Here is a 57,091-nt window from a genome sequence, read left to right as displayed (position 1 = left end):
AGGCCATTGGTTGCGGCTTCCACGAAGCGGTGCGCGGAGTCTTGTCGCACCATGTTGTGATCCGCAATCACAAGATCGCCAACTACCACCCTTATCCGCCGACTCCGTGGAACGCCAATCCCCGCGACATGTACGGAACGCCGGGGCCCTACGAGGATGCGGTGCAAAATACGCCGATCTTCGAGGAGAACGGGCCGGATAAATTCAAGGGGATTGACATTATGCGGGCCGTGCGCAGCTTCGATCCATGTCTGCCCTGCGGCGTACACATGTACCTCGGAAATGGAAAGGTGCTTGAGACCTCCCACTCGCCGATGTTCGGCTTCCAGCCGTAAGTTTCTATTCATCACCGATTGAGAGTTGGAGGAGGCGTGTGGCTAACGACGTAGAGTTCCAGGAACAGGTTCGGCAGCTGGGTAAGTTGGTCGCACAGTTTGACGAGCTGCCGGATAGCGCCGCGAAGGTTGCGGGCAGGGAGTTACTGCAACTTCTTATGGAGGTGCATGGTAGAGGCCTGGAACGGGCGATGGAGATCGTCTTCGATGCTGGAAATTTTGCTCCCGGCATCGTCGACAAAATGGGGCAGGATCCAATCGTTGGCAACCTGCTGTTGCTCTACTCTCTCCATCCAGACGAGCTGGAAACCCGCGTGCAGAAGGCGATAGAGCGCATGCGCCCTCGTCTACGCAAACTTTCCTGCACGGTTGAGCTTGAGGACCTGCAGGAAGGCGCCGTTCGTGTTCGTCTGTCGACTTCCGGCCATAACTGCGGGTCTTCTACGAACGATCTGCGGTCGATTGTGGAAGATGGGATGTATGAGTTTGCGCCGGACCTGACATCGCTAGAAGTCCGGGGGCTGGAAGAGCCAACGCCCGTAGGCTTTGTAACATTGGAAAGCTTGTTGGGTCAGCGACTTGCAGGGGTAGGCACCGGCAATTCCCTGGAAAGAGATGGTGTCGATTGAGAGCGCCTTCGACCATGACGAAAAGAGTTCGCTATGAATGAAGAGGCCCTGCCACCATTCGAACAGGCCTTCGGAGCACTTCGTCAGTTCACGCGCACAAGGCGCTCCGCATCGCGTCCGCTGGAGCAGTGCGAGTTATGCAGCGCCGGACTTGCGCAGGACCACCCCCATCTGGTGGAACTGAGTTCGCGGCAGATACTCTGTGCGTGCGATGCATGCGCGATGCTCTTCGACGGGATGGAGAAGTCAAAGTATAAGCGTGTCTCCCGACGTGCTCAGTACCTGACCGACCTCGAGATGACCGACGGACAGTGGGAGAGTCTGCTCATTCCGATCAATATGGCGTTCTTCTTTCGTTCTAGCATTGAGGGCAGAGTTGTCGCGCTCTATCCTAGTCCAGCGGGCGCGGTTGAATCGCTGCTGCCGCTCGAGGCATGGAATGAGATCGCAGATGGGAATCGAGCGCTAAGCTGCCTCTTGCCCGATGTCGAGGCCCTGCTGGTCAACCGAGTAGGCCATGCTCATGGGCTTACTCAGGCCGAGTACTACATCGCGCCGATCGATGAATGTTACAAATTAGTGGGGCTAATCCGCACCAACTGGAGAGGACTCTCCGGAGGGGCCGATGTCTGGGTAGAGATAGGGCGATTCTTCTCCGATTTGCGGTCGAAGGCAGATGTAGTTAGCGGAGAAGCCAATGCCTGACCTGAGCTTTCAGATCGAAGGCGCGAGCGTTGTTCCATTTGCAGCTGCGCCGACACTTGCTTTCAAACTTAGGGTCATGAACGCCACGGCTAACGAGTCGATCCATACCATCGCTCTGCGTTGTCAAATTCAGATTGAAGTCACACGTCGACGCTATGCTCCAGAGGAGCAAGAGCGCATGCTTGACCTCTTCGGAACGCCCGACCGATGGAGCCAAACGCTGCGCAGCCTGCTTTGGACCAACCTCAATATGGTCATTCCTGCTTTCGCGGGCACAACTACGGTAGCCGATCTTCACGTCCCCTGCACCTTCGACTTTAATGTCGCTGCCACTAAATATTTTGAAGGGCTCACGGATGGTGATATTCCTCTCAATATCTTTTTTAGCGGGACAGTCTTCTATGCGCCGCCGGATAGCGGACTGCAGGTAGCGCCTATCTCCTGGGAGCAGGAGGCGAGATTCAAACTCCCGGTAAAGGTCTGGCGCGAGATGATGGACTCCTACTATCCCAATCATGTCTGGCTGAGTTTGCGTCGGGATGTCTTTGATCGGCTCTATCGCTACAAGATGCAGCACGGTATTCCCAGCTGGGAGCAGACGCTTGAAGAAGTTCTCCCCATGGAAGTGGCGGTGAAATCGTGAATCTGGATCGGGTGGAAAAGATCGCTGAGGCTGTGCTCTACGAGGGATACATGCTGTATCCGTATCGGCCGTCTTCGGTCAAAAATCAGCGACGTTGGAACTTCGGAGTGCTTAGCCCTCAGGCTTACAGCGAACTGCAGCAGGGATTTGATGCCTGGACGATGCAGACCGAGTGCCCGCTCAAGGCAACTCCATCCACAATGCTCAGCGTGAAGCTACGTTTCTTGCAAATAGTGCAGCGCTCAATCGGGAAGCTTCGCGCGTCAGGAAAGGAGGAGCCTGAGGGCGTTGAACCGGAGTTCGATATAGTCGATCGTCTCGAAGTAGATAGCCGTGTATTTCAACCATGGCAGGAGGCCGTTGAACGGGAATACACATCTGCCGCGCTCGATCCTGCGTCGCTCTCGTCGCTTGCTCCTCTATATCTGGCGTTCCCTGCGGGGAAAATTTTTGAGTATCTGCATGATGAGCAGGGAAGGGCCGTCGGAGTGATTGTGCGCGAGTGGGAGAATCTAACTGCATCGATACAGTTCGGTTCAACACAGAGCTCAGACGGAGTCTTCAGGGTAACGGTCCGCGTCCGCAATGTCTCCCCCTTTGAATCTCTGGCAACTACGGACCGTGAAGACGCACTCGCGTTCTCGCTGGTGTCTGCCCATACTATTCTGGGCATCGATCAGGGAGAGTTCATCTCCTTGCTCGATCCTCCGGCGGAGTTCAAAGATGTTGCCGCCATGTGCAACAACGTCGGGACATGGCCAGTGCTGGTTGGAGATCATGCGGAGACGATGCTCTCGTCGCCAATCATCCTCTATGACTATCCGCAGATCGCTCCGGAGAGCGCGGGTAATCTCTTTGACGCAACCGAGATCGACGAGATCCTCTCCCTGCGAATCCTTACACTGACGGACGATGAGAAGCGCGAGATGAGGCAATCCGACGATCGTGCACGAGAGATTCTGGAACGCACTGAGACGATGCCGGAAGAGCAGTTCATGAAACTTCATGGTGTGTTGCGCGGGTTGACTCCGCTCAAGGAGGAGGTGCGATGAATCAATGGGAGTGGAGCCTTCTCGAAGATAAGGAGCAGGTCGACCATGTGGTAATTGGAGGAGCTGAGGTAAGGACAGGCCATCGCGTTCGTCTGAATCCCCATGAGGGTGGGGACATACTTGACCTTGCGCTGCGCGGCCAGATCGCGACTGTCGAGAGCCTTGAACAGGACTACGAAGGCCAGCAGCACATCTGTGTGGTTCTCGAGGACGATCCCGGCCGCGACCTGGGGATGCTGCGTCAGCCGGGGCATCGCTTCTTTTTCAAAGTGACCGAGGTTGAACCGCTCCCGGAAGAAGAACAGTGTGAGAAAAAAAATGTTTCGCAACCCCGTATTCTGATCGCCGGCATCGGCAACATCTTCCTTGGAGATGACGGCTTTGGAGTGGAGGTTGTACGTCGCCTCTCGGGCTGCGCTCTGCCCGAAGAGGTACGCGTCATTGATTTCGGTATCCGTGGCCTTGACCTTGTTTACGCCCTACAGGACCGTTATGAGACCACCATTCTTATCGACGCCTATCCTCACGGACAAGCGCCGGGGACAGTCTCCGTCGTCGAACTGGACCCAAACGAAGCTGCCGAACCGTCGGGCAACTTCGTTGAGCCGCATAGCATGCATCCGATGAACGTCCTGCGCATGGCGAGCGCAATGCATGGACCTCTAAAACGAATTCTATTGGTTGGCTGCGAACCGGCCACGCTGGGCGGGGACGAAGGGCATATGGGGCTTAGTCAACCTGTTGAGGTTGCTGTGGAGCGAGCGGTGAAGACGACCGAGACGTTGATAAAAAAAATCCTGGAAAGCGACCCCGTGTGAGGGCTGCCTGAAGAAACTGCGGCAAAGGAGAGTCGATATGTCGATGGAACTGGAAGGATCAACGACCAACGGAGTAGGCGATAAGGAAACTCTTTACATGCTGGGAGGTGTGGCCCTGGTGGTGTTTGGAGCTGGATTGATTCTTTCCAATCCGTCCATTCGCTGTTATATGTCCCAAATAGGAATCGGCAATCTCGCCCAGGTGGCGATGCCTGATGTTCAACGCTATCTAAAGATGCGGGCCATGTAGACAGACCCGGCGCGGCAGCAGGATGGAGCCTGCAGCATGTGACAAATTCAATGGAAACGACAAAAGCCACGCTTGCTCATTACGTCGTCGATGCAAGGGCGAGTCGATTAACGGTGCAGGCCTTTGCCACTGGACTGTTGTCAGCAGTGGGACACAATCCGACTATCGGCGTTCGCAACTTCAGCGGCGACGTGAACTTCAGTCCGGAAGCGATCCAGGGCAGCGAATTCAAAATGAGCATCCAGGCGAATTCGCTGAGCGTTCAGGACGACATCGCCGATAAAGATCGCCGTGAGATCGAAAGGCTGATGAACGAGCAAGTGTTGGAGACGGCAAAGTATCCCGAAATCGTTTACGAAGCACCTATGCTCTCAATCACCAGGATGGGAGAGTCTTTGTACACTACCGTTCTAGACGGCAGCCTGGCGCTCCACGGCGTCACACGTAGGCAGCCGGTTACTGCTCGTGTCGCTGTCTTCGGGACGATGCTGCGAGCGTCGGGCGATTTCACTCTGAAGCAAACCGACTACGAGATCAAACCGATCTCCGTGGCGGGAGGAGCGATCAAACTCAAGGATGAATTGAAGTTCTCCTTCGAGATGGTAGCGCGGGAAGAGGAGTGACAACTATGAACTTCGTGTTAGAGAATCGTGCGTCCGGGAAGGGAGTCAGTCAATGTGCCTAGCCATACCAGGCAAGATTATCGAGCTGGTTGCCGGTCCTAATCTTGTAGGCGTCGTGGAAGTAACCGGAGTGCGGCGCAAGGTCCAGTTGGGCCTTCTCGAAGATGACATGCCGAAGATCGGCGACTGGGTGTTGATCCATGTCGGATTTGCTATGTCCAAAATTAGTGAGCAAGATGCCGCAGAGCAGATGCGCCTGCTCACAGCTCTGGGCGAAGTCGAACAAGTCATGGAAGAAGTGCGGGGGTATGGTCTCGAAGACCGCGCCGACCGCGCCGGTCCGATCCCACTGAACGGGACGCGTTACTCCTAGGGAGATTGAGCATGCAATATGTGGACGAATTTCGTGACCCTGAACTGATCACCAAAGCCTCCGAAGAGATTCGCCGTCTCGCCGATCCCAGGAGGCATTACCGCATCATGGAAGTATGTGGTGGCCACACGCATGCCATCTATCGCTTCGGGCTCAAGGATATCCTGCCTTCCAATATCGACCTCATCCACGGCCCCGGCTGTCCGGTCTGCGTCTTGCCCATGGGAAGGATCGATGATGGATTGGCTATCGCCAAAGACCCAAACACCATCTTCGCGGCCTTCGGCGACATGATGCGAGTACCAGGAGCACACGGCAGCCCACTGGAGCACAAGGCTCGCGGAACCGATGTGCGGATTGTATATTCCCCCGCGGACGCGTTAGAGCTGGCCAGAAAATTTCCAGAGAAGGAAGTCATCTTCTTCGCGATCGGATTTGAGACTACGGCTCCTTCCACTGCGCTCACGCTGATGAGCGCCAAGGCAGAGGGTATCCATAATTTTTCTGTCTTCTGTAATCACGTCACCATCGTGCCTGCAATCCGCGCCATTCTCGATTCTCCGGATATGCGTCTCGATGGGTTCATCGGACCAGGGCATGTCTCAACGGTGATCGGTTGCAGACCTTATGAATGGATAGCCAGGAATGAAGGCAAACCCGTAGTTACTTCCGGCTTTGAGCCACTGGATCTGCTGCAATCCATCATCATGCTTTTGAGGCAGCTACAAGCGGGCGAGGCCAAAGTCGAAAATCAATACAAGCGTGTGGTGCCATGGGAGGGTAATCGCGCAGCTCTCAAGGCAATGGCCGAAGTCTTCGAGCTGCGGCCTTACTTTGAATGGCGCGGACTTGGATTCATTTCCCAGTCAGCATTGCGGATTCGTGAAAAGTATGTCGCCTGGGACGCCGAGCAACGCTACTCTGTTCCGGAGACACGAGTGACGGACCCGAAGTCGGCGCAATGCGGAGAAGTTCTAAAAGGCGTTTTGAAACCAGCGCAGTGTAAGTTGTTCGGGAAAGAGTGCACTCCCGAACATCCAATCGGTGCGCTTATGGTTTCGTCAGAGGGCTCATGCGCAGCATATTACAACTACGAGTACCGCAAATCGCTGGTGACGAGGATCAGCTCCGTGGCCTGAAGATTGAAACTACGGCTGCGAGTTCGCCATCTGTGGTTCGATTTCGCGATCCTCAGATTGAAATGGCGCACGGAGCCGGTGGGAAGGCTAGCCGAAGACTGGTCGAGGGCCTGTTTGCGCCGCTTCTGTATCCCGCCTCTCGAGAGCCGCTAAGCGATGCCGCGCATCTCGAGGTGGGGGGTGCGCGAATCGCCTTCACGACCGACAGCTTTGTTGTCAAGCCTTTACATTTTCCCGGTGGCTCAATCGGCGAACTAGCCGTCAACGGTACTATGAACGATCTCGCAGTCTCCGGGGCCAAAGGCATTGCCATGACCGTGACCTTCGTTCTCGAAGAAGGCCTTCCTACGGCGGACCTCGAAGCCGAAGTCCGCGCGATGTCTGGAGCTCTTAAACGGGCGGGAGTCGTGATGGCTGGTGGAGATACTAAGGTGGTCGAACGCGGCAAAGCCGACGGGATGTATATCACGACCGCGGGGATCGGTACCCCGCTGCCTGGCGTCAAAGTCGATGCCCGTTCGGTGCGTCCAGGCGACAAGATCCTCTTATCCGGTCCGATTGGCGATCACGGAATCACCATTCTTCTGGCGCGCGGTGAGCTCGACTTCGAAGCAGATTTGTACTCCGACACGCGGTCCGTTCTGCCGTTGGTCGAAGCGCTGGCGGCAGAATGCGGCCCTGGAATTCACTGGATGCGCGATCCGACGCGCGGAGGCGTAGCTACCGCTCTCAATGAACTGGCGCGCGATAGTGGCCTGGGAATTGAATTGCTCGAGGAAGAGATCCCCATGCATGATGCGGTTCGTGGCGCCTGCGAGCTCCTCGGATTGGATCCTCTCCACATCGCGAACGAAGGCCAGTTTCTTGCTGTAGTTTCTCCGGAGTATGCTGCCATCGCGTTGAACTCGTTGCAGCAGACGGCGGGTGGTGAAGAAGCCCGGATTGTTGGGCAGGTTCGAGTCGAGCCAGCCAACGCAGTTCTGGTCATCACTCGCTACGGAGGCAGTCGGATCGTAGACATGCTGGTCGGCGATCCTCTGCCGCGGATCTGTTAGGACCTCGTATGCAAACTGCCGTCAATCTCGCAGCACACATTGAAGAACGGTTGCTCCTGCGCAACGAGATTCTGGAAAGCTTCTTTTCTCAGGAGGCTCGCGCACTGGCAGTCGCCTGTCGTGAGATGTCGGAACGCTTTCTAAGAGGCGGCCGTTTGCTGGCATTTGGACGCGGACCGTACTCGACCGATGCCCAACACGTCTCCGTGGAGTTCGTTCATCCTGTGATCGTTGGCAAACGCGCGCTCCCTGCGCTCGATCTCTCAGCACTCCTGCGCCCATGGCTTGATGCCATTCTTCGCCCGGAAGATATTGTGATGGGCTTCGGCCCACCCGAAGGAGATCCTGAGGTGTGGGAGGCTTTAGAATCGGCGGAGGCGCAAGGGGCAATGACCTTCGCTTTGCCCGGCCCATGCGGATCCTACGCACTCAAGGCAGCGACTCAAGACCCATTTATCCACCAGGAACTGGTCGAAGTCTTTTATCACACCCTGTGGGAGACAGTTCACGTCTTTTTGGAACACCGGGAACTGGGCCAAGATATAGGTCAAACAGAGTTTCTCTATCCTTTCCTGGGTCAGAAGAAGCAGGAGACTGAGGGCATAGTCAACGATGTCGCTGCTTCCATCCAAATGAAAGTTCACGACGACACCCTGTTGCGGACTCGCCTCGCGACAGAACAATCCGAACAGATCGGTGCTACGGCTCTTGCAGTACGAGAGCGCCTGTTGCGTGGCGGAAAGTTGATTCTCTTCGGTAACGGCGGCTCAGCGACGGACGCCAACGATTGGGCGATGGACTGTGTGCTTCCTCCAATCGGATACCATACCATCCCTGCGATATCTCTCTCTATGGAGCCAGCCACCATAACCGCGCTGGCTAACGATGTGGGGGTCGAGGTGATCTTTTTGCGCCAACTCCTCGCACACGCGAAACCGCCGGACGTCGCGATCGGAATCTCCACCAGCGGCGGCTCTCGCAATATCGTGATGGCCCTGGAAGAAGCGCGCAAGCGTGATCTGCTGACGGTTGCTCTTCTGGGCAACGACGGCGGAGAGATCTATCGCCGAGGATTGGTTGACTATCCAATCATTGTTCGCAGCGACTATATTCCGCGCATTCAAGAGGTGCAGGCGTCCGCATATCACGTGCTTCGGGAGGCATTGGAGGTGTTGAGCCATGGCCAATCTTGAGCTCTATGGGAGTGCTCGATGCCCATACACGCAGGAGTTACGTGAGTGGCTGGAATGGACGAGGCGAGACTTCACGGAGTACGACGTGGAAGCCGATTCCGACGCACGCGCGCGCATGCATGCCCTCGACAGCAGCGTACGCACGGTTCCGTTGCTGGTGGAGGACGGCAAAGTAATTCAGGTTGGTTGGCAAGGCAGGGGTTGCATCGTGGAGTCAGAATAAACATGGCAAGCGCCTGCTCAATTCGTGTACGCGGCGTGGTGCAGGGAGTTGGTTTTCGCCCTTTTGTGTACCGTCTGGCATATGCCAACACACTGGCCGGGTGGGTGCTCAATGGCGACCAGGGAGTGGAGATTCATCTCGAAGGCGCCGAGCGGGACATGGAAACGTTCGTTCAAGAGATGCGAAGCAAGCATCCGTCCGCTTCCACCATCTCCGAAATTGAAGTCGAACCCGCACACTACGAGGGGCTGAACGAGTTCACTATTCGAGAGAGTCATCGCGCCGGCCGCCCTGTTGTCCATGTCTCACCCGATCTCCCTGTCTGCGAGGACTGTTTGAAGGAATGCTTCGACTCATCGGATCGGCGTTATAGATATCCCTACATCAACTGCACGAACTGCGGACCTCGCTACAGCGTCATCCTCGCCTTACCTTACGATCGAGCCAGCACCACCATGATGGCGTGGCCGATGGATGCATATTGCGACTCCGAGTACCACGATCCTGCGAATCGCAGGTTTCACGCACAACCTGTAGCTTGTTCCAACTGCGGGCCGAATGTAACGCTCCGCCAGAACGGACTCGACCTCGCTAGTGGTTGGGATGCGGTCCGAAGAACAGCGGAACTTCTCTGTGAAGGTAGAATCGTCGCGATCAAAGGGCTTGGCGGATATCATCTAGCCTGCGATGCACGCAACCCCATAGCAACCGCTGCCCTGCGAGCCAGGAAGTATCGTAAGGAAAAACCCTTTGCCCTCATGGTCAAAGATATCGGGGCAGCAAGCCGGTTAGTCTTTCTTACCTCCGATGCCGAGGAGTTGCTCACTTCCTCAGCTCGTCCGATTGTGCTGGCACAGGCTCGGCTCGAACTTGAAGGCGTTTCGCCTGACAATCATGACCTCGGTTTGATGTTGCCTTACACGCCACTTCAGCACCTTCTCTTCGCCGCGGGTGGACCGGAAGCGCTTGTAATGACCAGCGCCAACCGATCGAACGAGCCAATTGCCTATGAGGATGCGGACGCGCTGAGGCGGCTCTCCGGAATCGCAGATGCGTTTTTAATCGGCGAACGTCCAATCGCGCGTAGAGTAGACGATTCAATAGCCCGTGTCGGAGCATTCGGTCCGGTGGTGTTTCGCCGGTCTCGAGGTTACGCGCCCAACGCAGTCGCAAGACTGCCAATCAAGCGTCCGGTGTTGGCCCTGGGATCGGACCTAAAGAACACGATTACGCTGGTAGTCGACGGTCACGCTTTTGTGAGCCACCACATTGGCGATCTCTCGCATTATCAAGGGTTCCAGGCTTTTGCAAAGACCATTGAAGATTTCATCTCGATGTATGACATCGACACTGGCGACCTGCTTGTAGTGCACGATTGTCATCCTCAATATGCTTCGACAAATCATGCCGCTACACTCCTGGCTCAGGAGACGCGGGCGATACAGCATCATCGCGCTCACCTGGCTTCTGTCCTTGCAGAACGTGGCGAGTGGGAGAAGAGCATTTTAGGCGTGAGCTTCGACGGGACCGGCTTCGGCGACGACGGCAGCATCTGGGGCGGCGAAATCTTTATAGGAAGTCTCGAACGAGGTTTCGAGCGCGCTGCTCACTTGCGCGCAGCAGCTCTCCCCGGAGGTGATGGCGCCGCGCAGTATCCAGTACAGGCGGCATCCGGTTTTCTGGTTCAGATCGATGGTGTGCCCGACTTGACCCAGCCGCCTTTCCACTTTACCTCACGCTATCAGGACGCGGTGCAATTGATCCACCACGACGTGCGCACCTTTTCGACGACCTCCGTCGGCAGGCTCTTCGACGCGGCTGCCGCACTGTTGGGTTTTGTGGGAGAGAGTACGTTTGAAGGTCAGGCTGCGATTTGGCTGGAGCAACTGGCACGCGACTCTGCGAGTGTGGAAGCCTATCCTTTCCCTATCACTGACAAAGAACTCGATTTCCGCCCGCTGCTCGAAGCGATGATTCGTGACCGGCTGCGCGGACGCGGAGTATCTGATATCGCGCGCTCTTTTCAACGTGGACTTGCTGCGGGAACAACCGATCTTATTCTTCAACTCTGCAGTAGCCGCGCGATTGATACGGTTGTACTCTCGGGAGGCGTCTTTCAGAATGAACTGCTACTTGAAGACTTGAAATCGCTCCTCCTGCCCCACCGTCTCGATATCTGGACGAACCACGCAGTGCCTCCTAACGATGGCGGGATCAGCCTTGGGCAGGCAGCGCTTGCTGCATTCGGCAACTTCAACGATGTGAAGCATTCCGTTCGCGAAGGAGTCGTTCATGCATGAGCTTTCGATTGCGATGAGCATCGTGGATATGGCACAGGAGGAAGCGGAGCGGCGCAACGTGCACATAGAAGCGGTCCACTTGGAGCTTGGGGCTCTCTCGGGTGTGGTGAAGGAGGCGCTTCTATTCTCTTTTGAGATAGCTTGCGACGGTACCCCGCTCCAAGGTTCACGCCTTGTAGTGAAAGATGTGCCCATAGAGGTTTTTTGTCCGGCATGCAACATGCCAAAGACGCTGGCATCCATGCAGTGGTTTTATTGCCCTGACTGCGGTACCCCGACGTTTGAAGTGATCCATGGAAAAGAACTCGTCATCACCGCACTGGAGCTTAAACAATGAGCCCTGAACCGCGCCTGTTAGAAGTTCGCAAAAACGTTCTCAAACAAAATGATGTGATCGCACGGGCTCTGCGGGACCGGTTTCGCGCGCAGGGAACCTATGTGATTAGCCTCGTCTCGAGTCCTGGAGCCGGTAAAACTACCTTCCTCGAAAAGACTCTTACCCTGCTCAGGTCGCATTATCGCGTAGCTGCACTGGTAGGCGACCTGGCGACGGAGAACGACGCGCTGCGGCTCGCGCGCAGTGGCGCGCCAGTGCGGCAGATTACCACCGGAACGCTCTGTCACCTTGAAGCGGCAATGGTGGAGAACTCCTTGAAAGATTGGAAGTTAGGCCAGCTGGATCTGCTCTTCATCGAAAACGTGGGCAATCTGGTCTGCCCCGCGTCTTATGATTTAGGGGAAGATCTGAGGCTCGTGTTACTTTCCGTGACGGAAGGCGAAGATAAGCCGCTCAAATACCCGACTATCTTCAACGGCGCCGACGCAGCAGTCATCACCAAGATCGACCTTGCAGCGGCGGTCGAATTCGATGAACTAACTGCCAACGCGAACATCCAGGCGGTGCGGCCAGGAATGCGCGTATTCAAAGTATCGGCAAAGACCAACGAGGGAATGGATGGTTTCTTGCAGTTTCTTGCGCAAACACATACTCGAAGTTCACAAAATACTCCTGTGTAGACGTCGGCATGCTGAAATGCATCGAAACAGGAGTAGAAAGCAGGCAACAAGCTGGACGAGGTGACTCACATGATGAAACTTATAGCTGCCGCAGCAGGAATCGGCGCAATCGTAGTGATGATTTTGATAGCTCCCGACGTATCCCGTTATCTCAGAATCCGGTCCATGTGAGATTCCTGAGCAATAGCTGCCGAACGTTGCCGGTCCTAGAGCTGTCACTCGTGGATTGGTTATAAGACCGGCCGCTTCGGAGGCGGCATCGCTGTCAAAAGCTGAAATACCTGCTACTTCAACTATTACCGAACTCTTACCTGCGCCCTCTAGCCATGCCTCGCGCCCGGCGTTAGCCTCGACACTAGAGGCAGGCACGCCATGGCGACTCTTGTTACACAACCGCAAAAAACCGGCAGTCCCGACATAGTTGAAGTGGTGCAGGCTAAGTCGGCAGAGTTTAACTGGATTTTCTTCGTCGTTATTGCGGCATTCCATGTGGGCGCTATAGCGGCCCTGTTTACCTTTTCTTGGTCTTCTGTTGTCGTATTTCTTGTGATGTGGCTCCTCGGTCAGAACGTAGGCATTGCCATCAGCTATCACCGCCAACTGACTCATCGCAGCTTCACCACGCCCAAGTGGCTGGAGTATGCCATGGCGATCTGTGGGACGATGTCGCTGCAGGGCAGTCCCACCTACTGGGTCGCGGTGCATCGTATGCACCACCAGTACACCGACAAACCTGGCGATCCGCACTCTCCCCGCGATGGCAAATGGTGGTCGCATATAGGCTGGATCCTGCGCGGCTCTCTTCACAGTGAGACCACCATGCTCGCTCACTATGCGCCGGATCTGCATCGCGATCGCTTCTACCGCTGGTTGGCTGTGTGGCACTGGCTTCCGATCACCCTGACCGGAGTTGCTTTACTGGGTGGAGGCACCGCTTTCGGCGGATGGAAGTTGGGGCTCTCGTGGTTACTCTGGGGGACATTTCTTCGTATCACCATTGGCTTCCACGTAACCTGGCTGGTCAACTCGGCGACCCACTTGTGGGGTTCGCGCCGTTTCAAAACCCGTGACGACTCAACCAACAACTGGTGGGTCGCGCTTTTGACCGGCGGAGAGGGCTGGCACAACAATCACCATGCACATCCTGTGTCTGCCAGCCATGGCATGGCCTGGTGGGAACTGGATTTCAACTACTGGGGTATCAAATTACTAGCGTTGTTCGGTCTGGCAAAGAACGTCAAAGTGGCGCATCTCCCGGAGGCACCTGGTACGCGAATAAACCCTCTCTAAGTCTCAAACGCAAAATCGCCTAACGGACAGTGCTCAGGGTGTTCGTAAGCACCGTGCCGTAGGCGACAGACATTTAGAGATGATCACGGCTCGAATTAAGCAACTATCTCTCCGGTTGTCCCGTGTCGACATGGATCGTCCCTGGCGAGGAAGTCAAGCCACCTTGTTTTTCGTTATCGGGTGTCCAGTTAAACGTGTAGATTTTACCGGCAGCGTAGGGATTAGGTTCGGTCCCCTCCGGATAAGTAGCCGTGTTTGGCCATGTTTCATTCAGCGTCAATGACTTGTTGTGGGGCAGGTGTGGGCAGAAATACTTCGAATACGTGCTGGTGAAGACCCCTGAGACTTCAGCGACAAACTGCAGAGTGTCCGTAGCTTCCATGTTGATTTCGATTGGATCGGCAGAATCGGTGAGAGGAACAACAACGATCGACAAGATAATTCTCCTTTTGTTGAGGTGACGTTTATTGAGTTAGTGATGGTTTGCCGAAATGAAATCCGGGGTCTCGCAGAAGATCCCGCATGTCCGGATCGTTTTCGAGTTGGCTCAAAGGAAAACCTTTGTGCAATGCCATCTCGAGATAACCCAGCGCCTGTTTGCGATCACCGCACATCTCGTAAGCCCCCGCGACGTTGACTAGGATGCTTGGGTCATCAGGGGAGAGCGCTATCGCCGTCTGCGCATGCTCCAGCGCACTCCCCGGCACTCCATCCTTCGCCTGCATCACAGCCAGCAGTGAGTGCGCCTGCGCATCTTGTGGTTTCAGTCGGATATTCTGCTCGAGCAGCGGCACGATTCGCTCTCGCACCATCTTTGCTTTTGAACTGTCTCCAAGCCGCTCATACGCGATCAGCAGGTTATTCCAAACCATGTAATCGTTCTCATTCAATCGCAGGGCTTTCTCGTTGACCTCCGCAGACTCCCGATACCTCCGCTGAGCAAGATAAAGGCTGGCAAGATTTGCATATGCCGGATAAGTTGGCCCCAGTTCGATTGATCTCTTCAGAGCCTGCTCGGCGGTCGGAAGCACCGCGCTGTCTCCTGAATCCACATAAGTCGCGCCCAGATTGAGATACACCTCCGCATTGTCCGGAGTCATATCAATCGCTCTTCGCAGCGCAGTGATCGCTTCAGGATATTTGCCCTGGCGGTCATAGAAGTTACCGATGAGGTTATAGCTCTCCCAATCATCGGGCTTCAGCGCGACTGCCTTTTTGTAAGCAGCCTCTGCGTCGGCGACACGGCCAGAACGCTCATACGCGCGTGCCAGCCCCCTCATCGCCATTGCGTTTCGCGGATCGAGTTGAAGAGCATGTTGAAACTCCTGCAGCGCGAGCTCGCGCTTCCCGCTAACGTCATGAATTCGCCCAAGAGTGACATAGGCCGCGGGCAAACTACTGTCGAGCTGAATTGCCTTCTCAAGGTTTCCCTGGGCTTCGTCGAGCCAGTGCTGATTCCGATCAAGTTGATACTTAAGTCGATATGCCTCTCCGAGCTGACCGTAGCCGAGCGCGAACTTCGGATCGGTCTCGATCGCCGCGTTCAATACTTCGATTGCCTGATCCAGATTTCCCGCTTTGTCGTAACGCTGCATATAGCCCAACGCAGTCAGGTAATTCTGATATGCCGCAGGCACAACGGATCCGCCGGTATTGTGCAACATCTCGGCGGACACAGGTAGATCCATCAGATGCGCGAGCCGCGATACCGCTTCGTCTTGCAGCGCAGAGAGGTCTCCAGCCTGATCCACAACATCGACAGACCCAATCAGGCGAAGATTCTTTGTATTGATAAGGTTGAGATTGAGATTCACAGCGGTTCCATCGCGCCGGATGCTTCCGCTGATTACCAGATTTGCGCCAAGCGTTTTGAGCGCGGCCGCGGGGTCAGTCACTTTGAGACGGCGGATCTCGCTCGCCGGAATTACCCATAGCGCCTTGTTGCCAACATCGAGATCGGAAAGCTTCCCCGATAGCGTATCCACCAGGCCCTCGCTCAGAGCTTGATTCTCCGGGTTATTCCCAATGTTAGTAAAAGGAAGAACTGCGATATGCTCTTCACCCACTCTTATGCGGGAACCAAGTTGTTCGCGGACCCGAGGAAAGAGAAACAAACAGGCCAGTAGAACAAGCCCACAGAGGCCGAGGCCCAGTGGCAGCCATCGGTTTCGAGGCTTCTGTGCCCTGGACCAGGTAGAGACGGAAGCTTGCTCGACATACCTGCGGATGTCGTTCGACCGACTCGTAGTCTTCCTGCCAATCGCTTCTCTTCGATTGGTTGAATCGTTCGAAAGCTCTGCTTGTGCGGCTTGCAGATCCGCCAGCATCTCTGAGCAATGCTGATAGCGTTTCTCGGTGTCCTTCGAAAGGGAGCGATAGATGATTCCTTGCAGTGCGATGGGCAAACCGTCAAGCAACTGCGGCGGCTCGTTGAGAATCGCAACCAGAATCGCGGGAATCGTTCCGCGGTCGAAGGGATTGCGCCCCGCGAGCATCTCTGCCAAAACTACTCCAAGAGACCATATATCTGTTCGCTGATCGGTTCGCTGGCCCAACGCCTGTTCGGGCGATACGTACTTTATCGATCCCACAATGCCGCTGGCAGTTGCGGTCTCTGCGTTGATCAGACGAGCCAATCCAAAGTCGACGATCTTAACAGACCTTGTGTTCGTCAGCATTACGTTTGACGGCTTGATGTCCCGATGCACGATATGGTGTGAGTGGGCTTCGCATAGGCCGAGCGCGACCTGAATAGCGACATCGACGGCTTCCAGCGTGCTCAGCGGACCTTTGGCAATCCTTTGAGCCAGAGAAAGACCGTCATAGAAGCCCATGACGATAAACGCGTGGCCATCCGTCGTCTCTTCGATCCCGTGGATGACGCCGATGTTCGGGTGATCCAAGGACGAAGCCATTCGTGCTTCAAGGACAAAGTACTCTCTCTCACGAACGTCAGCATTCAGCAGGGTGGGTAAAAATTTGAGCGCAACCGTTCTCTCGAGCTTGGCGTCCCAGGCACGATAAACAATACCCATTCCACCGGCGCCGGCGATGCCCAGGATCTCGTAGTTATTCCCAACCAGTTCTCCCACCGGGAGAGCGTTAGTAACCTCTGCCATTGAAATTCGCTCACGTCCAGAAATAGGAGGCAGTTCTTCAGGCTCGAAACCCTCCTAGGGTATCATTCGGAATCATGTGAGCCGCAATTGGGCCGGTCCTTGACAGTCGTTTTACAAACGCGGATAGCGGTGGATCATGGTCTTACCGTACGAAGCCATCAAAAGTAAATCTTTGCGGCAAGCTCGATCTGACGTGAGCCATTGAGGGTTGAGCTGACCTGACCGGCTGAAGACGAATCGATATTGGTCGTTGGAGCGGCAAAGGTAGTGTGATTGAAGAGGTTGAAGAACGACCCACGAAACTCTAGAGATCGCGTCTCACTGAAGTGGAAGGACTTGAGCAGGGAGAGATCGAATTGAACCAGCCCATCGGCGCGCAACAGATTGATCCCGCCGTTGCCGTAGGAATACAGCGCAGGAACGGCATATGCGTCTGCCCCGGCGGGTGCGAGCGTCTTACACGCTGAGTTTTTCGAGTCGAAGTACCAGCAGTTGTGGTTTCTTAGCAAGAGTGGTTTGCCAATCACATTCGGTCTCTGGCTACCAACACCGGTGTTGGCTTGGTCGCCACTGATCGTCGGTGTGTACGGAAGTCCCGATTGTAGCGTCGCGATTCCTGAAAGATTCCAGTTTCCGACGATGCCATTGACCCATGCAGGAAGACTGGTGAGAAACTCTCGTCCACGTCCGAAGGGAAGATCATACAAATAGCTGGCAACAAAGTTATGTGTCAGGTCGTAGTTGCATACTCCGTAATATCGAATCAGCGGGGTGTCCTCTCGCACGACCGAGGTATAGGTACCGTCCGTCAGGCACTTGCTGTAGGTATAGGAGACGAGCAAAGTCGCACCTGCGAAGGCACGCGTCTCCAGCTTGGTTTGTAGAGCGTTGTAGCCTCCATTTCCCGCAAAGCGTGAGTTGTTGATGGTGCCCCACTGTGCAAGCGGACGGCGAGGCTGCACCGCTCCCGCGCCTGGATTCGGGTCGTTGATCTGGAATGCTTGTTGCATGTGAGTCGTCTTATTGCCGACGTAGGCCATGTCCAGAGAGATGCGCTGCCCGAACTGATGCTGAACCGCAAGATTCCACTCCTGGATATAGGTGTTCTGCACATGCAGCGCCATGCTGGTGATGCTCGGAGTGGAGCAGGAGTCTGCTACAAAACCAAATGCGCATTTGGAGCCGGGATTTGGATTCGGAGCTACTATTGGCTGGCCTTGATAGAAGTCGGCGAGCGTGAAGGTCGGCTTCGGCGTCGTATTGTTTTGTGTTTGCGAGGCAATGAACGGGACTGTGTTTTGTGTATTGTTGATTGCGTTGTCGTCTGGGAAGAGATAGAAGACGCCATACGCGCCCCGAATCACGGTTGTACCCCGTCCAGGACTATAGGCAAAGCCCAATCGAGGTCCGACATCGTGATAGTCGGTCTTGCGTACAGATTGCGGCAACCCAAGGTCGTCTGTGTATTCGAACCGGTCGGAGAACAGCGAAAACAGCTGCGGAGTCGCGGGCTGCGCGTTCATGGAGACGTTCGAGGGAAGCACGAGCTTGCCGGTGCTCGTGTCGAAGCCGGAGGTTTGGCCATTCACCGCGTTGTAGTAAGGGTTGATCTCCCATCGAAACCCGGCATTTATGGTGAAGTTCGGCCTCGCGTGATAGTCGTCCTGAAAGTACATGGCCTGGAAACTTCCGGCACTCCCCCACAAGTTCCTAAAGGTGCTGCGGCTGGCACTCAGAGGATCTCCCAGCAGAAAGTCGGCAAAGTTGTCGCCGGAGTACGCCCCGTTAAAGTTGAAGGTTCCCACCGAGTTATTGCCCGCGACAAAGGTGTTGGTGTTGTGGAATAGCTCATATCCAAAACGAATGTCGTGCTTTCCACTGGCGTAGCTCACGCGGTCGACATACTGCCACGAGCGAATCTTGTTCTGCTTCGGATAACTATTGTTGGCCTGCCCGTTGAAGTTAGAGTAGTTGGCGATCGTAACGCTCGGAAAGCCCAGAGTCGATGGGGGCGCAAGTCCGTCCAGGCCTATGATTCCGGCCTCGTCATTGATGTTTTGCCCCTGCAGTGAACTCGTAAAGAGGAAGTAGCTGCGATAGTAGGAGACCTGAAGTTCATTAATCCACTTCGGGCTGAAGACATGGGTCTCCCGGAAGAGAGCATCCTGCCCGCGGCTGCGCAGAGGAAAGCCGCCCATTGCTGGAAAGGCGTTTGGATCCGTCTCGTGATCATCAGAGATGGAGTAGCGGCCTGTCAGACGATCGGCCGCGGTAAGTTGATGGTCCACACGGATGTCGCCTTGATCGAGCTGTTGCTTCAGCTTATTGGTGACAATAGCGCGGCTTGTATTGCCCGAGACAAAGTTCGCATGAGGCATATACTGCAGCAGAAACTGCGCCTGTGGAGAGATGAGCGAAGCTGGAATCTTATTGAGCACCCCGCCGTCCGAGACCTGTTGGCCAGTCGCAGGGTTGATGATCTTTGTCGTGATAGCTCTGAAGTCTCCACCCCGTTTCGCATCACTGGGAACGACGCTGTTGAAGTTCTGAGCCTGGGTAAACAGCGTGCTCTGCATGTCGACAAAGAAGAACGTCTTGTCCTTCCAGATCGGGCCGCCGACCGCGAGCCCAAACTGATTGCGGTGCAGCGGCTCATCGCGTGCGTGGCTTCCTGTCGCCGGAAGAAAGAAGTAGTTCTTCGCATCCAGAGAGTTGTTGCGCAGAAACTCATACAAGGTGCCATGAAACTGATTCGTTCCGCTCTTCAGTGTGGCGTTGATGATGGTCGGACTATGGCCGTAGTCCGCACCCATGTTGCCCGACTCCACCTTGAACTCCTGGAGCGCGTCCACATTGGGCTGAATGATCGTCCCGCCAAGTTGAAACTCGGTAATATTCGCTCCATCCAGATACCAGCCAGTCCACGAGGGAGAGAGGCCGTTCACATTGACGTTCACGGCGCTGGCCCGAATCGAAGTACCGCCGGTCGCGATGTTCTGACCGCCCTGGATGTAGCTGACGCCGGGTGTCAGCTGCGTCAACTGCCAGAAGTTCCGGCCATTCAGCGGCATATTCTGAACCGTCTGCGTATCGATCACCTGACCCACCGACGAAGACGCCTGGTTCAGCAGAGGAATCTGGTCCGCGATCACCGTGACTTTATCGTTAACGCCGCCGATATGGAGTACAGGATTGATCGTTGCATGTTGCGCCACCTGGAGCTCGATATCCGCAATCTGCGCCGGCGCAAATCCCTCATGCGACACCGTGATGGAATAATGGCCGACCTGTAGATTCGGAATAGTGAAGCTGCCACTGCCATCGGCCTTCACGTTTCGCACCTGCCCGGTTCCGATATCCCTCGCACTCACCGTAGCGTCAGGAATCACTGCGCCTGAGTCATCCTGTACTGTGCCGACGATCGTACCGGTGTTCGACTGTGCGTTGGCGGGAGTCAATGCGGCGGCACAAAGCAAAAATAAACCTAAACCTGAGAGAAGTTTTTTAGAAACGATGCGCATCACTGGTGCTCCATTCTGGATCTGGTTTTTCCTGCGATCGAGCTATTAACCCTCGGCTGTCTGCGATCGTTGTCGCTCTCCTACACCCACAGCAAAGGCTGGCGAACCGGATAGTTGCGAATGATCTCCCTGTCGGTAGGGTCCGGATCCTCGATCTTCCAAAGCGAGAGGTACTCCGGCTTTTCGCAGGCGAGTCCTGCAAACAACAGCCCCGGAGAGCGCACGGGCAACGAGTCAAAGTGCTCCACGTCCTTCCGGTAAGGCCACGTGCTCTTATCCTTCAAGTAGGGATAGAGAAACTCAGCTGCCTTGCAGAGTCCGCGCCCGTCGGAGAGCTTGAAGGTCGGCAGATCCTGTCCGACACCCTTGAGCGACTGGCAGAGACTGGCCATCACGTCGAAGTTAAAGATGGAGTAGCTATAAGGCTTGGTTCGTGCCAGCTCCTTGGGAAAGGAGCCATCGGCTCCCAGCTGATTCGGCAGAAGGATATCCGTGTACTGCCGACGTACCTGGCTGCGCGTCTCTCCATCTCCGATCAGCCGCGCGAACTCCGCCGCCTGCAATGCCCAGCACATCGCGTGATTGTTCAAGGCGTCCCGCTCTTTCTGCCCCTTGTCGCTGGTCTTCATCCATTGGAGATAGTCGCGGAACCAGCCCATGAGAGCCGTCATCTCTTCCTTTCGAAGGAACTTGGCCGCAATCAGACCCGCCGCGCAGGCGACCTCGACCAGATGAAGCGTGTCGATGATTCCATAGGAGCGACCGGTGGAGACACCATGGACCCCCTGCGAGAACTCCAGGTTCGGATTCATCCGCGTCTCAGGAGAGATAAACCATGCCCGCAGATGGTTGCAGGCGCTCTCCCCGTAGCGGCGCTCTCCCGTCAACAGCCATGCTGAGGTCAGCGCCGGCATCTGGATCGAAAGCGCAATCATTGCCTTCCTGTGTTCGTTAAAGTTGTCGGGATTACTTTGGCCGTCGCGGTTGATGTATGGACCGGTTGGATCTTTGGGGTTCGGCCAGAAATAGTCCGCTTGCGAGAAAAAGTCGTGAACCCCTCCCGGACTGCGATCGGAGCGGAACGAGGTGATCGTCACTGGCTTCTGTGTCAGATAAAGTGCTCCCGCCTTTAAGATTCGCTCGCGATCGGTCTGGGCGACGAGCCGATAGGCATCACTCTTCGTTGGACCAGCTGGTAGTCCGCGTAACAGCCCTCCTGACGACATAGCGGTGATGGTGATAGCTTTGCAAAACCGGCGTCGGTCGATTCTTGACGGGGAAATCGTTGAGGGGGAAATCGTCTTTCGCACTTCGTCTCCTGGTGGTAGAGCTGGCAGGGCCACACTCCTCGTCTGAAAGCATCGTTGGCAAGTGACTAACCGTTTGTTACATCGGCGACTCGCTTTAAGTCATAGAAAAGGCTATAGTTCGTACTTGGGACAAACTTTGCAAATAGCGTATCGTCCCATCATTCCTGTATGATCCTCGCGTCCAAGATGATTGCTGTCGAGCCAAGTCGGACCAAGTGGACGCCGCTCACGGAAGAAGATCGCAACGCCGTTCTGGCGGAGCTGGAGACTGTCCTCTCCAGTTCACACTTCTGCAATAGCAAGCGCTACCCCGCTTTCCTTCGTTATGTTGTTCAGCAGACCCTCAACGGGAACGGCGATCAGATTAAGGAACGCACCCTCGGGATAGAGGTCTTCGGCAGGACGCCGGACTACGATACCAACGCTGACACCGTGGTTCGCTACACGGCGGGGGAGGTCCGGAAGCGACTCTCTCTGTACTATCACGAGGCGGCCGACTCCCCGATTCACATCTATCTCTCCGCAAGATCCTATCGGCCTGAGTTCCTGCGTTTTCCCGAAGAAGCACCAAGCGCGCTGCTTCAACCAACAGCGTTCTTAGATAAGCAGGATGCTCTCTTCGAACTTCCGATGGCCAGTTTGCCAAGCATCGATCCTGCCTTGGGCGGGCGTACTCGAAAGATCCTTCGGCCACTGCTCGCAGTCGTTTTGATTGCTCTCTCCTTCGTTGTTGCACGAAGCCTATGGAACCGAAGCTCCTCAGAGGGAATTAACCGTTTCTGGTCGCCGATCTTACAGGCAAAGGGCCCCACACTCATCTGTCCCGGCGGAGTAGTGTTTTCTCCAAGCAGTGACGTTCATACCAAAGTCGCGGACCAGACGGTTCTAAATCCTTTCTTATCGTTCGAGAATGGTTTGGCGATGGGCCGTGTAGCTGCCCTTTTGAACGCGAAAGAGAATGACTACCGCGTGCAGTCGTCTGCATCGACAACGCTCGCCCAGATCCGGGAGAGCCCGGTGGTTCTAATAGGCGCTTACAACAATGAGTGGACGCAACGTCTGCTTCTTCCCTTGCGCTTCCACTTCAACGCTGAACCGAACGAACAAATAGTAGATGCGCTACAGCCGTCAAAATATTGGGCTCGAGACAAGTCCAAGCCTTATTCTGATAGTCCTGACTATGCACTTGTGGTCCGCTTCCGCAATCCGTCGACTGACAGTGTTGTGGTAGTTGCAGCGGGCTTGCAACGATACGGGACAGATGCGGCCTCTCAATTCATCGTCTCGCCGCGGCTGCTCGACATTCTCAATCGACGCGTTGGCTCTGATTGGGCCAACAAGAACATTGAAGTAGTGCTAAAAGTCGATGTCGTGCAGGGTAGAGTGGGTGCGCCGATAGTCCAAGACGTCTATCTCTGGTGAACAGAACGTACGAAGGATGGATACCCGGTAATTCCTCTCGTTCAAGCGTCGCCATTCTCACCCACCCCAGTGCCGGTCCCTCAGAGATGGGCGTTTGGATGAAACTCGGCCGGCTAAAATCCGACGCGACCTGCACGGATGAGCGCAGAGAAATCGGGAGATTGTCCTACGGTTCGCGCAAAAGGGTTGATGTGTTCCCGCTGTTTCAGCTCCACGAAGGGAAGACCGTCCGTGACCAACCGTCCGCGCTCGTAGAGCAGTTCATCCAAAGTCCCATTCAGGAGTAACTTGTAGCTCCAGGCCTTAGGTTTGGGAAGGTCTTCACTCAGCTTGCTGTCGAGCGTGGTGGTGCAATTTTTTGTCACCGCGTTGTACCACTCCGGATGCTCACGTAGATGATTGAGATAAGTCACGTAAGTAAGGAAGAACTTCCGTACAACATCAGGCGGTGCGTTGGTCCGGTACATGTAAACTTCCTCGTCCTTCCGGTAGTTCGTGCGCAGCCTGATTACATCGCGTTCATCTGCAGCTATAAAGATCAATTCGTATTGGCGGAAGAACCCCAGGATCGCCGAGTAAGTTTGCCCGGGCTTATAGCGGGCCTCGATTGAAAAAGCGAGATGTTGGTTATCGCCGAAATCAAAGCTCACAATCGGATGGCCGATCCAGCGAACGCCCCAGTTAACGAAGAAGAAGTCAGCCGCGCGAAGATCGGAGAGATTGTAGGTCCGGTCGCTCCAGCAATCGGAATATTCGGTCTCCGAGTGATAGTCGCAGTTGCGGACGTTATGCACTGTAATTCTGTCTCCCGCGGTCTCGGCCCACGCCGTCCGTGCCACATCTGGCCGCCAATTTCCATCATCGGACGGCTTGAGGCTCAGCCACCATCCAAGGACGACACAAAAACAAAGTAGGCAACACAAGGCACGGTGCCGCCCGGCCTTGGCGACAAGAAAAATCAAGGCCACAATATAGATCGCTGCGAATACAACACGAAGCGAGAGAATCCGACAATCCACATAGATCGCGGCCACCGCCCAGAGATTCAGCAGAAGAAGTACGAACCCGATGAACGTAGCTGCAAGCACCCGGCACAGTTTTCGAAGGAAGCTTGATCCTGACCGAGGTGAAGCCGGAATCTGATAGGTTTGGGTGCCAGTCATTAGTCCGCCTCTTTCGTACCTTGACCTCTCCGCAGCCAGAGATCACCATAGCTAAAACGTCTTTCATCTCAGGAAGCGAGGGGCGTGGTTATGCTGCTCGTAACAGCGTGAGTTTTCCGTCGGATGGAAGCGAATCGATTCTAGTGTATTCGGCACGAAGATGCGTGTCGTGACCGTCGACACCTGCATAAGTGCTAGTTGCGGGATTATGGGCGTTTTCAGCGGTAGGGGCCTCAGTCCGGCAGCGACTTCGACCCCACGTCGCTGCCAGGAACGGATAAGCTGCCCCACGACTTGAACCGCAGTCGTTTTGATGGAAGCCCCTAAGCTTAGGGCTGTGTCAGGGAAGGTGCTAGGAAATCTGACGCCAAAATGACACCCGCGGAAAGGGGTACCGTGAAGTTGTTGGAATAATTGGTGGACCTGATCGGGATCGAACCGATGACCTCTTCCGTGCCATGGTACCGGCGAAAGCGAAGTTGTTGACTATAAAATGGTTAGAAGTAGGCAAAACCGGCCTTTCGGCGTACTTTGAGACCAATTTGACACCAAACTTGTGGGCTGTGAGCTGCGTCGTGGCGGGGCAGCTCACAATCCTTTCTTTGCTCGAAAAGGTCTCCATCTGGCAGCGATGGTCGGACTGGTCACTACAGCTGACTTGCTGGAGTCAGCCGTGCAGCAAGGCCATTCCTTCGAGGTTTCGAGAAGCCTGTACATCCCAGCGAGTTGCTGGGCAGAGAGGGCCGCTACTTTACTGCGTGCGTGGGAAAGCCCAATTCAGAAGACAATTAAGATCGCGGGGGCTTCGGGCGCCGCATCAGTGATCACTTGATGCCGAGACCTGCAAGTTTTTCGTAGAGCAAACGCCGATGGATTCCGAGCCGCCGAGCGGCGTCCGACTTGTTGCCCTGAGATGCCATCAGCGCCTGCTCTATGAGATGGCGTTCCCAACTTGCGACCGCCTCATGGAATGGCATTCCCATCGCTGTCTGAATGTCGAAAACGGCAGGTGAAGAACTCTTCTCCTTCGTCAACTCCTCTTGGATCTGTTCGGCTGTGATGGCGCGTCCCCCAGCCCTGACGGCAGCACGTTCGATCAGATGCTCCAATTCCCGCACGTTGCCCGGAAAGGAGTAATTGTGCAGGGCCATTATCGCGTCGGCAGCAAGTCCGGTTGAAGCGATTTGATTGCGTTGGGCATAGCGCGCGAGGAAATACTCTGCCAACGGGAGTATGTCGGACTGACGTTCGCGAAGCGGAGGGAGCCGAACAGTGAAGGCATTGAGACGATAGAAGAGGTCGGCACGAAAGGTCTTCTGTTCAACATCATCTTCCAATGGGCGGTTCGTGGCCGCAATCACCCGGACATCGGTATGGATGGAAACCGTTCCGCCGACCCGCTCGAATGTGTGTTCCTGCAAGACACGCAGGAGCTTGGGCTGAAGCGACAGCGGTAGTTCTCCGATCTCGTCTAAAAAGATCGTGCCTCCGTCTGCGGCTTCAAACTTCCCGCGTTTCTGGGCGATTGCTCCGGTGAACGCCCCGCGTTCGTGTCCGAAGAGTTCAGACTCCAGCAGCTCGGGAGGCAATGCTGCACAGTTGAGGATGATGAAGGTGCGACGGCTTCTCGCGCTGTTCTGATGGATCGCGCGGGCAACAACCTCCTTCCCCGTTCCCGATTCCCCCAGCAGCAAAACTCCCACGTCGGTAGCGGCGACCCTTCCGATGTTCTTAAAGACCTCAATCCAAGCCGGCGAGTTGCCGATTAGCTGAGGCTTCAACCCTTCTTCGGATGTGGTCATGTCTTCAAGAAAACGGTCTCTGAACCGCTGCTGTCGTAATACTTCGACCTCGCGCTGCAGTTCCATGTGCCGGATTGCGCGAGCTACCGTGGCGAGAGCCAAGTCGATATCGAGTGGCTTCGTGATGAAGTCGTAGGCCCCCAGTTGCATTGCCTGTATCGCATTCGGCCCCGTACCGTGGGCCGTGAGAATGATGACAGGCATGGTCGTAAGTAAACCCTCGGATTGGAGGCTTTTGAGAAATTGCTCCCCGCCTCCGCCGGGCATCTTCCAATCGCAAAGCGTAAGCTCGGGAGTCGTGGTTTGAAGCAAGGTGATCGCTTCTTCAGCATTCGTTGCGACAAGGGTCTGGTATCCCGCATCTGACAGCAGTTCCCGGAGCGTCTCTCGGAAGTTATGATCGTCGTCCACGATGAGCACTTCAGACATCTTGTCCTGCCTCTTCATCCGCCTGTCTTAGCGTATCGCGATCCTCTCTATCCAAGGGAAGCCGGAGCGAAGCGACGGCTCCTCCTCCCTCGTGATTGGCAAGAAGCAATTCGCCTCCGTGAGCCTGAACAATCTCAAACGAGATGGAAAGACCGAGTCCCGTTCCGGTGTCTTTAGTCGTGTAGAACGGGTCCATCGCATGACGCAAGGCTGCCGGGGTAAATCCGCGCCCGCCGTCCATGATGTCGATGCGGGCGAAGTCAGCTTCGAGCGCAGTGCTGATCGTTACGCTTCCAGCTTGTGAGTTGGAATGCGACGCTGAATGCACAGCGTTCTCCATGAGGTTGTCGAGCACCTGGAGCAGCCGGCCTCGGTCTGCCGTGACGACGCAGTGGGATGCCGCCTTGCAGTCAATCTGAATACCTTTGGCCGTTTCTTTGTCTGCCCACGTCGAGGCCGTAACTGCGCATAAGTCATCCAGCGAGACGGGCTGAAGTTGAAGCTGAATCGGCCTGGCGAAGTAGAGCAGACGGCTAATGATCGTGTCGAGGCGGTCGATCTCTTCGAGGATCACTGCGCTACTCCGCCTAGCAGCTTCTGCATCAGTGGAGCGCTGCCACATCTGCGTTCTCATTCTGATCGTGCCTAGCGGATTCCGTAGCTCGTGCGCTATCCCAGCAGCAAATTGTCCCAACGCAGAGAGTCGTTCATTGTGCCGAACCTGGGACTCCAGTGTCCGCTCGTTCTCGATCTTTTCCTGCAAGGCGAGCGCCAGCGAATCGATACCGTGAAGGACGCGGTCGAATTCTTCTAACGGTGGCCGTCCCGTCATTTGCTGCGTGGCTGCGGGTAAACCGCCTTCCAATGAACCCAATCGTTGAAGAACGATGTTGACTCCGCTGCGAATCTCCGTCGTAACGAACACGGCAAGCAACGCGGTCATCAGTGCCGCGATACCAAACCCAACACTTCCAAACAGGAGTTCGCGACTCTGTCCGCCCTCGATTCCAGGGAGACGCTCCATGAGCCAAGCAGCGCCAGTAACTTCATCCGCTCCCCCGGCAACCTCATTTGCTCGGGACGGCTCGTGGATCGGAGCCGCTACAAAGAGGATGGCGTCATGTGGCCCCTCAAAGCGAAATGTCTTAATTGCATTTGCAGCGACTGCTTCACGCGCGAGATTCTCGATAGTAGGCCGCTCTCGCTCGGGCATACCCTTCTCCGCCCCTGGTCCCTCATGGGTTGGGAAGGCGTATCCAATCAACGCATCGGCTCTGGCAGCGTAGAAGCCGCCCTCTACCCCGTCCTCGTGTTGCAGCGTTTCTGCCGTGAGCCCTTTGAGAAGATCAGGTTTGGGATGGGGTGGCCCGTCGCGTTCAGGGTGTGGTGCCGGAGGAGGGGGAGGCGGCGGGGGTGGCCCCGGCTCGATCGCTCGCAGAGAATTATCCGCCGTCCGATGGTCGGCGTAGTTCCGCGCGAGATTGGCAGCCAGGCTGACAAGATGATGCTCGGTCAGTGAGAGCGTTTCCGCATGGCGATTGCGAAGAAACGTAAACAGGCTGATGGCAGCGGCTGCGAGGAATAAGAACGTCAGAACGACGAGCAAAAGGATGCGTGAGCGAAGGCTTCTCCAAAAGATCTTAGGCATTCGGCTCCTCTCTCGTCATGCTCTTTAGAACTTTTATCAAGTACCTGTCGTTATGGTGTGCAACTTAGCTGCCATCGGTAATCGTGCCTGATTTTGGCGGTTGTTATGGAGATCAGATGCTAAGAGCCTCAGCCATCGCGAACGATCTGTACGCAATCCGCACAGCAGGTGAGCGAATTGCGGTCGGGCCAAGACGCCCCGGAGACCTCCAATCCGCGGAATGTGTAGCGATTGAAGGACTTCGGCGGTTCCGAGGAATGGCACGCAGGTTGCCTTACTAAGGACAGAGGTATTGCCGATGTACATTCCATTTTCCCTACGAATCACCACTCTCGGGCTTGCACTTAGCTCTGTGGCGTTTGCGCAGAGCCCGGCTCCCGCACCACCAGCACTTCCCGCAGTCGCACCGAATGGGGCTCTTACTCCTTCGCCAACTCCACAACTCCCCGTTGTCACCCAATCCTCTCGTGTCCGAGCTTTCAACGCGGGCCCGGGCGGAGAGGTACGGAGCCTGTACCTCCAGAATGGCAGCGTGGTTGATTTGGCGCCCGCCCTCGGGGCACAAGTTGGCCCAGCAGTCCGTAAGGGCGAAAAGATAACCGTGACCGGCACGAAATCAGAGATAAATGGACAGTCTTTGGTCGAAGCGGCGAGCGTTCGGTTGAACGATCAGACGTTCTCCGCGAACGCGGCCTCCATTCCTCCTGGCACTGCCGCACTTGCTGAAGGTGCCGTCCCACCGCCGCCGGGTGCGCCCCAAGCACCGCCGCCTTCACCGCGGCGCAGAAACAAGGCTGCCGCACCCGCACCCTGCGGCGTATCGGCTGACGCACCTCCGCCCCCGCCCAATTTCGGTGGGCCTCCTCCGCCCCCTCCGGACGGAGTGGCACCGCCCCCGCCCCCGCCTGACGGAATGGCGCCGCCCCCGCCACCTCCCCAAAACTGAGAATGCGTGACTTCTAAGTGCAAAGTTGTCCCTTGCCGGATGTTCGGGCCATAGCGGCCCGTTATTCGGCGGGGGCAAGCACTGCTTCTCGATCAATCAACCTTGTCTGTTAAGTGGGGACCGACCTATACCCGCATCGAACCCTTTACCAAGAGAAAGAAAGGACTACGTTTATGCCACCCCCGAAGAAGGCTCCGAAGAAAGCTGCAAAGAAGGCCGCCAAGAAAACTGCTGGTCATCACCACGATAAGCATCACCAGGTGAACGACCTCCGGCGTGCTTATGAGCACATGGGGCGGGTCGCGGTTCTCCGGCGGTCCTCGAAGTCGTCTACGGCGGATGCCGTTGCCGAACTTACCACGCTGGCTCAGCGAGCGATAAAGGATGGACATAGCAAAGACGCTGCCGACCTTCTCCGGGCGTCAGAACATCTCAGCTTCGCAGTTCTTGCCGGCGAAGTCTCTGGTGTCGTCCGCATCTCTGCCGAACTTAAACAGTCCATCACGGAACACTTCGATGAACTGAGGCAAAGGGCGGATGAACACTGGGAAGAAGAAGAGGAGCACTCCAACATCTTAGCTGGGATCTATCAAAGCTCTCGCAACAGCGCCGCCAAGGCGTTCAAGACTCGCGCTTATCACCAGGCCCTTGAGTTTGCGCGCGCCGCGGAAGCTCTCGCTCATGTGAAGCAGCATGGTCCCCTCAAGCTTGAGAGAGGCCACAAGAACCTGCAACTCAAAAGCGCTTAGTTCCTCGAAAGTCGTCACCAATGGTCAACGCTACGGAAATCGATCCCGGCAAGAAACGAAGTATTCACGCCCTCGAGGCGACAAACTTCTTTCTCGCCGATGTGCAAACCGGCCTCGGGCCGTTTCTCGCAGCGTACCTCGCGGGAGCCGGTTGGGAGCCGGGACGCGTCGGAATGGCGTTGACCATTGGCGGCATCATCACAGTTGCCCTACAGGCTCCGGCTGGTGCCATCGTCGATCAACTCAGGTCGAAGAGATTGATTCTCGTCCTCGCTTCAGCCGTGCTTGCTGTAGGGGCTGTATTGCTCAGTATTACGGCTGCACCTTGGGCCGTGTATACGTCCCAACTCCTGATTGGAGGTGCAGGGCCATTCTTGGGACCAACACTTGCTGCGGTCACGATGGGAATGGTCGGCGTCACCTTCTTTGACCGTCAGTTTGGAAAGAACCAGTCCTTCAACTCGGCCGGTAACGTGGCTTGTGCGCTCCTGATTGCTGGCATGAGTCACTTGTTCGGAAACCGAGCCATCTTCATCACCGCTGCGGTACTCACCATCCCTACGGTTCTCGCCATCCGTGCGATCAAGAGTAAAGACATCGACTATAACCTTTCACGCGGTGGAGTGAGCCAGGTGGACGGCAAAGAAGTCCCCGCAAGAGCTTCCGTGATGAAAACCCTGTTGGGAGACCGCGTTCTGCTGGTCTTTCTAGGTTGTGCCTTTCTCTTCCACTTTGCCAACGCAGCCATGCTACCGCAGCTCGGCGAGATGCTCTCGCATGGGGCGAAGGCTACTGCGGCTCCGTTCATGTCCGCCTGCATCATCGTGACGCAAGTTGTCATCATGTGCTTCGCTTCGGCTATTGGACGATTCGCCAACCTGCATGGGCGGAAGCCGTTGCTCATGGTCGGCTTTGGAGTTCTTCCAATTCGCGCGCTCCTCTACACCCTGACCCACAACGCGGGAAGCCTGATCGCGATTCAAATACTGGATGGCGTTGCGAATGCGATCTTTGTCGTCGTTTCGATCCTCGTAGTTGCGGACAGAACTCGGGGCACCGGGCGGTTCAACCTGGTGCAGGGCAGTCTGGCAACTGCCGTCGGGCTAGGCGCAGCTCTCAGTAACACCTTCGGCGGAGAGCTGATCCAACATTTCAGCTATCGCATCTCGTTCGTGTCTCTAGGGGCCATCGCCGCACTTGCATTCGTCCTATTATGGACCGCGATTCCCGAAACTCTTCCGAGCGCGAACGAACCGGATAAAGACGTTTCTTCTCCAGCCACTCCCCAGGAGCTTCCAACATGAACAGTCTCGCATCGAAACGTCCATTTCAACCCCAATCACCAGACGCTGCTGGTGTGATTAGCTGGGTTCACTTTGGCGATCTCCACATGACCAAGGCCGGTGAACAGAACCACCTCGATTTGGCCGGAATCGTCAATGAGGTCAATCAAGCATTCGCCGATTCTGTTAGCTTCGTCTTCCTGCCTGGAGACGTAGCCGACGACGGTAGCCGCTCCGCCTACGCGGTGGTGCGCGGAGAGCTCGACCGCCTCAATGTACCGTGGTGCTCCATCATTGGTGACCACGACGTTCATGAGAACAGCTTCGCAAACTTTCGGGAGGCGATGTCGGAACAAACCCACTATGCCTTCACAGTGGGATGCACGCGGTTCTTGGCCATGAATGCCTTTGACGTGCCCGAGCCTCCTTCCTTTACCGTGTACAAAGAGCAACTGAGGTGGTCAGAGCAGGAGTTGCAACAAGCGACGAAGAAAGGCCAGGCCAAAGTTCTTCTGCTGCACTGCTACCCGAGCGACCTTAAGGTCGGCGGAGAAGAAGTAAGTCGTCTCGTTCGTGAGTACGACGTACGTTTGATTGACATGGGACACACGCACTACAACGAGATCGCGAACGATGGCTGGACACTCTACTCTGCCACCCGTTCCACCGGACAGATTGAAGAGGGGCCAGTCGGCTACTCCGTCACCAACATCGACGGCGATGTTGTGAGTTGGCGATTTATCGAACTGGGAAAATTGCCCGTCGCGGTGATTACCTCACCGAGAGATGAGCGGCTTCTGACAAAGTCCAGCGAGATACCGCAAGGAACTTTGAAGATTCGAGCGAAGTTCTGGGGCGACATGGAGGCCGTGGAAGCGACCGCTCATCTGGACGGGCAGACACTCCTCATGAAACGTGTCAGTGACAGTCACGTTTGGGAGGCTGACGTTCCCAGTCCCCGTGAGGGAACCCATCCTTTGAAGGTGTCCTTCCAAGATGCGCATGGGAAGGTCACCACTGACGAGATTCGTCTCGCGGTCGGACAGCGCACGAAACGGAGGTCCGAGCAGCGCGATCAGGAAAACGCACTTGAGGCCTGGCCGGAACATGGACTGCTAGGGACCCAACTCGGACCGAATAAGAATGGAAAGAAGTGGTGATGATCGCGCACATACTGCTCCCCTCCATCGTCGGTTTGTCTATTCTCCTCATGCTCATTCGACCTCGCGGCATCCCTGAGGTCTGGTGGATTGGGGGAGGGGCCGTGCTGCTCGTCGCACTCCGCCTCGTGCCACTTGCGCTGGCCGGCAAAGCTGTTGCCGAGGGCAGCGACGTTTACCTCTTCCTGATCGGAATGATGCTCCTCTCAGAGTTAGCGCGGGAGCAGGGTGTCTTCGACTGGGTAGCTTCAGTAGCCGTTCGAAGCGCGAAGGGATCATGTTCACGACTGTTCGCCCTGGTATACGGCGTGGGAACGCTCGTCACCATCTTCATGTCGAATGACGCTACAGCCGTTGTGCTGACTCCGGCGATCCTCACGGCAGTTCGCAAGTCGAAGGTGGAGCCACTCCCTTACCTTTTCGTTTGTGCCTTGATCGCGAATGCCGCCTCCTTCGTCCTCCCAATCTCCAACCCGGCCAATCTCGTCGTGTTCCATAAGGGTATGCCGCCTCTGGGTCAATGGCTGACGTCGTTCGCAGTCCCCTCCGTCCTTTCGATCGTCGCAACGTTTCTCGTCATGCGCTTCCTCTTCCGCGATGAGCTTTGCAAGTCGATTGACGCAGAGGTCGAAGACACTCCTTTGAGTAGAAACGGCAAGTTGGTCCTGGGAGGCCTGGTCGTCATGATCGGCGTCTTGCTCGCCGCGTCTGCGATGAAAAAGGATCTCGGACTTCCGACATGCCTCGCAGCTCTCGTCATCACGGCCGTCGTTTCGATCAAGGCTAAGCAGAACCCTTGGAAGCTCGGAAAGGAGATTAGTTGGAGCACTCTCCTACTCGTCGCGGGCCTCTTCATCATGGTCGATGCCGTCGAGAGCCAGGGCGCACTTCAGCTGACGCAGTCGTGGTTAGCCTGGGCACAGCGCCTGGCGCCTGCCTCGGGGGCGCTAGTGGTCGGCTTCGTTGTCGGTGTTGGCAACAACGTCATCAACAATCTTCCCTTGGGGCTCATCGCTGGCGGAACTATACAGGCCGCTCACATAAAGGGACTCATCGCTAATGCTGTACTCATCGGCGTCGACCTGGGGCCGAACCTCTCCGTGACGGGATCGCTTGCAACCATTCTTTGGCTGCTGGCCCTCCGGAAGGAAAATCTGGACGTAAGTTTCTGGAAGTTTCTACGAGTTGGAGCGATTGCCATGCCGGTCGCGTTATTAGCTGCCCTTGGCGGCGCAATCGCCATGAACGCCTTCACCGGAAAGTGATAACCAAAAGGAGACGGAAATGAACGCCGGATGGATAATCCCCTTCATCATCATCGGAGGCGCGCTGCAGAGCTGTGGCGCTGCCATGAACGGTCAACTGAATAAGTACGTCGTCAACCCATGGCTTGCGTCCGCAGTCTCGTTCGCACTTATCACCTTGTTCTTCCTGGGCGCATCGCTCATCATGCCGCATCCGCTGCCAACCCGTGAACAGTTGGCTCAAATGCCGTGGTGGGCGGTTGTAGGAGGGCTTGTCGGCGCGGTCCAGGTGTATGCCGGACTGACTCTCGTCAACAAGGTTGGCGCGGGTCCGTTTGTCGGGTTTACCGTGACTGCCGCCTTGGTCACGTCCTTACTGGTTGACCACTTCGGGTGGTTCCGCATGCAGCCCCACGCCTTGAACCCTGGGCGGATCATCGGCGGTCTCCTTCTCGTTGGCGGGATAGGCCTCATTGCGAAATTCTGACCCTCGCGGAGAAAAGCTTCTACTTTGCGATCGCTTAGAGGCCAAGGAAGTGCAGGGCGTGATGCGGCATTCGCGCACCGCGACGACTACCGATGTCTACATGCAGGAGATTCCCGAGAGCGTGCAGCCAACGGTCAACTCCATCAATAAGGAGTTGCGGATGTTGTCTACAAAAATGGCCGGAAAGTCGCGAAGCCACTCCCCGATGCTGTTCTCGTCGGAGGGAAGCCGCTCAAGCGTGGCGCTGCGTCAGTGAAGCTGTTTGAAAATTTGACACCAAATGACACCAAGCGGCAAAGGACGAAGGCCGTAAGTTGTTGATTTATTGGTGGACCTGATCGGGATCGAACCGATGACCTCTTCCATGCCATGGAAGCGCGCTATAGGCGTTTTGTTGACGGCAAAGGACTTATGAGTCGGCACAGTCGGCTAAAACGGCCCAATCGCCGCTAAATGCTACCAATTTGCTACCAAAATCCTAACCGAGCAGGGTCGGGCTGTCCGTGGGGGAGCAGCCCGATTTTCTTCCTTCATGTGTCCGTCGCTTCTGACTGTAGCTTCATTGAATGACAATCTAAAAATAGTCAAACATACATGTATAGGCAATATAAAACTTGTCACTTTGACGACCATCGCCTATATTTAACTTGTCATGCGCAGCGAATTCAGGAACCTTCGTCTAAAACAACTCGATCGTGCTTTGGAGCCTTACCGCACCGCGCGGAAGGAACTGCGCCCGTCGAAGGGGTGGATACGCGCCATTCGCCAGGCACTAGGAATTTCGTCGGGGGAACTGGCACGAAGGCTCGGGACGAGTCGCCAACTGCCTTTGCAACTGGAAAAGGGAGAGGCGGAGGACCGCATCACCCTGAGGAGCCTGCGCGCCGCAGCTAACGCGCTCGACTGCGATTTAGTCTATGCCCTCGTTCCACGGGCTGACAGTATGCAGGAACTCATCGAGAACCGCGCGCGCTCCGAGGCGAAAAATCGCGTTCTTGGAGTCGAACATTCGATGGCACTCGAGAATCAAGCAGTCGGACGAATCGACGAAGCGGTCGAAGGGGAGACGCGGCGCCTCGTCAGAAAGCGCACATCCCGATGACTCTATTTACTACGGGAGACGGCAATACACCGCTGTCTCCTGACGAGCAGGCCGACCTCATTCCTGACCTCACGACAAAGGAAGAATTGAATGAGTGGGAACGCCAGAACATCCTCGAAGCGGCTGCATGGGCGTTCGATCCGCGCAACTTGAATCGACAAGACCCATTCTCCGAAACCTACGTGAGAGAACTCCACCTGCGCATGTTCGACCAGACGTGGAAGTGGGCAGGGGTCTACCGCACCACGGAAAAGAACATTGGCATACCTCACTACCAAATCCGCGACGCGCTGCCGGCATTGCTGGGCGACGTGCGCTATTGGGTAGAACATCAGACCTTCGAACCAGACGAGCTTGCAGTTCGGTTTCACCATAGGCTCGTCTGGATTCACCCGTTCGCAAACGGGAACGGTCGTCATGCACGGCTCATGGCGGATGTCGTCGTGCAACGTTTAGACCGGCCAGCGTTTTCATGGGGTAGCGCAGACATCGTGAAATCCGGTGACTTCCGGCGCAGCTACATCAATGCTCTGCGCGCCGCCGATAAGAATGACATGCAACCCTTGTTGGCCTTTGCTCGATCATGAGATGCCCAAGGAGTCATCAGCGGCAACATACTTGACTCGCCCTTAAAGGGTGATGTGTGGCAGCCTCGGAACAGCTCCGTCCGACACTCACTCACGCAGGCACCACCGCACGCAACCGGATCGAGGTTGCCAGCAGCCAAGCGAGAAGCACTGTCACGGCTAGCCGATTCGCGAGACCGTAGGGCGCGCCCTTGTGAAGCGTGAGGAACTGGAGAACGACAGCGAGTACGACCAGCGCCGCTAGTATCAAGGCGGTGCGCCGATAGGGGCGCCAACGTAGTTGACTCCCGAAGCTCACGGACAGAAGCACGATGGCAAGGACGATGCTCCCGATGTTCACGTAGAAGCTCATGTCATGGATCTCGCCCGTGCGGGTCAATGGCAGCCGCACGTCGGTCGGGAAGATTGCTGAAACCACCAGGCCGATCGACGCGACTCCCAGCAGCAATGTGCCGATGCGAGCGGCGACCAGATTAGGGCCGCTGCGAACCAGTCCCAGCAGCAGCATCAGGCAGCCGCCGCTCATTGCCAGAAAAAAAGTCGTCATGACCCAGCCGTAGGGACCGACAGCATAGTCGCTGATCATGTGGTGGGCCGGCGCATAGTCGGGCCGAAGTACATGCAAAAGGAGCAGCGCGAGTACGGAGTACGTGAAGCACGCAATCGCTGCGGTCGCGAAGAAGACAGACGTACTCTCAACTGTGTGCGTTCTCATGATCGGCCCTCGGTGTGTCGAGTATATTCATGCGGAGTCATCGGTCTGAATCTAGGCTCTTTTCGGCGTTCAAATGCACGTTTGCCAACTCAAATGAACCCCACATTGAGTTTGCAGATTCACGGCTATGTGCCGGTCGACTTGCATCTGCAAGAAAAAAGTTGTATTTTTTATTGCATATCGGATGACTTGGGATGAGCCAAACATTTGAAGATAAGGCGTTATATCGCATTCGAGGGACAGGGGGAGGGTGGGCATTCTCACCCCGAGACTTTCTGGACCTCGGGGGCCGCCCAACTGTCGATTCCGGGCTTCACCGGCTGGAGAAGCGGGGCGAGATTCGCCGCGTCATTCGCGGCATCTATGACTACCCTCGTTTCAGTAAGCTCCTCGATCAGAGCTTAAGCCCCGACATCGACCAAGTAGCGAGGGCCTTAGCGCGGAAGTTTCGCTGGCGCATTCACCCCGGTGGTGCCACTGCCTTGAATTTTCTCGGGCTTTCCACTCAGGTTCCTGCCCGCGTTGTCTATCTCTCGGATGGCCCTGATCGGATCTATCAGATCGGCAATACCGCGTTGGCATTCGAGCACACGGCATTGAAGGAGTCCGGCATCGAGCTCAAGGAAAGCGGCCTAATCGTTCAGGCGCTCAAGTCGCTCGGGCAGGAGCGAATCACCCCTGAGATCATCTCGAAGATCCGTGCATGGCTGCCGGAATCGTTGCGCTCCAAAGTCCTGGCCGATACCAAGACTGCAACTGGCTGGGTGTTTAGCGCGATCCAGCAGATCACTCAAGAGGCCGTTCATGGATAAGATTGCTGCTGGACCAGCCTCGGATAGGCGGGATCTATTTCGGGAGTCGGCGAGCCGACTCGGCATGAATCCCGCCATCGTCGAGAAAGACTACTACCCTTCATACATGTGATAGACCTTCGCGATGATCTGCCATGCGCCGCCGAGTTTGATGAGGGTGTGAAGGTCCGTGTAATCCGCGCCGATTGCGTCCTTCTCCATATCGACACGTACGACTGCCGTAGTGGGCGTGATAGCGAGAACATCAAGGCAGCGATGATGTCAGGTCTCCTGCGCAATAGATCAGTCGGTGTCCCGAAGTCGGAGATCGCCGGCACTTCCGGAATGTCGACCACCGGCGTCAGTTCCGCTGCGTACGTCCCAGGCTGGGCGCCCGTAAGAACATCCAGCCGGTTCAACTGTGCCTCCAGCGAGACTTTGATCAGCGGGACCGTCGCCTTCGCTTGCGATAGCACAGCTTGTGCCTGGGCAAGTTCACGGTCGGACGCGATGCCCGCGTCTTTGCGTTGCTGCACCAGCTCGACGAGATGGGTGTCAGTGGAGATTTGTTCTTTGGCAAAGATTAAGCGTGCCTGCGCGCCACGTATCTGCATATAGGCGTCAGCGGCTTCTGCGGCCACAGTAATGCGGGTTCCCGTATGGAGGGCCTCGGCCGCCTGAGCCTCGGCCGTAGCAGCTTCAGCGCCTTTTTTCAAACCGCCAAACAGATCCGCTTCCCAGCTTGCGCTGATTCCGAGATCGTAATAGTTCTGGCTGCGATCGTAGCCGGGTAAGGACCTACCGATGCGGCCGGTCATGCTTTCGGTGGACTGGTAAATGGAGGTCGTCGAACCACTAAGAGCTGCAGACGGCAGCCGTCGCGCTCCCGCGCCTCGGGCAGCCGCACGCGCCTGCTCTACCCGCGTCATGGCGGCGGCGAGGTCGAGATTCTCATCCAGTGCCCGCTTCACAACTCGGGTTAAAGCTGGATCGTGGAAGCCAGTCCACCATTGGTCAAGGGGAGGTGACGGCATGGAGGCGACGCGAGTTTCAATGGAGGGGGCGTTGTGAAACGGCTGTAGGTTCACCGTCGGGCGATGATATTTTGGCCCTACGGTGCATCCGGTAACGCTCGCGCTGAGTGCAACGGCAAAGCCGATTCGGAGGGTGAACCTCAGCGCGGCAGGTGAACCATTCGAGGGCAACATTAGCAATCCTTACGTGGACGAAATAACGTACACGTATAATATGATATACAGAGAAAGAAAGATTCAAAGGTTTTCGAGGAAAAATTGACTCTGCAAAAGCGAAAGGAACGCTACCGTTCTGAACTGCGCGCCGAGACTTTGTCGGCAGCTCGAGAGCTGATCCGAGAGGAAGGCTACGAGGGCCTAACCATCCGCAAGCTCGCAACCCGGATGGAATGCTCGCCCATGGCGCTCTATTCTTATTTCGCCGACAAGCAGGCTCTCCTGACCGCTCTCGCACTCGAAGGTTTTGAAAAGGTGGCTAAACGGTTCGGCTCTGCCGTTGACCGTGATCCGCTTACTGCGCTTCGAAACATACTGCTGGACTACATTGCTTATGCTGAGGAGAGCCCCAACGAATACAGGATTCTGTTCCTATCGGTCGAAACTATCGGAGGTCTGGAGCAGAGCCGCGAGGACTTGCAGGAGCGAAATCCGGCTTTTGGAGCGCTATTCAGGTGCGTGGAAACGTGCATCAAGGCAGGAGTGCTTCAAGGCGAGGCGTTCGCTGTGAGTACAGTATTGTGGACAGCGGCTCATGGCGCAGCAGCCCTGCTGATCACGGCGCGGAAATTTCCGTTTGGCAGCCGTCAGCTCTACGCTGAGGAGGTCGTCGCAACCATAATAAGCGGCGTGCAAAGCCGGGTGATCGTGCGGATCTGAATCGTCACATGATTCATTGCGAGTCACGATCATGCAAAGCATCATGACCACAGATACACTCGCCTCAATCCAGTGAAGTAACGAAAGGAAGCCCATGTACAATTCCCAATTGCGAGATAACGTCTCGTTCGAGGGTTTCCACCATGGCGAGTGACAAGGCAAAAAAGAAAGCGACAAAGAGAGTAGAAAAAGCGGTCAGTAAAGCCGTGAAGAAGGGCGTGACCGAGGGCGCGGTCGAGAAGGCCGTATCTCAGGGAATGACCAACGGTGCCAAGAAGAAGCCCGTCGGCAAAGCTGCGGCGGCAGATGCGAGGGAAGCGAAAACGGCTTAAGGTCCTTGGTCCGTTTTCACGCGCTTCTATTGACTGAACCCGTCGGTCAGGGAGACATCAATGAGTGACTCGCCCTGTTACAGTCAACCGAGGATCACGCGGAAGCTGGTCGGCGGACCCTGACCAATTCTATTCTCACCGCGACACTTCCCGGGATACGGCTGTGGAGGTTGGTGCCATGCCCTCAACTAGCGACTAGATGGGGCTTGCCCGAATAATTGATTCGGTTAAGGCCGTTCAGCGCGGCAACCTTGTAGCATTCGGCCAAGGTAGGGTAATTAAAGACCGTGTTTATCAAGGAGTCGATCGTGCCTTCGAATCCTATGACGGCTTGTCCGATGTGAATGAGTTCGGTTGCACCTTCGCCAACGATATGAACACCCAGTAGCTGGCGCGTCTCCCTGTGAAACAATATCTTCAGGAGTCCGGTAGAGTCGTTTAGGATCTGGCCTCGCGCTATTTCACGATAATGTGCGATTCCAATCTCGTAGGAGACACCCGCTTCGGTCAGTTGTTCTTCTGTTTTGCCAACGAACGAAATCTCCGGAATTGAGTAGATCCCGTAGGGAAACAATTCGGGTACAGACACAACCGGTACTCCGAAAGCATGGCATACTGCCACGCGCCCCTGCTCCATCGCAACGGACGATAGACTCGGGAAACCGATCACGTCGCCCGCGGCGTAGATGTGCGGCTGCGAGGTTTGGAAGTTGGGATTTACTTCAATCCGGCCGCGCGCATCGGCAGCGAGTTCACATGCCGCAAGATTCAACGAATCTGTGTTGGCCTGCCGACCTACCGCGTAGAGTAAAGCGTCCGACCAGATTTGCTTTCCGCTCTTCAGCTTCGCGCAGACTTTGCCCTCAGAAGATTTCGTAACCTCCTCGACTTCCTCACCTAGACGAAAAGTGACGCCCAGGCTGCGCATGTGATAACTCAGCGCTTCGACGATCTGCTGGTCGACGAAATCGAGTATTCGAGGGCGGCGTTCAATTAGTGTCACCGGAATATCCATAGCGGCGGCAATACAGGCATACTCGATACCAATCACCCCACCCCCGACGATGGTCAACACATGGTGCTCCGTCCTTAAGCGGCGAATCGCGTCTGTATCGATAATGGAGATGCCATCGACGGGAATCGCGTCGTTGTGAGCCGGTCGTGAGCCCGTTGCGATCAATACATAGTCCGCGTGCCAGAACTGCTCTCCTTCCAGATTCGCAACCCGTACAGTGTGCGGTCCGGCAAAGGACGCAGTGCCAGTCAATACATCAATTTCGTTGCGACGAAATTGACTCTCGAACACCCGAACTTCGTTGGACGCGACTTCCTCGATTCTCTGCGCCAGGTCTACAGGCGAGATTCGGCGATCGGTGCACCCTGATCGTGTTGAACGCAGGACAGCCTCTCGGAGTGTCTTGCTCGGAATTGTGCCGGTGTTGATACTGGCCCCACCGAGAGCGATAGCGCGTTCGACCACTGCAACCTTTTTGCCGAGTTTGGCGGCCTGAATTGCCCCGTGATGTCCGGCGGCGCCCGAGCCGATCACCACCATGTCGTAATGCCTTGCCGAACCATTATTTTCGTTCATCGAAACTATTCTCCTGTAGAAGTTGGCACAAGCGAGAGGCCAGGAGAGACAAGGGCAGAATGTCATCGATACCGCATTCGAGCGCGTCCCACCAGAGTTCCGCCGTACTGGAAGAAGTGACAAGCAGGATTGATGTGGAGAGATTGATATCGATGCAATTGACCCGTTCGACGAGATCTCTCCAATTACCATCAGCCAAGGCGAGTTCAGTGACGATCACGGTCTTCTCGCGCGCCGAGTTGAGCAAATCAACTGCCGCTCTGATGCTGCGCGCCCACTGAACAACCAGTCCGCACGCTTCGAAATCCTGCGCGACGGTGGTTTCCGGGCTTCTGTTGGACACGAAAATTACTGTTCCTGCTCGTTTGTATGTCTGCATCGCTTCACTAACGACTACCGGATTCCAGGCTAAGCGCTCCGGTCTTCGATTGGCCGTAAGCCGCCGTAAGCTCGCCGTAACACGCGGGAGCATAATGAATACGGGAGAGAAGCACGTGCCAACTCCGCCGTTGCCATCCGAAAAATCTCTCGCCAACTCTGCCGCCGACCCCGTGCCGGCGACGGCGGTTCGCGACCAATTGGCGCGCGTGGTGAATAGCCCTGGTTTCGTTTCGTCAGTCCGGCTATGCCGGTTTTTGGCGCACATCGTGAATCGGACAATCGATGGAGATATCGATAGCCTCAAGGAGTTCTCGATTGCAATGGAGGTGTTCGACCGCACCTCGGAGTACGATCCGAACATCGACGCGATTGTTCGAGTCGAGGCCCGTCGTCTCAGAGCGAAGTTGAAGGCCTATTACGAGGAAGGACAGGGTACGGTTGATCCGGTTCTGATTGGATTGCGGCCGGGCAGTTATGTCCCGGTCTTCCGATGGCTTGACGCCCAGCCGGCAAAGCATCGCGAAGAGATTGACGCCGCACCGCCACCAGGCCGTATATGCGTTGCCGTCTTGCCGTTCGTGAACATGAGTCCGGAGCCGGAGCAGGACTATTTTTGCGACGGGATCAGTGAAGAGATCACGAACTCGCTTACGCGGGTATCTGGTTTGAACGTGATTGCGCGGACATCGGCCTTTCACTTCAAGGGCGCCAACGTCGATATCCGGGAAGTAGGGCAACGTCTCGGCGCGAATCTTGTCATCGAAGGAAGCGTGAGGAAGGCCGGCGAACAACTGCGGATCACTGCCCAGGCAATTCAGACCGAATCGGGTCATCACGTTTGGTCGGAGACGTTCCGTCGCACGCTCCCGGACGTGTTTGCTATCCAGGAAGAGATTGCACAATCTGTTGCGGACTTACTCAGGCTTCACATGCCGGAAGGACAAGGGCCAGTGCGGCCCTCCCCTCCTGATCTTGACGCATATACAAGGTACCTGCGAGCTCGATTTCTGATTCACCAGCAGTCGCCTGAAACGCTGCAGGCCGCCCTGGAGCAGCTACGAAGGCTCACAGAGACTTATCCCGACTACGCTCTCGCTTATAGTGGCGTGGCTGGGGCGAACGGCCTTCTGGCTCAGTTCGGGATGGTCTCGGGCCGCGATGTGTATCCAGAAGTGAAAGCGAACGCGGAGCGAGGTTATGCGCTCGATCCTGAATCGGGCGACACATGCACGATGCTGGGTGGACTTCGTGCCTGGTTTGAGCATCGTTGGGATGAAGCGGACAGAATGTTTGACCGCGCGCTAAAACTACAACCCAGTCATGCGCCGGCTCACATGTTTCGTGCTATGGCTTTGTTGTGTCAGGGGGACACCAATGCGGCAGAGTCAGGACTTCGGCGCTCGACTGAACTGGACCCACTCTCGGCCAGCGACTGTGCGCGGATGGCTTACCTTCATTACATAAAAGGAGACTATTCGTCAGCCGCAAAGCATCTCCGCCAGTCTTTCGAACTGGACCGCGACTATCCTGAAGCGCGATTTTACGAAGGACTCTTGCACTTCCAACAGCAGCGTTACGACGCAGTGATACAGTGTCTCTCGCCATCTGCCTCACCATTGGATATCGGTCTGCTTGCCGCCGCCCACGCCCAGGGAGGCAGCTTATCGCGAGCCGAAGAATGTATCGGGAGACTGCATCAACTCGCGGGGCGGCAATACGTCACTCCCCTGGCAGAAGGTTTCGCCGCAGTCGGGATGGGAAATTTCGATTTGGCGTTCCAGCGCTTGGATGAAGCGATAGACCACAAAACAAACTTCGTGAATCTCCTGGCGATCGAGCCGTTTTTTCAGCCTCTTCACCCTGACCGCAGGTTTGCCAAATTCCTGAAAAAGCTAAACTTGTCGCAGTAAAGATGCCGCAAGCAATGCCGTTAGCTTACGTAGGGCTTACATAGGGCTTACGAGGCATTACTCCCCCCGCTTCCGCGTTCGAGGCACCATTGCCTCATGAAACGACGCACTCGCACAACCTACTTGGCCTTCACCCTGGGGACGCTGGCGCTGCTGGCGCGAGGCCAGAATCTCACACCTCTATCCCCCCCGCCCACGGTTGAACAGGCGGCGGGACAACAGTCAAACCTTCCTGAATTGACTCTCGAACAGGCGGTTGAACAAGCTGTCGCGAACAACAGCAGCCTGAAGACCGCCAGCCTCGATACACTCCGGGCCGCCGACGATCTGGCTGCGAATAAGACAAGACGTTTTGCGAATACGCAGGTCACTGCGCTCGGCGCCCAATTGGTTACGAAGCCATCGGTTACTTATCCGGCAGGCGCACTCGGGGTATACAGCGCGACCGGGCCGATTCCGGCGACGAATCAGAAGGTCGAGATCCCGCGAAAACCCGTAGGCATAGTGAATGTCTCGGTTGCCCAGCCGCTTTCGACGCAGTACCAGCTGCATCTGCAATTGAAAGCTCTTGAGCTGGGGTTGGAAGGTACACGCCAGGACCAGGTGAAGACCCGTCTGGAGGTGGTTGACCAGGTTCGACGTGCTTACTACTCGGTTGTCGAGGCACAGAGCTCTTTGGATAGCCTTCAAGCGTCACTCCCTTACTACCGGGAATCGCATCGTCTGGCGTTAGTGAACCTCGGTAGAGAGACGATTCTCGAATCGGATTTGCTGAACGCCAATGCGCAGCTCCTGAAGATCCAGAACGCCATCAACGATGCGAGCGACAGGGTCGCGTCGGCGAGCGAACAATTGAACGATCTGATGGGCCGGGACGTACACACGCAGTTTCGGGTTGCGGCGATCGGCGACGCAGATACCGATCTCGCTACATCCGAAGCCATGGAAGTCCGCGCTCTTCAAAATCGGCCAGATGTGAAGAAGGCGAAGCTTCAGGTGCAGCAAGCCAATTACGACGCGCGGGCGAAGAAGGCGGAATATATCCCCGACGTAAGTCTGGCATTCAGTTACTACACAACTGCGAATTTCGAGAATGTTTTTCCAAGCAACGTTGGGACAGTGGGCCTGTCGCTTCGGTGGGAACCGTGGGACTGGGGACGCAAGCACCATGAATACGACGAAAAGCGAACCAAGGAAGAGCAGGCCAAGGTTGGCGTCGGCGCTACGGAACGAGCCGTTCTTCTGGAGGTGAGAAATGCGCGTCGGCAATTGGAGAACACTCGCCGGCAACTGACCCTCAGCGATGCAAGCGAAAGTACGGCCCGGCAGAAGCTCAAAGAGTTGCAGGAGAAGGTGAAGCGCGAAGCGGCATTAAGCAGAGATTTGTACCAGGCACAGTCGGATCTGGCATCCGCGGACAGCCAGCAGCAACAGGCTCTCACTGCCTTCTGGAAGGCAAGAGCCGATTTGAAAAAGGCGATAGGAGAAGAATGATGCGTATCTCAATTGGAATTCTAAGTTTTGCTGCGTTTTCGGTTCTCGCCGGCTGCGCAAAGACGCAAAAGGCGGGGCCAGAGCCGGTTCCCGTTGTGGCGGAGATTGTGGCTACACAGCAGGTCCAACCCAGTTGGACTTACTCCGGCGAGATTCGTCCGGACACTGAGGTTCAACTGGCCTTCAAGGAACCCGGTTATATCGCCGCTCTGTATCGAGTGAAGGGCGTCGATGGTCGGATGCGTGATCTGCAAGTAGGCGACGAAATACCTGCTCGGGCCACACTGGGCCGACTGCGCAGCTCCGACTATGAAGCCTCGCTCAACTCCGCGGTCGGCCAGCAGCGCTCAGTGCAGGGTACGCTTGATGTTTCGCAAGCGGAACTTAACCGAGCAAAGGCCGACCAGGCAAAGGCGGATCTTGACTTTGAGCGTGCACATGCGCTCTATGCCGCCAAAGCAATGACTCGTCCGGATTACGATGCGGCGGTGGATCAGCACACGTCGGCTACCGCCAGTGTGGAGGCCGCCGTGCGTCAGATCGAGGCGCGCCGCGGGCAGTTGAGCGCTGCCTCGGCGCAGGCTGTCTCAGCGCGGATCAATCTTGGCGATACGAGCCTGAACGCTCCCATGCCTGGAGTCATCGTCGAAAAGAGTGTGGAACCGGGCAGCCTGGTTGCTGCAGGGACAAGGGCGTTCACGCTCGACGATACACGCGTCGTGAAGGTGAACTTCGGAGTTCCCGACAGCATGCTGGCACACCTCAAGCTAGGAGCACCGGTGCCTGTGCAACTTGATGCATTGCAGGGGCGGACCTTCACGGGGCAAATGACAGGAATCTCCGCCTCCGCCAACCGTGAGTCCAGGGTTTTCAACATCGAGGTTACTCTCCCGAACCGGGATCGCTTATTCAAGGTTGGCATGATCGCCCGCATCCGTATTGAGCAAGCTAATACGCAAACTGTGCCTGTGGTACCACTGACTGCTTTGATGACCACGGAATCCGATTCGAATAACTATTCCGTCTTCACTGTAACGGAGCGCGATGGAAAACAGTTTGCGCAATTGAAGAGTGTGAGGATTGGTGAAACCTTCGGCAAGTCGGTTGTCATCGACGAAGGCCTTACGCCCGGCGAACGAATCGTCGTCAACCGCACGAACCAGTTAAGCGATGGAAGCCTGATCCGAGTGATCAAGCAGGAGAGGCAGCAATGACACACGCACAGAATGAGCAGTCCACGAACAAGAAACAGAATCTCGCCCGCTTCTTCCTCGAACAGCGACACATCGCCTGGGTTTCGCTCGCGGTTGCGCTCCTCTGGGGAATCTACGGCCTATTGAAAATGCCTCAACGGAAAGACCCGGACATTCCGGTACGCCAGGCGATGGTGATCGTGCCATGGCAGGGAACATCGTCCGAGCAGGTAGAGCAGTTGGTGACTAGAAAAGTCGAACAAGCGCTCGCCTCAAACCAGTGGGTGACGGAGATCAAAAGCGCCTCCCGGACCGGTTCGGCGATGGTCCAATTCGAGCTGGCTGAAAAGGGAAAGTACGACCGGGACAAGGAACTGGACGACGTCAAGATCAGGCTGGACGCTATCCACGACCTTCCCCAGGGAGCGGGGCCCATTCTGTACATCAAGGACTTCGGGGATACGTCCGCATTGATGCTCACAGTGGCCAGTCCGCCGGCCGACCCAGCCCAGGTCGCCGGGATGAGCAAGCTCGTCGAGACACAGATTCGGCAGGTCCGGAGTGGCTTGGATGCGCATGCCGGGTCACGGCGTTCCATCGTTGTGGTCTTTCCAAAGTCTATCGATAGCGACGAAGTTGAGCGCAAGTTGTCCTTCGTGACCCGAGACATGGCAGCCCAGCATCTATGTTCCGATGTGCGAGTGTTTTCGGGAGCTGGGTTCACAGGGGTGGACCTGGCTACGAATCTCAGCACTTCCGATCTGCAGTCGGCCTTGAGGAAGTTCGCAAATCAGGATCTGCAAACCGACGAGCTTCATCCCGATGCGTGGAAACCTGCGATCATCGACGAACCTGCAAACACTACCGCAGCCCTTCAGGCCGTGGCCGGTGATAAATACACTTATCGCGACCTGGACGACTTTACCGATACCCTTCAACGGAGCCTCAAGACGCTGCCGATCGTGGCGAAGGCGGAACGTTCCGGGGTACTGGATGAGAACGTCTTTCTGAATTTCTCGCAGCAGCGTCTGGCGCAATACAAGCTAAGGCCGGCGGATCTTTCCAATATCCTGGCGGCCCGGAATCTCCCGGAGAGCGGCCAAACGATCAATGCACGCGGACGCACGGTTAGCGTCAACACCACAGGCGAGTTCAAGAGCATCGACGATCTGCGGAATGTAGTGATAGGCACGTCGCAGAACGGAACGCCGCTTTACTTGCGGGATCTCGTGGACATCGACAGGGGATACGAGAATCCCCCTTCGTTCCTGAACCGGTACACGCGCCGCGACGAAAACGGCAGATGGATCACGACACGCGCGATTACGCTCTCGGTCCAGATGAAGAAGGGGGAACAGATCGGATCTTTTGGAAAACAGGTTGACGCCAATCTGGAGAACGTCAGGAAAACATTGCCGGCCGATCTGGTGCTGGCCAGGACCTCAGACCAGCCCCTGCAGGTACACGACAGCATTGAGCTCTTCAGCCACAGTTTGATCGAGGCGCTGGTGCTGGTGGTCGTCGTGGCTTTGATTGGCTTCTGGAGCTGGCGGACAGCCATTCTGATTGCAGTTTCCATGCCGATTACGCTCGCGATCACGTTCGGCGTCATCAGCACGCTCGGGATCGATCTGCAACAGGTCTCGATCGCTTCGCTGATCATCGCGCTTGGACTATTGGTCGATGTACCGGTGGTATCCGGCGACGCTATCGTGCGCGAACTGGGCGCCGGGCAGCCACGGTCCGTCGCCGCGTGGCTCGGACCAACGAAGCTATTCAAGACGATGGCGTTTGCGACCGTCACGAATATCGTCTCCTATCTCCCATTTCTGCTGTTGCCCGGAGATACAGGGAAATTCCTATACAGTCTGCCTATCGTCATCAGTTGTTCGCTGCTGGCGGCCCTGCTCGTCTCCATGACCTTTGTGCCGCTCATCAGCTCGTTTCTCTTGCAAAGCCAAATCGAAACCCCAATTGAGGAGAGGCGGCAGCGTGGGTTGACGGGCTGGTATTTCCGAACGGCAAAGAAGGCGATTGAACACAGAAAGCTGTGCCTCGCGGGCTCGCTTGTCCTGCTGATAGCGGGCGGCGTTGTCTTCTCCAGGCTGAAACCGCAGTTCTTTCCAAAGGATCTTCAATACTTTTCTTACATCGACGTGTGGCTGCCTGAAGACACTCCCGCGAGCGCGACCAGCACCGCCGCTCAGCAGGTGGAATCTATCACCCGCCGAGTAGCGGAAGAGTACGGCAAAAGCCACCCAGAGCATGGACACCCGAAGGATGTGTTGCAATCGATGACCACGTTCGTGGGCGGGGGCGGTCCGCGCTTCTGGAGCAGCGCCACACCTGAGGACAGGCAAACCAACTATGCTCAGGTGATTCTACGAACGAAAGACAATCATGATACGACCCCTCTGCTTGCCCTTTTACAGCCGGAACTGGACAGGCAAATTCCTGGAGCAATCATCGATACGAGGACCCTCGAAACGGGCAAGCCGGTTGGAATTCCAATTCAGGTCAGAATCTCCGGCGAAGATCTGCCACGTCTCAGAGCGGAAGCCGAACAGCTGAAGCAAATCTTTCGCGACATCCCCATCGCCGCCAGAGTTCGAGACGATTGGGGCGAGCCGAGTGCGAGAGAAGTGGTGCACGTCGATGCGGACCGGGCAAACCTGGCGCACGTCACAAACGCAGATGTCTCCGATTCCGTCGGTGCGGCTCTTCATGGCATTACGGCTGGAGTTTTGAGAGATGGCAACAAGCAGGTTCCGATTGTTGGACGCATGCAGATGGAAGAGAGGTCCCAACTCTCCGATCTGCGCAGTCTATACGTCTTCTCGCGCCAAGACACCCCTCCAGTGCCTCTCGATCAGGTGGCGACGACTGCCCTGAGTCCGGTAACGCCTAAAATCCGACGCTTCGATCAGTACCGCACGATTACTGTGCAGTGTTGGCCTACGCAGGGGCATTTACCTTCGGAGGTAATCGCAGCGGCGATGCCAAAGCTGGAGGCATTCCAGAAGCAGCTTCCCGACGGGTTCATATTCCGCTTCGCAGGCGAGCAAAAAGAGCAGGTCAGCGGCTTTGCTGATCTCACTACGGTGCTGCTCATTTGCGTTAGCGCCATTTACCTGGCACTCCTCGCACAGTTCAAGAATGCCTTCAAACCCCTCATCGTGTTTGCTGCCATTCCGTACGGCGTTGTCGGTGCAATCTTCTCACTCGCCATTATGGGCCAGCCCTTTGGATTTATGGCGTTCCTTGGGATCATCAGTCTCATTGGCGTCATTGTGAGCCACATCATTGTGCTGTTTGAATTTATCGAGGAGCGACGAGAAGAGGGCGAGGACTTGGAGTTGGCGCTGATCGATGCCGGCATCCTGCGTTTGCGGCCAGTGATGATCACGGTTGCGGCCACAGTGATTGCGCTGTTTCCGCTGGCTGCACACGGCGGCCCGCTTTGGGAGCCTCTTTGCTATGCGCAGATTGGGGGGCTGACGATCGCTACTTTCGTGACGCTTCTGCTCGTTCCCGTCCTCTATTCCTTCGTCGTGCTGGATCTGAAGTTGATCCGTTGGGAACAAACGGAGCCCACGGCTCCGGCTGCTTCAGAGAAACCGGCAGAGATGCCTGCAATATCGGGGGTGCATGCGTGACTGATATGAACTTTGGGCACATCATCCAATACGCAACATTATTGTCGCTTCTGATGGGAGGTCTCGGTGTGGTTGTCGCGGTCCTAAATCACCGCGAGCAGGTGAAGACGCAGATCTTCCTGGCAATGTCTGCCCAGTATGACGAACTGTTGAAGAACTCTTCGGCGGCATTCTGGCTGAGCGTGCCAGTTGGAACGGAACTTCCTGAGCGGACGGACGATTTAACCATCTCAATGTTGCGATTCTGCACGCTGGTTTCATTAACCTATCTTCTTTTCTGCGAACGTCGCATACCAAAACGAATGTGGGAGTTGATGTTCCGTTCCGCTGAGCGGAGGTTCCGCAGTCCCTTATTTGTGCGTGAGTGGGAGCATGTGAGAACTGAATTCGAAGCATTTCCGGAGTTCATCGATCTTGTTGCTTCAGTGCATCATATGCCGCCCCATATTGAAAGGCTCGGCCCTGGACCAGTGTTACCCGCACAGAAAGAAGGACACCAGCTGCCATGTTGACATCTTCGGAGTTGAAGAAAATACCAATCTTTTCCTGCTTGAACGACGCGAACCTTATGTGGCTCTCGCAGCAGGCTGCCGATCTTCATCTGGAACCGGGTGAGTATCTCATTCACGAAGGGGAGCCCACCCCTTTCTTTGTCGTGATGGACGGAACCACGGAAGTGCTCAAAGATGTGATGGGGCGTCGAACTGAAGTCTCAGAGCACAAGCGGGGCGATTTCTTTGGTGAATTGGCGATTCTCATGGCAACGGCAGCTCCCGCCTCCGTACGCGCGAAGACAGCTTGCCACTTGGCACGGCTCGATCCGCAACACCTGCAGGAATTGATTCGACGCTCGCCCGAGTGCAGCGCGGTGATCTTACAGACCCTGAACGAACGGGTACAAGTCGTGCAGAAGTATATGCTGAATCTTCCCTCCAGCCGTGTGCAGATCGTCGGATCGAAATTTGATGACGATTGCCGAGAGATTCGTACCTTCCTGAGCATGAATCGAATCCCTTATGAGTGGACCGACCGCGAACGTAGCGCACATCTGGCTACGACCGACCAGGCTTGCGAGATTGCTGGCCTATCCGTCGTCGTGGATGGTTCGTTCTGCGTCAGCCATCCTCCTACGGTTCGTAAGATAGCTGAAGCGCTCGGATTCCAGACGGCTCCCCATCGCCAAAGCTATGACGTGGTGATTATTGGCGGCGGCCCAGCGGGACTGGCGGCGGCCGTCTACGGAGCCTCGGAAGGGCTCAGCGTCTTGTTGGTCGAGCGCAAGGCTCCCGGGGGTCAGGCTGGCACATCTTCTCGCATCGAGAATTACCTCGGTTTCCCCAATGGCATCTCAGGAGATGACCTCAGTCAACGTGCGTTCCGGCAGGCGGTTAAGTTCGGAGCCGAAGTGGTTCTTACCCGAGAAGTCCAAGAGATCACTCCGCATCCCGATGGCGCATACACGATTGGGCTCGATGGTGGCGATAGGGTTGCCACAGAGACGGTGATCCTGGCGACCGGAGTTGCTTGGCGCAGGCTTGAGGCGGACGGCGTCGATCGCTTCATCGGACGTGGAGTCTTGTATGGGGCCGCACGTACGGAGGCCCCCACGGTGGCAGGGAAGCGCGTCTTTATCATCGGCGGCGGCAACTCTGCCGGCCAAGCTGCCCTGTTCTTCGCAGATTACGCGAGTTCAGTGACCATGCTGGTCCGCGGCGAAAATCTGAAGCGCAGCATGTCGCAATACTTGATCGATGAGATTGCTCTCGTGCCGGGCATTCGGGTGGAGACGGAAACTCAGGTGGTCTCTGCAGACGGCACGGATTGCTTGAAAGCAATAGACACTCGGAAAAGGGGGGAGCCTGCCATCCGCCGGGTTGCAGAAGCACTGTTTGTCATGATCGGCGCCAATGCATTAACTAATTGGTTGCCGCCTCAACTCCAACGTGAAAACGGGTATGTCCGTACAGGGCGCGAGGTGAGCGACCAGCCAGGTTGGGCAGCAGATCGGGCTCCATTCTTACTGGAAACAAATCTTCCCGGTTTCTTCTGTGTAGGTGACATTCGCTACAACTCAATCAAGCGCGTTTCCAGCAGCGTAGGAGAAGGCAGCATGGCCGTTGCTTTTGTGCATCAGTATCTCTCGTGCTGCTCAAGTCGAGCATTCGTGGCATAGCTACAACGCCACGTTCATGGTCTATAGCGCATGGGTGGCTATGCCATTTTCGGTGCGATCTACTTCCTGATCGGCGGAATTCTACTAAGTCGAAAGCTGTCACAGGGCGTGGTGGAACCAATCACCGGCCAAGCTTCTGTAAGTCTCGGGAAACGCGCTCCTCGTCACTTTAGTCCTAGATAGTCGTCGAACCGGAAGGAATATCGACAAACCCAAATACCAGACAAGCCCGTCGGGTGGGAGGGCATAGCTTGCTCCTGCATGGCAGGAGCGACGCCCGGGGCGGGAAGGACGGGCAAAAAGGAGCCTGCTGGTTAGCAGGCTCCTCAAGCAAGGTCGAAGGCTAGGCAGCCTTCGCCTTCTTCACGGCTTTGGTTTGGGACTTCGCAACGGCTTTCTTCGCGGTCTGCGTCTTCTCTTTCGCCGCAAACTCCTGTTTGACCTTGAGAGCGATGGCGTCGGTGTCCACCTTATAGACAGCGGCGGCATCATGAAGCACCTGCGAAGGATTATGTCGGGTCGCCATGTAGAGGATGGTGGTCTCCACCAACACTTTGCCCAACACGCTCTCCTCGGCGCGACGCAGGTAAGCGGCAAACAGCTTCCCGAGTGAGTCGCTGTCTTTGGCCTTCCTGATGCCGTATTGCTTGGCAACGATGGCAAGACGGTTTTCGTCGAGCAAGGATGCCAAGCGTTCCGCAACGAAGAGCAGATCGCGTTTCAGCAACCCCACCGGGACGGCTGCCGTGATGGCGGCGAGAGTGCGGATGCCCGTCGTGTTGGCAATCGCAGTCTCTCGACGCTGCTTCTCCTGTTCCGCCTTCCACTTGGGATCGTCCGCGACCTTCTGCGCACGCGACTTGGGATGATGCACCGGGCAAGTTGGCTCGGTGCAGACCTTGCGCAGTTCGCCTTTGTCGATGCCTTCGGAGACGATGGCTTCGGTGGTGTATTTGCAGGTCTTGAACTCCGGTCGCGCGGCCTGTTCTTTGTTCGCCGGCTTGTCGGCGCGGATTTCGGTGTACCTGTTGCGCGGCAGCGTAACGCTGCCTTCTTTCTGCTGTCCGTGGGCTGTGTTGATTTGCACGAGCGTGGGCTTGGCAGCGATGGCCTTAGCGACGTGGGCTTCTACCTTTGCCTGATAGCAGCCAGGCGCGGTGCAAGCGTCCAGTTTGCCGAGATCGGAGAACAGGAGTTTGTTGTGCCCTGTCCGCTTGGGGCAGTCCACACAGCTACCTGCTGCTGGCACGAGCTGCGCATCCCGTTTGTCGAACGGGGCGAGTTTCAGAACAAGCAGAATGTTCGACTCAATCCAGAATTGCAGACTGCGGACAGGGAGAAGGATGCGTTTCGCCTTCTGGCCACCCGTGCTCCAATCCTCTTTGAAGCAAGCGGCAAGCGCTTGTTCCTGCTGGTCGGGTTGGAGCTTCGCCAGCAAGAGCGCATGACCGACGCCGATCTCCTCGCGGTAAAACGCATCCACGACGTTCTGCGTCAACTCAGTCAGCTTAAGGCGAGAGGCCACGTACACCGGACTCTTGCCCGTCTTCGCGCTGATTTGCTCGATGCTGTACTTCGACTCTTCCAAGTCCAGTAAGGCACGGAACCCGCTGGCTTCTTCCATCGGATGAACGTCGGAACGCTGAAGATCCGATCCAGCCCGCGCCCCATCCGAGGACTCCAGCACCGAACAGCGCACCGAAGAGTCCTGGAATCGCATCCTGAAAGCGACCGCTCATCATCCGGATTCCGGCGAAGATGAGTCCGCCAAAACAGATGACAGCACCCGCGTAAATAGCGAAAGTCTTGAACGTCCCCATGAGCGTTTGCGCTCCGGAAAAGTCCATCGTTCCCTGGGCGTGCGCAACGCTCGCGAATGTGAGCGCGACAAGCGTCGGCCACAACACACGCGCTGCGTGGAACAGTTTGCGTCTGAAGAAGGGCTGCGCCAATCGCTTGGCAAGGTGGGTTGTGCTGCGGGCAATCACTACATGGCTTCTACGAAACATCGGCACCTCCATCGACTGGTCTCAGTCGGGAATATGCCGTGATGATTGGGCTCGCGCTACCCTCTCGTCCAATACGTATTATTTATCGGGTGATAGCTCCGAAGTATCACTTCGTTCTATCTCGCGCCGATGCTTCAACTTCTAGCTGATGAGCGTCATCTGAACCGGCTCATCTTTCACAGGTTGAGAAGGCCGCTTTCCGGTTGCAATGGAGGTTTGTACGGAGATGGATACCTTGTTTGCTGCCGGCTCTTTGCCTTTCTGAGGGAGCTGCTTCATGAGCCGCTTGACCAGGATGGGAACGGTCTTCGGATGACGCACCTTGTGATAGATCAACGCCGTATCCACGGTCCAATCCACGCCGGCAATCGGACGAGTCGTCAGCTCTTCATCGAGGTGTGTGCCCTCCCGGATCAATGCGAAGCCGTGCCCGCCTTTGACCAGCGTTTGCATCTCGGAGGGATGCGAAGCACAGGAGTGTTCTTCAGGCTGGACACCGGCATCTCTGAGGAGTTCCAGCAGCCGCTCATGAGCATCTGGATGTCGTTGTGGGTGATACAAGACGGCAAGATTGCCTTGCAAATCAGCGGTCTGCAGAGAGGCTTTCGCAGCGAGCGGATCGTCTCGCCGCAAGCAGGCAACGAGCCGGTCTCGCCGCAGTTCTTCGATGCGTAGGTCAGGATGGCGCAAGGGCAATGTCACGAAGGCCGCATCGACCGTGCCCGACACAACTTCTTCCGCCAGATGCGCCGTGTCTCCATGCGTTGGCCGTACAGGGCAAACGGGAAGGATCTCTTTGTGTAAATCGCAGAAGGTTCGAAACAGCCCCGGATCAACCAGCGGAGTACATCCGAATCGAACAGAACTAACCTCACCGCGCTCAATCGCAATCAATGCATTGATGACCTCATCCCGCGTCTCCAGCAGCAGCTTTGCCAGCGCGATGAAGGCGAGGCCGGTTTCTGTGGGCCGAATGCGCCCACCCTTCATCTTGCGGAAGAGACGAACCGAAGCGTTCTCCTGGAACTGTCGGGCCTGAACGCTGAGATTGGGTTGCGCGGTACGCAACTCTTCCGCAGCAGCTCGGAATCCCTGTCTCTCCAGGATCGTCAGCAAATATTTGAAATGGCGAAGCTCGGCCCATTCATACATAACGCACCGCTCGACAAGAAGTAGTAGCGCTCTCGACTTGACTCCAAACGAGCGGGTAACCGCACCTCCGCCTGTGGAAATTCTGTCAATCTAAGTCCCAGTTATCAACAGAAATGTGGATTTTGGCCATAATTACGCCGCGTGGCGAAATGCCTGCTTTCGACGAAGTTGCCCCGAGGTGATGCGTAAAACGTATCACCCGATAAATGGAAAGTATTAGACAGGACTCTCCTGTCGAGAGAGGCTAGGCACATTTCCCGGTATCTTCCGATGCCGTCATTCCACGTTTGGAGACGCTGTATGGCTTTCGCGGCAAGCGTTCAGCAAATGCCTTCCAGGGACGTGCTTCTTACCGTTGAGGACGTTGCTCAACGGCTGAACGTCACGAAGGATTGGGTATGGGATCACTCCTCACGCAAGGCTCCTTACCTACCAGTCATTCGCATGAGCGACGGGGTACTTCGCTATCGCTTGAGTGAGGTTGACGAGTTCGTGAGCGAACGGGAACGCCTCTCGGCTATGCGGCGGAAACGCCGGTAAATCGCTCGAAATGACGGTAAAATAGAGGCAGCCCTGCTCGTATTTCCCCCACAGAAATCGAGGCATCAATGGGCAAGTCGCATCAGAAGGGCTGGATCATCCTTCGCGGTAAGAAGTGGTACGGATACTTCCGCCGAGAAGTAATCGATCCTGAAACCAATCAACCAAAAGCTACGATCGTCCCAGTAGTTCTCGGGGCCAAATCGGAGCTTTCAAAGTTCGAGGCAAAGGAAGCGCTGGAACGCGAGATCACCAGGGTCACGGGGTCCATTTCCAATGACCGATCTGCAACCAATGTTTCCGTAACCTTCGGATGGTTCGTTCGCAACCGCTTCTTTCCGTTGAAGGAAGCAGATTGGAGGGAGGAAACTGCGAAGGTGAAGAAGTATCTCATTGAGGCGGATCTCATCGAGAAGTTCGATGAAGACCGGCTTGAGGACATCGACAAGTTCGCCTTGCAGACGCATCTCAACAAACTGGCCAAGATTCAATCGAAGGACAGAGTGCTCCAGATCCGGGCTTACATGCAGGCCATCTTTTCGGAAGCAGTCGATCAGGACTATCTATCGAAAGATCCAGCTCGTAAGGTCAAAGTTCCGGCTCACCTTCGTGAGACGGACAAGACTGTCCTGACCTGGGACCAACTCAGAAGCGCTTTGGATCATCTCGAACTGCGTGACCGGATCATTCTCGAACTCGACATGACGAATGCACTTCGCCCCAGCGAGTTGTTTGGACTGAGATGGAAGTGCTTTGATCGCGCAGCACACGCGATGGCTCTCGTGGAAACGACCTACATGGGAGAGATTCGCGATTGGGGAAAGACCAAGGGAAGTTTCCGCACCATTCCCCTTTCGAGAGACCTGACCAAAGAGCTTTGTGTTTGGGAACTTGAGTGTCCTGACATATCCCCCAACGCGTTCATCTTTCCGAACAGCGATGGAGGATTCATCGACACGGGCAACTATCGGAAACGAGTGCTGCACAAGTTGGCTCGCGACCTGAAACTGCCCAAGCTCACGTTTCAAGTCATCCGGCGCTCGATTGCAACCTTGGCGCAGAAGAAAGGAACGGTGAAGGACGTGCAGGGTGTACTGCGACACTCTCGCGCGGCAACGACCACCGACGTCTACATGCAGGAGATTCCAAAAGGCGTGCGAGCGACGATTGATTCCATCCATCGCGAGCTGCGGAAGAGCACCAAACTCGGAGTCGCAGGGTCTGGAAGAAAGAAGGAAGCACCCCGATCCACCGAGAAAAAGGTGGGGTTCGGGAACGGCAAGACCAGAGTTTCGGGAGGCCGCATATTGAAGGAGAGGAGGAGCGCAGGCGATTTCAAAACCCCTTCGCAGAAAGGTTTTGAAAATTTGCTACCAAATGCTACCAAGCCGGGAGAGGCGGAGCCGCTAAGTTATTGGATTTATTGGTGGACCTGATCGGGATCGAACCGATGACCTCTTCCATGCCATGGAAGCGCGCTCCCAGCTGCGCCACAGGCCCACTCTCAGGAAGGACTCTTTCTATTCTGGCTGACAGCTCAATATTAGTCAACGTCGGCGGGAACTTATCTATCCTGCACCGGTGTCTAAGTCTAATAGAGTGAGCGAGCACTCGGCCGCCGGCGGCG

53 protein-coding genes, 1 tRNA gene and 1 pseudogene (1 of these 55 running past the window's edge) are annotated in these 57,091 nt (G+C 56.1%); 37 read left to right on the top strand and 18 right to left on the bottom strand.

What is annotated here, in order from left to right:
• The 5 genes in view from HDF12_RS19505 to HDF12_RS19485 are tightly spaced (at most 38 nt apart) and all read left to right on the top strand, a layout consistent with a single transcriptional unit that may run on beyond the window.
• Positions 1–335: the 3' portion of a nickel-dependent hydrogenase large subunit gene (locus HDF12_RS19505; RefSeq protein WP_179586103.1), read on the top strand. The gene continues 1,462 nt to the left of window position 1, outside the view; only the last 335 of its 1,797 coding nucleotides appear in the window; its start codon lies off the left edge, out of view; its stop codon occupies positions 333–335.
• Between the two features lie 38 nt (positions 336–373).
• Complete coding sequence (locus tag HDF12_RS19500; RefSeq protein ID WP_179586101.1) at positions 374–964, top strand: NifU family protein; 591 nt, start codon at positions 374–376, stop codon at positions 962–964.
• Positions 965–997: 33 nt separating this feature from the next.
• The gene (locus tag HDF12_RS19495; protein ID WP_179586099.1) at positions 998–1,669 is read left to right on the top strand and encodes a DUF5947 family protein; all 672 of its coding nucleotides are present in this window, start codon (positions 998–1,000) and stop codon (positions 1,667–1,669) included.
• The gene (locus tag HDF12_RS19490; protein ID WP_179586097.1) at positions 1,662–2,312 is read left to right on the top strand and encodes a DUF6084 family protein; all 651 of its coding nucleotides are present in this window, start codon (positions 1,662–1,664) and stop codon (positions 2,310–2,312) included. The genes HDF12_RS19495 and HDF12_RS19490 overlap by 8 nt, the downstream gene beginning before the upstream one ends.
• Entirely contained in the window at positions 2,309–3,364 is a 1,056-nt protein-coding gene (locus tag HDF12_RS19485) for a hypothetical protein (protein ID WP_179586095.1), read from the top strand. Before HDF12_RS19490 ends, HDF12_RS19485 begins: the two co-directional genes overlap by 4 nt.
• Here HDF12_RS19485 and HDF12_RS19480 read toward each other — a convergent pair.
• Positions 3,316–3,618, bottom strand: a complete 303-nt coding sequence (locus HDF12_RS19480; RefSeq protein WP_179586093.1) for a hypothetical protein — start codon at positions 3,616–3,618, stop codon at positions 3,316–3,318. The two genes, HDF12_RS19485 and HDF12_RS19480, sit on opposite strands and share 49 nt — an antisense overlap.
• On the opposite strand from HDF12_RS19480, the gene HDF12_RS19475 reads away from it, so the two are divergent.
• From HDF12_RS19475 to HDF12_RS19420, 13 genes are all read left to right on the top strand, one after another.
• Positions 3,598–4,182: a hydrogenase maturation protease gene (locus HDF12_RS19475; RefSeq protein ID WP_179586091.1), complete on the top strand. Its 585-nt coding sequence runs from the start codon at positions 3,598–3,600 to the stop codon at positions 4,180–4,182. The two genes, HDF12_RS19480 and HDF12_RS19475, sit on opposite strands and share 21 nt — an antisense overlap.
• Positions 4,183–4,219: 37 nt before the next feature.
• Positions 4,220–4,432 (top strand): DUF6893 family small protein, encoded by a 213-nt coding sequence (locus HDF12_RS19470; RefSeq protein ID WP_179586089.1) that lies wholly within the window; start codon positions 4,220–4,222, stop codon positions 4,430–4,432.
• 50 nt (positions 4,433–4,482) lie between these two features.
• A complete protein-coding gene (locus tag HDF12_RS19465; RefSeq protein ID WP_179586087.1) occupies positions 4,483–5,055 on the top strand; it encodes a YceI family protein in 573 nt (190 codons plus the stop codon).
• Positions 5,056–5,107: 52 nt separating this feature from the next.
• Positions 5,108–5,428 carry a HypC/HybG/HupF family hydrogenase formation chaperone gene (locus tag HDF12_RS19460; RefSeq protein ID WP_179586086.1) on the top strand — a complete coding sequence of 107 codons (321 nt, stop codon included), beginning with the start codon at positions 5,108–5,110 and terminating at the stop codon, positions 5,426–5,428.
• Positions 5,429–5,439: 11 nt separating this feature from the next.
• Entirely contained in the window at positions 5,440–6,567 is a 1,128-nt protein-coding gene (hypD, locus tag HDF12_RS19455; RefSeq protein WP_179586084.1) for a hydrogenase formation protein HypD, read from the top strand.
• On the top strand, positions 6,501–7,622 hold the full coding sequence (gene hypE / locus HDF12_RS19450; RefSeq protein ID WP_179586082.1) for a hydrogenase expression/formation protein HypE: 1,122 nt from the start codon (positions 6,501–6,503) through the stop codon (positions 7,620–7,622). Before hypD ends, hypE begins: the two co-directional genes overlap by 67 nt.
• Before the next feature lie 8 nt (positions 7,623–7,630).
• The gene (locus HDF12_RS19445; RefSeq protein WP_179586080.1) at positions 7,631–8,815 is read left to right on the top strand and encodes an SIS domain-containing protein; all 1,185 of its coding nucleotides are present in this window, start codon (positions 7,631–7,633) and stop codon (positions 8,813–8,815) included.
• The gene (locus HDF12_RS19440; RefSeq protein ID WP_179586078.1) at positions 8,802–9,038 is read left to right on the top strand and encodes a glutaredoxin domain-containing protein; all 237 of its coding nucleotides are present in this window, start codon (positions 8,802–8,804) and stop codon (positions 9,036–9,038) included. Before HDF12_RS19445 ends, HDF12_RS19440 begins: the two co-directional genes overlap by 14 nt.
• Before the next feature lie 2 nt (positions 9,039–9,040).
• A complete protein-coding gene (gene hypF, locus HDF12_RS19435; protein ID WP_179586076.1) occupies positions 9,041–11,338 on the top strand; it encodes a carbamoyltransferase HypF in 2,298 nt (765 codons plus the stop codon).
• The gene (locus tag HDF12_RS19430) at positions 11,331–11,675 is read left to right on the top strand and encodes a hydrogenase maturation nickel metallochaperone HypA/HybF (RefSeq protein WP_179586074.1); all 345 of its coding nucleotides are present in this window, start codon (positions 11,331–11,333) and stop codon (positions 11,673–11,675) included. Before hypF ends, HDF12_RS19430 begins: the two co-directional genes overlap by 8 nt.
• Positions 11,672–12,355 (top strand): hydrogenase nickel incorporation protein HypB, encoded by a 684-nt coding sequence (gene hypB, locus HDF12_RS19425; protein ID WP_179586072.1) that lies wholly within the window; start codon positions 11,672–11,674, stop codon positions 12,353–12,355. The genes HDF12_RS19430 and hypB overlap by 4 nt, the downstream gene beginning before the upstream one ends.
• Before the next feature lie 69 nt (positions 12,356–12,424).
• The gene (locus HDF12_RS22990; RefSeq protein WP_373563967.1) at positions 12,425–12,526 is read left to right on the top strand and encodes a DUF6893 family small protein; all 102 of its coding nucleotides are present in this window, start codon (positions 12,425–12,427) and stop codon (positions 12,524–12,526) included.
• Positions 12,527–12,727: 201 nt separating this feature from the next.
• On the top strand, positions 12,728–13,645 hold the full coding sequence (locus HDF12_RS19420; protein WP_179586070.1) for an acyl-CoA desaturase: 918 nt from the start codon (positions 12,728–12,730) through the stop codon (positions 13,643–13,645).
• 103 nt (positions 13,646–13,748) lie between these two features.
• Here HDF12_RS19420 and HDF12_RS19415 read toward each other — a convergent pair whose 3' ends face one another.
• From HDF12_RS19415 to HDF12_RS19400, 4 genes are all read right to left on the bottom strand, one after another.
• The gene (locus tag HDF12_RS19415) at positions 13,749–14,081 is read right to left on the bottom strand and encodes a hypothetical protein (protein ID WP_179586068.1); all 333 of its coding nucleotides are present in this window, start codon (positions 14,079–14,081) and stop codon (positions 13,749–13,751) included.
• A gap of 28 nt (positions 14,082–14,109) precedes the next feature.
• The gene (locus HDF12_RS19410) at positions 14,110–16,764 is read right to left on the bottom strand and encodes a serine/threonine-protein kinase (protein WP_179586066.1); all 2,655 of its coding nucleotides are present in this window, start codon (positions 16,762–16,764) and stop codon (positions 14,110–14,112) included.
• A gap of 158 nt (positions 16,765–16,922) precedes the next feature.
• Entirely contained in the window at positions 16,923–20,285 is a 3,363-nt protein-coding gene (locus HDF12_RS19405) for a TonB-dependent receptor (RefSeq protein WP_179586064.1), read from the bottom strand.
• 80 nt (positions 20,286–20,365) lie between these two features.
• Positions 20,366–21,595 carry an alginate lyase family protein gene (locus HDF12_RS19400; protein WP_373563966.1) on the bottom strand — a complete coding sequence of 410 codons (1,230 nt, stop codon included), beginning with the start codon at positions 21,593–21,595 and terminating at the stop codon, positions 20,366–20,368.
• A gap of 168 nt (positions 21,596–21,763) precedes the next feature.
• On the opposite strand from HDF12_RS19400, the gene HDF12_RS19395 reads away from it, so the two are divergent.
• Complete coding sequence (locus tag HDF12_RS19395; RefSeq protein ID WP_179586062.1) at positions 21,764–23,017, top strand: hypothetical protein; 1,254 nt, start codon at positions 21,764–21,766, stop codon at positions 23,015–23,017.
• Between the two features lie 113 nt (positions 23,018–23,130).
• Here HDF12_RS19395 and HDF12_RS19390 read toward each other — a convergent pair whose 3' ends face one another.
• The 4 genes from HDF12_RS19390 to HDF12_RS19375 form a co-directional block, all read right to left on the bottom strand.
• Positions 23,131–24,180 (bottom strand): Lnb N-terminal periplasmic domain-containing protein, encoded by a 1,050-nt coding sequence (locus tag HDF12_RS19390; protein WP_179586060.1) that lies wholly within the window; start codon positions 24,178–24,180, stop codon positions 23,131–23,133.
• Positions 24,181–25,004: 824 nt separating this feature from the next.
• Positions 25,005–26,411, bottom strand: coding sequence for a sigma-54-dependent transcriptional regulator (locus tag HDF12_RS19385; RefSeq protein WP_179586058.1), 1,407 nt, complete (start codon positions 26,409–26,411; stop codon positions 25,005–25,007).
• Positions 26,404–28,059 (bottom strand): sensor histidine kinase, encoded by a 1,656-nt coding sequence (locus HDF12_RS19380; protein WP_179586056.1) that lies wholly within the window; start codon positions 28,057–28,059, stop codon positions 26,404–26,406. The genes HDF12_RS19385 and HDF12_RS19380 overlap by 8 nt, the downstream gene beginning before the upstream one ends.
• A 669-nt stretch (positions 28,060–28,728) precedes the next feature.
• On the bottom strand, positions 28,729–28,908 hold the full coding sequence (locus HDF12_RS19375) for a hypothetical protein (protein ID WP_179586054.1): 180 nt from the start codon (positions 28,906–28,908) through the stop codon (positions 28,729–28,731).
• 270 nt (positions 28,909–29,178) lie between these two features.
• Between HDF12_RS19375 and HDF12_RS19370 the strand changes: the two genes are divergently transcribed.
• The 8 genes from HDF12_RS19370 to HDF12_RS19335 all read left to right on the top strand — a co-directional run bounded on the left by HDF12_RS19370 (position 29,179) and on the right by HDF12_RS19335 (position 35,617).
• Positions 29,179–29,754: a hypothetical protein gene (locus tag HDF12_RS19370; RefSeq protein ID WP_179586053.1), complete on the top strand. Its 576-nt coding sequence runs from the start codon at positions 29,179–29,181 to the stop codon at positions 29,752–29,754.
• Positions 29,755–29,774: 20 nt separating this feature from the next.
• Positions 29,775–31,058, top strand: a complete 1,284-nt coding sequence (locus HDF12_RS19365) for an MFS transporter (protein ID WP_179586051.1) — start codon at positions 29,775–29,777, stop codon at positions 31,056–31,058.
• The gene (locus HDF12_RS19360; RefSeq protein ID WP_179586049.1) at positions 31,055–32,197 is read left to right on the top strand and encodes a metallophosphoesterase family protein; all 1,143 of its coding nucleotides are present in this window, start codon (positions 31,055–31,057) and stop codon (positions 32,195–32,197) included. The genes HDF12_RS19365 and HDF12_RS19360 overlap by 4 nt, the downstream gene beginning before the upstream one ends.
• Positions 32,197–33,462 (top strand): arsenic transporter, encoded by a 1,266-nt coding sequence (locus HDF12_RS19355; RefSeq protein ID WP_179586047.1) that lies wholly within the window; start codon positions 32,197–32,199, stop codon positions 33,460–33,462. The genes HDF12_RS19360 and HDF12_RS19355 overlap by 1 nt, the downstream gene beginning before the upstream one ends.
• Positions 33,463–33,481: 19 nt before the next feature.
• Positions 33,482–33,928 carry a DMT family transporter gene (locus tag HDF12_RS19350; protein WP_179586045.1) on the top strand — a complete coding sequence of 149 codons (447 nt, stop codon included), beginning with the start codon at positions 33,482–33,484 and terminating at the stop codon, positions 33,926–33,928.
• A 58-nt stretch (positions 33,929–33,986) separates the two neighbouring features.
• On the top strand, positions 33,987–34,184 hold the full coding sequence (locus tag HDF12_RS19345; RefSeq protein ID WP_179586043.1) for a hypothetical protein: 198 nt from the start codon (positions 33,987–33,989) through the stop codon (positions 34,182–34,184).
• 396 nt (positions 34,185–34,580) lie between these two features.
• Positions 34,581–35,030, top strand: a complete 450-nt coding sequence (locus HDF12_RS19340; RefSeq protein WP_179586041.1) for a mobile mystery protein A — start codon at positions 34,581–34,583, stop codon at positions 35,028–35,030.
• Positions 35,027–35,617, top strand: a complete 591-nt coding sequence (locus HDF12_RS19335) for a mobile mystery protein B (RefSeq protein ID WP_179586039.1) — start codon at positions 35,027–35,029, stop codon at positions 35,615–35,617. The genes HDF12_RS19340 and HDF12_RS19335 overlap by 4 nt, the downstream gene beginning before the upstream one ends.
• 91 nt (positions 35,618–35,708) lie before the next feature.
• Here the strand turns inward: HDF12_RS19335 and HDF12_RS19330 are convergent, their stop codons facing one another.
• Positions 35,709–36,332 (bottom strand): DUF998 domain-containing protein, encoded by a 624-nt coding sequence (locus tag HDF12_RS19330; protein ID WP_179586037.1) that lies wholly within the window; start codon positions 36,330–36,332, stop codon positions 35,709–35,711.
• 194 nt (positions 36,333–36,526) lie between these two features.
• On the opposite strand from HDF12_RS19330, the gene HDF12_RS22540 reads away from it, so the two are divergent.
• The gene (locus tag HDF12_RS22540; protein ID WP_179586035.1) at positions 36,527–37,144 is read left to right on the top strand and encodes a DUF6088 family protein; all 618 of its coding nucleotides are present in this window, start codon (positions 36,527–36,529) and stop codon (positions 37,142–37,144) included.
• Here the strand turns inward: HDF12_RS22540 and HDF12_RS23025 are convergent.
• Positions 37,135–38,331, bottom strand: a complete 1,197-nt coding sequence (locus HDF12_RS23025; protein ID WP_218892506.1) for a TolC family protein — start codon at positions 38,329–38,331, stop codon at positions 37,135–37,137. The two genes, HDF12_RS22540 and HDF12_RS23025, sit on opposite strands and share 10 nt — an antisense overlap.
• Before the next feature lie 84 nt (positions 38,332–38,415).
• Between HDF12_RS23025 and HDF12_RS19310 the strand changes: the two genes are divergently transcribed.
• Positions 38,416–39,033, top strand: coding sequence for a TetR/AcrR family transcriptional regulator (locus tag HDF12_RS19310; RefSeq protein WP_179586033.1), 618 nt, complete (start codon positions 38,416–38,418; stop codon positions 39,031–39,033).
• 143 nt (positions 39,034–39,176) lie between these two features.
• Positions 39,177–39,365 carry a hypothetical protein gene (locus HDF12_RS19305; protein WP_179586031.1) on the top strand — a complete coding sequence of 63 codons (189 nt, stop codon included), beginning with the start codon at positions 39,177–39,179 and terminating at the stop codon, positions 39,363–39,365.
• Positions 39,366–39,549: 184 nt separating this feature from the next.
• On the opposite strand, the gene sthA is transcribed toward HDF12_RS19305, so the two are convergent.
• Both sthA and HDF12_RS19295 read right to left on the bottom strand, forming a co-directional pair.
• Positions 39,550–40,956: a Si-specific NAD(P)(+) transhydrogenase gene (gene sthA, locus HDF12_RS19300; RefSeq protein WP_179586029.1), complete on the bottom strand. Its 1,407-nt coding sequence runs from the start codon at positions 40,954–40,956 to the stop codon at positions 39,550–39,552.
• The gene (locus tag HDF12_RS19295) at positions 40,943–41,299 is read right to left on the bottom strand and encodes a hypothetical protein (protein ID WP_373563965.1); all 357 of its coding nucleotides are present in this window, start codon (positions 41,297–41,299) and stop codon (positions 40,943–40,945) included. Before HDF12_RS19295 ends, sthA begins: the two co-directional genes overlap by 14 nt.
• A 130-nt stretch (positions 41,300–41,429) precedes the next feature.
• Here HDF12_RS19295 and HDF12_RS19290 point away from each other — a divergent pair, with 130 nt between their 5' ends.
• From HDF12_RS19290 to HDF12_RS19265, 6 genes are all read left to right on the top strand, one after another.
• Entirely contained in the window at positions 41,430–43,247 is a 1,818-nt protein-coding gene (locus tag HDF12_RS19290; RefSeq protein ID WP_179586025.1) for a tetratricopeptide repeat protein, read from the top strand.
• Between the two features lie 96 nt (positions 43,248–43,343).
• A complete protein-coding gene (locus HDF12_RS19285; protein WP_179586023.1) occupies positions 43,344–44,741 on the top strand; it encodes a TolC family protein in 1,398 nt (465 codons plus the stop codon).
• Positions 44,738–45,955, top strand: coding sequence for an efflux RND transporter periplasmic adaptor subunit (locus HDF12_RS19280; RefSeq protein ID WP_257025743.1), 1,218 nt, complete (start codon positions 44,738–44,740; stop codon positions 45,953–45,955). Before HDF12_RS19285 ends, HDF12_RS19280 begins: the two co-directional genes overlap by 4 nt.
• Entirely contained in the window at positions 45,952–49,590 is a 3,639-nt protein-coding gene (locus HDF12_RS19275; RefSeq protein ID WP_179586021.1) for an efflux RND transporter permease subunit, read from the top strand. The genes HDF12_RS19280 and HDF12_RS19275 overlap by 4 nt, the downstream gene beginning before the upstream one ends.
• Positions 49,591–49,595: 5 nt before the next feature.
• Positions 49,596–50,102, top strand: coding sequence for a hypothetical protein (locus HDF12_RS19270; protein WP_179587129.1), 507 nt, complete (start codon positions 49,596–49,598; stop codon positions 50,100–50,102).
• Entirely contained in the window at positions 50,096–51,763 is a 1,668-nt protein-coding gene (locus HDF12_RS19265) for an FAD-dependent oxidoreductase (RefSeq protein WP_179586019.1), read from the top strand. The genes HDF12_RS19270 and HDF12_RS19265 overlap by 7 nt, the downstream gene beginning before the upstream one ends.
• Before the next feature lie 343 nt (positions 51,764–52,106).
• Here the strand turns inward: HDF12_RS19265 and HDF12_RS19260 are convergent, their stop codons facing one another.
• The 4 genes and pseudogenes from HDF12_RS19260 to HDF12_RS19250 all read right to left on the bottom strand — a co-directional run bounded on the left by HDF12_RS19260 (position 52,107) and on the right by HDF12_RS19250 (position 55,530).
• Positions 52,107–53,483 carry a ParB/RepB/Spo0J family partition protein gene (locus HDF12_RS19260; RefSeq protein ID WP_257025742.1) on the bottom strand — a complete coding sequence of 459 codons (1,377 nt, stop codon included), beginning with the start codon at positions 53,481–53,483 and terminating at the stop codon, positions 52,107–52,109.
• A pseudogene (locus HDF12_RS22535) lies at positions 53,410–53,772 on the bottom strand (hypothetical protein); the annotation flags it as partial. The pseudogene HDF12_RS22535 and the gene HDF12_RS19260, both read right to left, overlap by 74 nt.
• A 141-nt stretch (positions 53,773–53,913) precedes the next feature.
• Positions 53,914–54,924, bottom strand: coding sequence for a LysR family transcriptional regulator (locus HDF12_RS19255; RefSeq protein WP_179586017.1), 1,011 nt, complete (start codon positions 54,922–54,924; stop codon positions 53,914–53,916).
• A gap of 429 nt (positions 54,925–55,353) precedes the next feature.
• Positions 55,354–55,530: a hypothetical protein gene (locus HDF12_RS19250; protein ID WP_179586015.1), complete on the bottom strand. Its 177-nt coding sequence runs from the start codon at positions 55,528–55,530 to the stop codon at positions 55,354–55,356.
• A gap of 2 nt (positions 55,531–55,532) precedes the next feature.
• Here HDF12_RS19250 and HDF12_RS19245 point away from each other — a divergent pair, with 2 nt between their 5' ends.
• Positions 55,533–56,900 (top strand): site-specific integrase, encoded by a 1,368-nt coding sequence (locus HDF12_RS19245; RefSeq protein ID WP_179586013.1) that lies wholly within the window; start codon positions 55,533–55,535, stop codon positions 56,898–56,900.
• Here the strand turns inward: HDF12_RS19245 and HDF12_RS19240 are convergent.
• A tRNA-Ala gene (locus HDF12_RS19240) sits at positions 56,889–56,964 on the bottom strand. The two genes, HDF12_RS19245 and HDF12_RS19240, sit on opposite strands and share 12 nt — an antisense overlap.
• Positions 56,965–57,091: the final 127 nt, after the last annotated feature.

Source organism: Tunturiibacter gelidiferens, assembly GCF_013410115.1.
Lineage (GTDB): Bacteria > Acidobacteriota > Terriglobia > Terriglobales > Acidobacteriaceae > Edaphobacter > Edaphobacter gelidiferens.
Note: the sequence above shows the minus strand (reverse complement) of the source record. Positions and strands in the feature narration are given on the sequence as shown.

Excerpts from the sequence above, each read along its gene's own strand:
- HDF12_RS19480 (WP_179586093.1), bottom strand. The coding sequence starts at position 3,618 with ATGCCCCGGCTGACGCAGCATCCCCAGGTCGCGGCCGGGATCGTCCTC.
- HDF12_RS19430 (WP_179586074.1), top strand. The coding sequence starts at position 11,331 with ATGCATGAGCTTTCGATTGCGATGAGCATCGTGGATATGGCACAGGAG.
- HDF12_RS19290 (WP_179586025.1), top strand. The coding sequence starts at position 41,430 with ATGAATACGGGAGAGAAGCACGTGCCAACTCCGCCGTTGCCATCCGAA.
- HDF12_RS19465 (WP_179586087.1), top strand. The coding sequence starts at position 4,483 with ATGGAAACGACAAAAGCCACGCTTGCTCATTACGTCGTCGATGCAAGG.
- HDF12_RS19280 (WP_257025743.1), top strand. The coding sequence starts at position 44,738 with ATGATGCGTATCTCAATTGGAATTCTAAGTTTTGCTGCGTTTTCGGTT.
- HDF12_RS19250 (WP_179586015.1), bottom strand. The coding sequence starts at position 55,530 with ATGCCTCGATTTCTGTGGGGGAAATACGAGCAGGGCTGCCTCTATTTT.
- HDF12_RS19440 (WP_179586078.1), top strand. The coding sequence starts at position 8,802 with ATGGCCAATCTTGAGCTCTATGGGAGTGCTCGATGCCCATACACGCAG.
- HDF12_RS19490 (WP_179586097.1), top strand. The coding sequence starts at position 1,662 with ATGCCTGACCTGAGCTTTCAGATCGAAGGCGCGAGCGTTGTTCCATTT.
- sthA (WP_179586029.1), bottom strand. The coding sequence starts at position 40,956 with ATGAACGAAAATAATGGTTCGGCAAGGCATTACGACATGGTGGTGATC.
- HDF12_RS19335 (WP_179586039.1), top strand. The coding sequence starts at position 35,027 with ATGACTCTATTTACTACGGGAGACGGCAATACACCGCTGTCTCCTGAC.
- HDF12_RS19390 (WP_179586060.1), bottom strand. The coding sequence starts at position 24,180 with ATGACTGGCACCCAAACCTATCAGATTCCGGCTTCACCTCGGTCAGGA.
- HDF12_RS19365 (WP_179586051.1), top strand. The coding sequence starts at position 29,775 with ATGGTCAACGCTACGGAAATCGATCCCGGCAAGAAACGAAGTATTCAC.
- HDF12_RS19265 (WP_179586019.1), top strand. The coding sequence starts at position 50,096 with ATGTTGACATCTTCGGAGTTGAAGAAAATACCAATCTTTTCCTGCTTG.
- HDF12_RS19360 (WP_179586049.1), top strand. The coding sequence starts at position 31,055 with ATGAACAGTCTCGCATCGAAACGTCCATTTCAACCCCAATCACCAGAC.
- hypF (WP_179586076.1), top strand. The coding sequence starts at position 9,041 with ATGGCAAGCGCCTGCTCAATTCGTGTACGCGGCGTGGTGCAGGGAGTT.
- HDF12_RS19260 (WP_257025742.1), bottom strand. The coding sequence starts at position 53,483 with ATGCGATTCCAGGACTCTTCGGTGCGCTGTTCGGTGCTGGAGTCCTCG.
- HDF12_RS19420 (WP_179586070.1), top strand. The coding sequence starts at position 12,728 with ATGGCGACTCTTGTTACACAACCGCAAAAAACCGGCAGTCCCGACATA.
- HDF12_RS19475 (WP_179586091.1), top strand. The coding sequence starts at position 3,598 with ATGCTGCGTCAGCCGGGGCATCGCTTCTTTTTCAAAGTGACCGAGGTT.
- HDF12_RS19405 (WP_179586064.1), bottom strand. The coding sequence starts at position 20,285 with ATGCGCATCGTTTCTAAAAAACTTCTCTCAGGTTTAGGTTTATTTTTG.
- hypB (WP_179586072.1), top strand. The coding sequence starts at position 11,672 with ATGAGCCCTGAACCGCGCCTGTTAGAAGTTCGCAAAAACGTTCTCAAA.
- HDF12_RS19445 (WP_179586080.1), top strand. The coding sequence starts at position 7,631 with ATGCAAACTGCCGTCAATCTCGCAGCACACATTGAAGAACGGTTGCTC.
- HDF12_RS22540 (WP_179586035.1), top strand. The coding sequence starts at position 36,527 with ATGAGCCAAACATTTGAAGATAAGGCGTTATATCGCATTCGAGGGACA.
- HDF12_RS19270 (WP_179587129.1), top strand. The coding sequence starts at position 49,596 with ATGAACTTTGGGCACATCATCCAATACGCAACATTATTGTCGCTTCTG.
- HDF12_RS19370 (WP_179586053.1), top strand. The coding sequence starts at position 29,179 with ATGCCACCCCCGAAGAAGGCTCCGAAGAAAGCTGCAAAGAAGGCCGCC.
- HDF12_RS19355 (WP_179586047.1), top strand. The coding sequence starts at position 32,197 with ATGATCGCGCACATACTGCTCCCCTCCATCGTCGGTTTGTCTATTCTC.
- HDF12_RS19305 (WP_179586031.1), top strand. The coding sequence starts at position 39,177 with ATGGCGAGTGACAAGGCAAAAAAGAAAGCGACAAAGAGAGTAGAAAAA.
- HDF12_RS19395 (WP_179586062.1), top strand. The coding sequence starts at position 21,764 with ATGATCCTCGCGTCCAAGATGATTGCTGTCGAGCCAAGTCGGACCAAG.
- HDF12_RS19285 (WP_179586023.1), top strand. The coding sequence starts at position 43,344 with ATGAAACGACGCACTCGCACAACCTACTTGGCCTTCACCCTGGGGACG.
- HDF12_RS19245 (WP_179586013.1), top strand. The coding sequence starts at position 55,533 with ATGGGCAAGTCGCATCAGAAGGGCTGGATCATCCTTCGCGGTAAGAAG.
- hypE (WP_179586082.1), top strand. The coding sequence starts at position 6,501 with ATGCGCAGCATATTACAACTACGAGTACCGCAAATCGCTGGTGACGAG.
- HDF12_RS19255 (WP_179586017.1), bottom strand. The coding sequence starts at position 54,924 with ATGTATGAATGGGCCGAGCTTCGCCATTTCAAATATTTGCTGACGATC.
- HDF12_RS19385 (WP_179586058.1), bottom strand. The coding sequence starts at position 26,411 with ATGTCTGAAGTGCTCATCGTGGACGACGATCATAACTTCCGAGAGACG.
- HDF12_RS19460 (WP_179586086.1), top strand. The coding sequence starts at position 5,108 with ATGTGCCTAGCCATACCAGGCAAGATTATCGAGCTGGTTGCCGGTCCT.
- HDF12_RS19340 (WP_179586041.1), top strand. The coding sequence starts at position 34,581 with ATGCGCAGCGAATTCAGGAACCTTCGTCTAAAACAACTCGATCGTGCT.
- HDF12_RS19350 (WP_179586045.1), top strand. The coding sequence starts at position 33,482 with ATGAACGCCGGATGGATAATCCCCTTCATCATCATCGGAGGCGCGCTG.
- HDF12_RS19380 (WP_179586056.1), bottom strand. The coding sequence starts at position 28,059 with ATGCCTAAGATCTTTTGGAGAAGCCTTCGCTCACGCATCCTTTTGCTC.
- HDF12_RS22990 (WP_373563967.1), top strand. The coding sequence starts at position 12,425 with ATGATGAAACTTATAGCTGCCGCAGCAGGAATCGGCGCAATCGTAGTG.
- HDF12_RS19410 (WP_179586066.1), bottom strand. The coding sequence starts at position 16,764 with ATGGCAGAGGTTACTAACGCTCTCCCGGTGGGAGAACTGGTTGGGAAT.
- HDF12_RS19330 (WP_179586037.1), bottom strand. The coding sequence starts at position 36,332 with ATGAGAACGCACACAGTTGAGAGTACGTCTGTCTTCTTCGCGACCGCA.
- HDF12_RS19495 (WP_179586099.1), top strand. The coding sequence starts at position 998 with ATGAATGAAGAGGCCCTGCCACCATTCGAACAGGCCTTCGGAGCACTT.
- HDF12_RS19470 (WP_179586089.1), top strand. The coding sequence starts at position 4,220 with ATGTCGATGGAACTGGAAGGATCAACGACCAACGGAGTAGGCGATAAG.
- hypD (WP_179586084.1), top strand. The coding sequence starts at position 5,440 with ATGCAATATGTGGACGAATTTCGTGACCCTGAACTGATCACCAAAGCC.
- HDF12_RS23025 (WP_218892506.1), bottom strand. The coding sequence starts at position 38,331 with ATGTTGCCCTCGAATGGTTCACCTGCCGCGCTGAGGTTCACCCTCCGA.
- HDF12_RS19275 (WP_179586021.1), top strand. The coding sequence starts at position 45,952 with ATGACACACGCACAGAATGAGCAGTCCACGAACAAGAAACAGAATCTC.